Origin of the sequence: Rhodovulum strictum, from assembly GCF_009649175.1 — a bacterium.
GTDB classification, from domain to species: Bacteria; Pseudomonadota; Alphaproteobacteria; order Rhodobacterales; family Rhodobacteraceae; genus Rhodovulum; species Rhodovulum strictum.
The window spans coordinates 1-54,324 of the sequence record NZ_WJPO01000020.1; the positions used below are offsets into that span (position 1 = coordinate 1).

Here is a 54,324-nt window from a genome sequence, read left to right on the forward strand (position 1 = left end):
GGACCCCCGCGAAGCAAACGCTTCGCAAGGCGCGGCAGGGGATATTGCAAACCTGCCGCGCCTGACTCTGCCCCCCACGAATTCCCCGTGAACATGACAGAACGGCCGCAAGGTTTCCGGGCAATGCGGGCTTGTCGCAGAACCGACATTCCCGACAGGACCGGCCCCCTGATATGCGCCTTGCGCGGCCATCCCCACGGAAACGCAGCCCCCGAAGGGCGCATTGCGCCGCTTGCCCGACTTGGCACGCTTTCTGCTTGACCCTTGGCAGCACAGCGGAGCACGCCCCATGTCCGACGCCCTCAAGTCCACCGTCCAGCAGGCATTCGACGAGCCCGCCTGCGCCACGAACCGCGCCAAATCCGCGGCCGAGCGCAAGAAGGGCTGTTCGAAACCGCTGACTCCGGGTGCGGCCGCAGGCGGATGCGCCTTTGACGGGGCCAAGATCACCCTGCAACCGATCGTCGATGTGGCCCATCTGGTGCATGCGCCGCTGGCCTGCGAGGGCAATGGCTGGGACAATCGCGGCTCGGCCTCGTCGGGGTCGATGCTCTACAAGACCGGGTTCACCACCGACATGTCGGAACTCGACATCGTCATGGGCAAGGGGGAGTCGAAGCTTTACGCCGCGATCCGCGAGATCGTCGAGAAGCACAGGCCGCCTGCGGTTTTCGTCTATGCGACCTGCGTGACCGCGATGATCGGCGACGACATCGAGGCGGTGTGCAAGGCCGCCACCGAAGCCTTTGGCACGCCTGCGATCCCGGTGAACGTGCCGGGCTATGCGGGGTCCAAGAACCTGGGCTGCAAGCTGGCGGGCGAGATGATGTTCCGCCATGTGATCGGCACGGTCGAGCCCGAGCGGACCACCGAATACGACATCAACCTGATCGGCGATTACAACCTGTCGGGCGAGTTGTGGCAGGTCAAGCCGCTCTTGGACCGGCTCGGCATCCGCATCCTGGGCTCGCTGGCGGCGGATGCGCGGTACAAGCAGGTGGCCGTGATGCACCGGGCGCGGGTCAGCATGCTGGTCTGTTCGCATGCCCTGATCGGGCTTGCGCGCAAGCTGGAGGAGACATACGGCATCCCGTTCTTCGAAGGCTCGTTCTACGGCATTTCCGACACGTCCGAAAGCTTGCGTACCATGTGCCGGATGCTGGTCGAGCGCGGTGCGGCGCCGGATCTGATAGACCGCTGCGAGGCGCTGATCGCCGAGGAGGAGGCCAGGGTCCGCGCCGACCTGGAACCCTATCGCGCGCGCGTCGCGGGCAAGCGGGTGCTGCTTTACACCGGCGGGCACAAGAGCTGGTCGGTGGTCTCGGCGCTTCAGGAACTGGGCGTCGAGGTGGTCGGGACCAGCGTGCGCAAGGCGACCGACAACGACAAGGCGCGCGTGGTCGAGATCATGGGTACCGATACCCACATGTTCGACAACATGTCCCCGCGCGAGATGTATGCCACGCTGCGCGCCTCGGGTGCCGATATCCTGATGTCGGGCGCGCGCAGCCAGTTCGTGGCGCTGAAGGCCCGGGTGCCCTGGATCGACGTGAACCAGGAAAAGCACGAACCCTATGCGGGTTACATGGGCATGCTGGATCTGGTGCGCGCCATCGGCCGGTCGGTGAATAACCCGATGTGGGCCGATGTCCGCAGTCCCGCGCCCTGGGACGAACCGCGCCCCTTTGCCGGTATCCGTCCCGCGCCGCGCGGCACATGCCCGGTCTCGGGCCTGACGAATGACCCCCGCGATTTCGAGGATTGCTGAGATGGCCCGCCTGATCCGCCCGCGTCGGGCCCTGTCGACCAACCCGCTGAAATCCAGCGCCCCGCTTGGCGCCGCCATGGCCTATCTGGGCATCGAGCGCGGCATCCCGCTGTTTCACGGCGCGCAGGGCTGCACTGCCTTTGCCATGGTCCACATGGTCCGCCATTTCCGCGAGGCGATCCCGCTTCAGACCACCGCCATGAACGAGATCACCACGATCCTGGGCGGGGGCGAGCAGATCGAGGAGGCGATTGCCAACCTCGTCAAGCGGGCGGATCCGAAATTCATCGGCATCGCCTCGACCGCGCTGACCGAGACGCGGGGCGAGGATGTCGCGGGCGAACTGGCCGAGATCATGGAACGGCGCAGCGATTTCGCGGGGCTCAGGGTCGTCCACGCCTCGACCCCCGATTTCGAGGGCGCGCTGGAGGATGGCTGGGCCAATGCGGTCACGGCCATCATCGACGCGCTGGTGCCCGAGATCGACCCGATGTTCTGCGACCGCGACATGCGGCAGGTCAATATCCTGCCTGCGGCCTATCTGACGCCCGCCGAGATCGAGGAAATCACCCGGATGATCCGCGCCTTCGGGCTGAACCCCATCGTGCTGCCGGACCTGTCGGCCTCGCTCGACGGGCATCTGGCCGAGGATTGGGCGGGCACATCGCTGGGCGGCACGCCGCTGGATGCGATCCCGGCCATGGCGCGCTCGGCCGTGACCTTCGCCATCGGCGAAAGCATGCGCGGCGCGGCCGAATTGCTGGCCGAGCGGGGCCACATGCCGGTTCAGGTCTTCCCCGCGCTGACCGGGCTCAAGGCGGTCGATGCCTTCGTCTCGGCGCTGATGGGGGTGGCGGGGGCAATGGATGCCCCGCCCGCGATCAGGCGCGACCGGGCGCGGGCGCAGGACGCGATGCTGGATTCGCATTTCTTCATCGGCGGGCTGAAATACGCCATCGCCGCCGATCCCGACCTTGCCTATGCGCTGTCTTCGGCGCTGGCGGGGATGGGGGCCGAGGCGGTCTGCACCGTGACCACCTCGACCGCCAACCCGATCCTTGCCCGGCTGCCCGGCGAAACCGCGATCCTGGGCGATCTGGGCGATCTGGAAGACGGCGCGCGGGCAGGGGGGGCGGCGCTGCTGATCGCGCATGCCCATGGCCGCCACGCCGCCGCCGCCACCGGTTTGCCGCTGATCCGTGCGGGTTTCCCGGTGAATGACCGGCTGGGCGTGCAGGATGTCTGCCGCGTCGGCTATCGCGGCACCCGCGCCTTCCTGTTCGAGGTGGCCAATGCCGTTCTCGCCCATCCCCACGCGCCGCGCCCCGAGGATTTCGGCGCCGCCCCCATCGAGAGGGAATTCGAACATGACCGCCCGCAGACTGCGCCTCATTGAGCCGGAGAAAGACATGACCCAGGAAAAGGCGCTGAAGATCGCCATTGCCACCAACGACATGGACCATCTGGACGCGCATTTCGGCTCGGCCCGGAAATTCGCGCTCTACGAGGTCACGTCCGAAACGGCCCGTCTGGTCGAGGTGCTGGAATTCGACAGCGCGACCGACCAGACCGGTCGCCACGACCCGCAGGACGACCGCATCACCCCCAAGGTCGAGGCGCTGACCGGCTGCGCGCTTCTGTTCGTGCTGGCCATCGGCGGGCCGTCCGCGGCCAAGGTGGTGCGCGCGGGCATCCACCCGATCAAGCGCAAGGATCCCGAGCCCATCGCCGATGTGATCGCCCAGGTCCAGACCATGCTCAAGGGCAGCCCACCGCCCTTCCTGCGCAAGGTGCTGGGCCGGCCCGCCCCCGATTTCGCATCCGATTACGCCGACGAGGTGACCGAATGAGTGCCGATCCCGACACGCTGCCGCGCGGCGGCGCGATGCCGACAAGCGAATTCCTGACCCAGCTGATCGCGGTCATCCGTGCCGAGGACAGCCATGGCAGCTGGGACGCCAAGCCCGATGCCGAACTGCTGGCCGATTACATCGTGACCAGGGAGGAACGCCGCGAGATCCCGATCATCGGCGACCCCGATCCCGACCTTCTGTGGCGGGTCGAACGCTTCTACGACGCGATCGCGCTGCTTCTGGAACGGCGCACCGGCGCGCAATCGGCACAGATGTCGAAAATCCATCACGAAGGTTTCGGGCGGATCGTGCTGATCTCGGGGCGGCTGGTGGTGCTGTCGAAACATGTCCGCGACCTGCACCGCTTCGGCTTCGAAAGCTTCGCCGCGCTCGCCGAGGCGGGCGACGCGATGACCGCCGATGCCGCCGCCACCCTTGCCCGCTTTCCCGACGCCGCCCGGGCCTGACCCGGCGCCCGACCCAAGCCATGCCCGAGCCAGGAGACATATCGAAATGAGCCTCGAAGACCTCGAAGCGCGCGTCAGGAAACTGTCGATGCGCGCCACGGACGCCAAGATGAACCTGCACGACCTTGCCGAGGAACTGCCCGTCGACTGGGAGAAGATCCCCACCGTCGCCGCCGAAACCCACGAGATCTTTCGCGACCTCAACGCCGCGCGCCAAGCGCTGAAGGCCGCGAAAAAAGCCGCAGAGGAGGCCTGAGCCATGCCCATCACCGGCCTGACCCGCGGCGGCACAAGCTATGTTCCCGAATTCCTGCTCGCCATCGACGCTGCGAAATGCATCGGCTGCGGGCGCTGCTACAAGGTCTGTGCCCGCGGCGTGCTGACGCTCAAGGGCATCACCGACGAGGATGAACTGGTCGATCTCGAGGACGAGGATGACGAGGACGAGATCGAGCGCAAGGTGATGGTAATCGCCGATGGCGACGACTGCATCGGCTGCGGCGCCTGTGCGCGCGTCTGCCCCTCGGGCTGCCAGAGCCACGGCCCGGTCGAGGCGCGCTGACCCCATCCCGCCGCAACGGACCGCTCTGCCCGCCCGATGGCGGGCGGAGGCGCATCCGTTCCGCGACGCCCCGATCGGCGCGCCATGGGTATTTTTACCAAGAAGAAGGGCAGGCCGGTTTCGGCTTCTTCTGGCCACAAATATCCCTGCCGGAGGCAGCGCGCCCGCGCAAGCGGGCGCGCCCGGGTTTTGTCGCAAACCCGCCAAACTGTCCCTGATGGGTGCGACAGGGCCGCCGGGGCATGCGTGAAATCAGGCATGTCCTGACTTGGCATGGTTCGTGCTTCTCTCTTGTCGAAGGACATCCGACCGACAGGAGACCCCCATGATCCAGATCACCGACGCCGCCCGGGACGCCATCGCCAACGCCATCGCGGGGGCCGGACAACCTGTTGCCGGGTTGCGCCTCATGGTGCAGTCCGGCGGTTGCGCAGGGCTGCAATATGCCATGGCGCTGGAACTGACGCGCGAGGCCGACGATGCCGTGGTCGAGGCCGGCGAGGTCACGGTGCTGATCGACCCGCAAAGCCAGGGCTATCTTCTGGGCACGACCATCGACTTCGTGTCCGGGATCGAGGGCTCGGGCTTCGTGTTCGACAACCCCAACGCCTCGGCCGGGTGCGGCTGCGGCAAGTCCTTCTGCTGAGGGAGGGGCGGATGCTGGACTATTCCTCCACCCTGACCGACCACTTCCTGAACCCGCGCAATCGCGGCACGCTGGATCAGGCGAATGCGCTTGGCGAGGCGGGTTCGGTACGCACGGGCGATGCGTTCCGCCTGATGCTGCGGATCGAGCGCGGCGCCATCGCGGCAGCCTGCTACCAGACCACCGGCGGCGGCCCCGAGGTGGCGGCGGGCTCGGCGCTGACCGAGGCGCTGATCGGCAAGACGCTTGCCGAGGCGCGCACGGTCACGGCCGATTACGTCGAGACCCTGCTGGGCGGTCTGCCCGACGAGGATCGCTCGGCCGCCCGCGTCGCCGCTGCGGCGCTGGCCGCGGCGCTGGCCGATCACGCCCAGCCCCCGGCTTTCCGTGCAGCCCAGGGCGTGCGCGTGCCCGGCCCGGTCGCGATCCAGCCGCTGCGCCCCAGCGCGCCCAGCGCCCCCGCAATCGCTCCCCAGGACGAAACCGCCGCGGTCGAGGCTGTGCTGGCCGAGATGCGCCCGCGTTTTCTGGCCGATGGCGGCGATGTCGAACTGGTCGACATTGCCGGTCCCCGTGTGCGCGTGGCGCTCAAGGGGGCCTGCGCGGGCTGCCAGATCGCCGGGCTGACGCTGGGCGGGTTGCAGCAGCGCATCGCCGATGTGCTGGGCCGCGCGGTGCTGGTGGTGCCCGCCCCGGCGCGCGGGGGGATCGGCCGATGACCCTTGCGCCCGGTCCGGACAGCTTTCGGCCAGAGCCCGCGCCGCTGATCTGCGACACCACGCTTCGCGATGGCGAACAGGCGGCGGGGGTTGCCTTTTCGGCGGCCGAAAAGGTCGAGATCGCCGCCGCGCTGGATGCCGCGGGCGTGGACGAGATCGAACTTGGCGTGCCCGCCATGGGCAGCCCCGAGATCGTCGCCATGCGCGAGGCGGGGGCGGTGTTGACCCGCGCCGTGGGCGTGGCCTGGTGCCGTCTGCGCGAGGGCGATCTGGAACTTGCCGCGCTGACCGGGCTTTCGCGGCTGCACCTGACGGTGCCCGCCTCGGACCGGCAGTTGCAGGGCAAGCTTGGCCGTTCGCGCGACTGGGCGCTGGCCGAGCTTGACCGGCTGGTGCGGCTGGCGCAGGGCGCGGGCTTTGCGGTTTCGGTCGGGGCCGAGGATGCCTCGCGCGCCGATCCCGGCTTTCTGATGCAGATCGCCGGGACCGCGGCGGCGGCAGGGGCGATCCGGCTGCGGCTTGCCGACACGCTGGGGCTGATGGATCCCTTCGCGGCGCATACGCTGGTGACGATCCTGGCCCAGGGGCCGCTGCCCATCGAGTTTCACGCCCATGACGATCTGGGGCTTGCCACGGCCAATACGCTGGCGGCGGCGCGCGGCGGGGCCAGCCATCTGTCGGTCACCGTCAACGGGCTGGGCGAGCGGGCGGGCAATGCCGCGCTGGAACAGGTCGTGGCCGCGCTGGCGGTGCAGGGTCGCCCGAGTGCCGTTGCGCTCGACCGGCTTTGCGGGTTGTGCGAGCTGGTGGCGCGCGCCGCGAAACGGCCGCTGCCGCCGAACCGCCCGATCGTGGGGGCGCATGTCTTCAGCCATGAATCCGGCATCCATGTCGACGGGCTGATGAAGGATCCCGCCACCTACGAGGCGCCCGATCTTGCCCCGGCCCGTTTCGGCCGCAACCGCAAGATCGTTCTGGGCAAGCATTCGGGGCTGTCCGCGCTGACCGGCGCGCTGGCTGCGGCGGGGCTGCCCTCGGACGAGGGGACTGCGCGGGCCGTGCTGCCCCTGTTGCGCGACTGGGCGACCGCCGAGAAGCGCGCGGCGACGCCTGCAGATCTTGTCGTACTCACCGCCCGCGCCCAGGCGCTTGCCTGTGTGACCGGCGCCCCGGAACAAACGGAAAGGAACCTGCCATGACCTGCAAACCCGCCCGCAGCGTGCTTGACGAGATGAACGCGCTGTCTTCTGCCGAGGATCTGTTCACCTTCCTGTTGCTGCCCTACGATCCCGCGGTTCTGGACCGGGCGCGGCTGCATGTCATGAAGCGGATGGGCGAGTATCTGGCCCGGATCGACATGGACGGGCTGGATGACGATGCCGTGTTCCTTGAGGCGCGCAAGGCCCTGAAGACGGCGCATGCCGATTTCGTCGCCTCGACCCCGCGCGCAGAGAAGACCCTGAAGGTCTATGCCCGCAAGCCCGCGAACATGGTCCAGATCAGCCCCGTCCAGTTCGCGCCGCAATGAGCGGTTGCGGGCCGCGCGTGCCGGCGGGGGCCGAGGCCCCGGGCATCGAGCCCGGAGCCTCGGGTCGGGACCGCCGGGGGCGGCCCTCCGGGCACTGTTGCCGGGGACGGGGCAGGGAGGCGGGTTCGGGCCGTCACGCAGGAAAAGCGTGCCGAGGGGGTGGTTCGTGCTAGGCTGATGCGATGGAGATGAATGTCGTCCAGCGCCAGACCCAGGGTCTGGCCATGACAGCCAGGATGCAGGCCGCGTTGCGTATCCTGCAAATGAGCCATCTCGACCTTGTCGCGCATCTGGCCGAGCAGGCGCTGGAGAATCCCTGTCTCGAGGTCAGCCTGCCGGAAGGATTGCCGCCCCTGCCATCCGGCACGGCCGCTGCGCGGCCCGATCCTGACTGGGATCCGGTCGCGGCGCTGGAGGGCGAGAAGCCCAGCCTTTATGCCCATGTCGGCCGCCAGATCGCGCTGGCCTTTCCGCAGCCTGCGGCGCAGCGCGTGGCGCTGGCCTTTGTCGAGACGCTGGAGCCGACGGGCTGGCTGGGCGCCTCGGTCGAGACGGTGGCGCGCGATGTGGGCGTTCCGGTGGCGGTGGCAGAGGCGGTGCTGGGACGGCTTCAGCAGCTTGAGCCCGCCGGGCTGTTCGCGCGCAATCTGGCCGAGTGCCTGAAATTGCAGGCCGCCGACAAGGGGCTTCTGACCTGGGAATTGTCGGTGATCCTGGACAATCTGGGGATGCTGGCCGAGGGGCGGATCGAGGAACTGGCCGATCTGTGCGATGGCACGCCTGCGGATGTGCGCGCGGCGCTGGTGTCGATCCGGGGGCTCGATCCCAAGCCGGGGCTGGCCTTTTCGATGCCCGAGCAACCCGTGCAGCCGCCCGATCTGCGGCTGGTCCGTGGCGAGGAGGGATGGCAGGTCGAGCTGAACCGGTCGATCCTGCCCACGCTGCGGGTGACCGCGGGGCCGGGGTCTGCGGGCGATGCGGCGGCGCGGGCCTGGCTGTCCTCGGCGCAGTCGCGGGCGCGCTGGCTGGTGCGCGCGGTCGAGCGGCGGCAGGCGACGCTGTTGCTGACCGCCGCCTTCCTGGTGCGTCACCAGGACGCCTTCATCGAGGCCGGTCCCGCGGCGCTGCGCCCGCTCTCGACCGAGGAGGCGGCGGCGGAACTGGGCCTGCATCCCTCGACGATCAGCCGCGCGGTGGCGCACCGGATGATCGAGACGCCGCGCGGCACGCTGCCGCTCAAGGCGTTCTTCAGCCGGGCCTTCACGCCGGGGTCGGGGGCGGACGGGCCGTCGCAGGATGCGCTGATCGCGCTGGTGGGGCGGATCGTGGCTGCCGAGGATGCCGCCAATCCGCTCAGCGATGCCGAGATAGTCCGCCGGGCCGAGGCCGAGGGCGCGCGTCTGGCCCGGCGCACGGTCGCCAAGTATCGCGACATGCTGGGGATCCCGTCCTCCTATGACCGCCGCAAGCGGATGCCGGAACCGGCCTGATTTCGCTCAGCCCGCCGCCGCGCGCGCGGTGAACTCGGTCGTGCCGGCCGCAAAGGCATCGGCCCGGGCCTGCAATGCGGCGTGATGGGGCGACTTGATGCAGGTCGGATCGGTCGCCGAGGCATTGCCCACCAGCGCCATCGCCTGACAGCGGCAGCCGCCGAAATCGATGGTCTTGCGCTCGCACGAGGCGCAGGGCTCGGGCATCCAGGCGGTGCCGCGATAGGCGTTGAAGGCGCTGCCCTCATACCAGATCTCGCGCAGCGGCCGGTCCTGCACCCGGTCGAAGACCAGCCCCGGAATGGTCTGCGCCGCGTGGCAGGGCAGCACCAGCCCGTCGGGGGCCACGTTGATGCCGGTCGAGCCCCAGCCGCCCATGCAGCGCTTGGGATAATCGTTGTGGTAATCGGCACGCACATAGTCGATCACCAGCACCCCCTTGAGCCGGGCGCGGGCCTCGGCCACGATGGCATCGGCCTCGCGCGCCTGCTCGCGCGTGGGCATCAGCGCATCGCGGTTCATCAGCGCCCAGCCGTGGAACTGCACGGTCGCGACCTCGATCCGGCGGGCACCCATCCCGACGGCCATTTCGATCGCGCGCGGCAGCTGGTGCAGGTTCTGGCGATGCAGCACCGCGTTCAGCGTCAGCGGAAAGCCGATCTCGCCGATCCAGCGTGCCACGTCCATCTTGCGCGCGAAACCGCCGCGATAGCCGCCGATCCGGTCGGCCATGTCGGCATCGGTGCCCTGAAGCGACAACTGGATATGGTCAAGCCCCGCCGCGTCCAGTTCCCTCAGTCGTTTCTCGGTCAGCCCGATCCCCGAGGTGATGAGATTGGTGTAAAGCCCCGCCTCGCGCGCGGCGATCACCAGATCGACCAGATCGCGCCGCGTGACCGGCTCGCCCCCCGACAGGTGCAGTTGCAGCACGCCCAGATCGGCGGCCTGCCGGAACAGATCGGCCCATTGCGCGGTGTCGAGTTCCGCCTCGCGCCGGGTCAACTCGACCGGGTTCGAGCAATAGGGGCAGGACAGCGGGCAGCGATGGGTCAGTTCCGCCAGCATCGCGATGGGCGGGTTGACGTTCATTTCCGGACCTCGATGAACCGGCGCTCGACCAGGGCACCCAGGAAGCCGCGGCTGTCGGCGGCGATCTGGTCCTCGGGCGCGGCGTATCTCGCGGCCAGTCCGGCCGTGATCTGGCCAAAGCTGCGGGCGCCGTCGATTTCCGACAGGATCGCGCGGCCGATCTCGTCCAGCGCCACGGTGCGTTCGGGCGCCAGCAGCACCCAGCGGTCGCGAACGCGGTCGAACTGCATGCGCACGCCGCGGGGGATCACGGGGATATCGTCCGCGCCGATCATGATGCCCGTGCCAGCGCCTGCCCCTCGCCCGGCAGCCAGGCGCCGGGCGGGATGCGGGCCGGTTCGACATAGGCCGAATGCAGCGCGTCAAGCTGCGCCCACAGCACATCGGTCTTGAAGATCAGCGCGTTGGCGGCGGCGTCCTGCTTTTCCTGGGTGTCGGCATGGTCCAGCACCCAGGCCAGGCCAAAGGCCACATCCTTGGGCGCCTCGGTCAGCCGTTTGCGGAAATAGGACATGCTGGCATCGTTGGCAAAATCGTAGTTCTTCAACAGCCCCTCGATCCGCTCGGCATGGATCTTCGGCGCGAAAAGCTCGGTCAGGGACGAGGCGACAGCTTCCAGCAGGGTCTTTTCGCGCACGAAACGGACATAGGCATCGACGGCGAATTTCGTGGCCGGAAGGATGCCGACCTCCGATGCGACATAGTCGGGGTCAAGCCCCACCGCCTCGGCCAGTCTCAGCCAGCGGACGATGCCGCCCTCGTTCTCGGCGGTGCCGTCGTGATCCTCGATCCGCGAGCGCCAGGCGCGGCGCAGTTTCGGATCCTCGACGCGCGACATGAAGGCGGCGTCCTTCATCGGAATGCGGGACTGGTAGTAATAGCGGTTGATGACCCAGGCCTGCACCTGATCCCGCGTGCAGCCGCCGCCATGCAGCAGCCGGTGGAACGGGTGCAGGTCGTGATACCGCTCGACGCCGATCCGGCGCAGCCGGGCTTCGAACTCTTGCCGTGTCTGGGTCATGAGGCGATCTCCATTCCGTCCTGTCCGATGATCCAGCCCGCTGCCTCGGCCTCGGCCCGTTCGGGGCTTGAGGGATTCAGCACCGGGTTGGTGTTGTTCATGTGCACGAAGACCTTCTTGCCGACCTTCAGCCCGGCAAAACCCGCGATGGACCCGTCTGGTCCGCTCATCGAGATATGGCCCATGCGCTTGCCGGTCTTGTCGCCCAGCCCGGCGCGCACCATCTCGTCGTCGTGCCAGAGCGTGCCGTCGAAAAAGACCAGCGGTGCCGCGTGCAGCCGCGCGCGCAGGTCGTCGTTCAGCATCGCGCAGCCGGGAATGTAGAAGGCCGAACCGCCGCCGCCGGTCAGATGCACGCCCACGGTCTGTTCGCCGACCAGATCGGTCTCGACCGTCTCGCCCTCAAGGTAAAGCGGCACCTTGCCGGGAACGGGAAACAGCTCTGCCCAGAGGCCGGGCGCCAGCCGGAAAGGCGCGCCCAGCCCAACCGTCCGGCGCGTCACCACCTTGTCGTTCAGCGCGGCAAATATCGGGTTCTGCGCCAGCACGTCATGGATGCCCGCCGTCGCGAACAGGGTGAAGGACTGCATCTCGCGCAGCGTCAACAGGCCCGCAACATGGTCGATATCGCCATTGGTCACCAGAACCGATGTCAGCGGCACCTCGCGCAGGCCGGTGGGGTGCAATGCTGCGCATTCCGTAAGCTGGTGGCGGATATCGGGCGAGGCGTTCAAGACCGCCCAGTCATTTCCGTTGCCCGTCACCGCCAGCGAGGATTGCGACTGCGCCGGGATCGCGCCCGCGCGCGCCAGGCGGCAATTTTCGCAGCCGCAATTCCATTGGGGCAGGCCGCCACCGGCAGCCGCCCCCAGGATATGCGCGCGGAATCCCATTGCGGCCTCCGCGCGCAGCCGATCAGAACAGGCCGCCCTGATCGTCGCCGCTGTCCGGGCCGTACATGTTGATTTCCATGCCGCACTCGATCTCGCGGAGGGTCGGTTTGGTCCAGGCCATTTTCGTTCTCCCTAAAAGTTCCCGAAGGATGCAGGAATGATCGGCAATGGTGGCCCCTGCGTCAAAAGAATTGTTCTAAGAAATTTTAAAAACTATGTGTTCCGAGGGGGTTAGTCATCGGGGCTCGCGGTTGCCTCCAGCACGAAGCCACGATTGCGCAGCGTGCGCAGTTCGAATCCGAAGGCGCGGGTGGGGGCCAGCTTGCGGCGCAGGTAGCCGATATAGACGTCCACCACATTCTCGGAACTGGTGCCCTCGCGCGCCCAGAGCCGGTCGAACAGGTCCGCGCGCGACAGCACCTCGCCGCGATGGGTCCAGAGCAGTTCGAACAGGGCGAATTCGCGCTCGGTCAGCGTGACGCTGGCCGCCTGGCCGTGGACGGTGCGGGTTGCGGGGTCCAGCCGCAGGGCAGGGGCCGGGTCGGGGCGGCGGGCGCGGCGTTCCTGTACCTTGAGCCGGGTCACCAGCTCGTCAAAGGCAAAGGGCTTGGCGATGTAGTCGTCCGCCCCCGCATCCAGCCCGGCGGCGCGGTCCTCGACCTCGGACAGCGCGCTCAGCATCAGGATCGGCGTGCGGATGCCCTCGGCGCGCAACTCGCGCACCAGGTCGATCCCGCTATCGGGGCCGATCATCACATCTACAATGGCCGCGCTGGGCTGTGCCGTGCGGAACTGTGCGCGGGCTTCGTCCAGGCGATGGGCGCAGATCGCGCGATAGCCATGCAGCGCCAGCCCCCGCGCCAGCGCCGAGGTGATCTGGGGGTCGTCGTCCACGATCAGGATGATATTGCCGGTTCCGGCCATGGTGTCGCGTCACTCCTCGATCAGGGGCAGGCGCAGTTCGGCCATCGTGCCGGGCGCCGTCCCCAGGCGCAGCGGCGCGGGCACGGGGCTGACCAGCGCAATCTCGCCGCCTATCTGGTCCACCAGCCATTTCGCCAGCGCAAGCCCGATGCCGAAACCCGCGGGGCGCGGCCCCTCGGCGCCGCGGTGAAACCGGGCAAAGACGCGGCCGATCTCGTCCGCGGGCACGCCGGGGCCGTTATCGGTGACGCGCAGGACGCCCGCGCCATCCTCGGCCATGACGGCGACCGACAGGCGCCCGCCCGCCGCGGCATGGCGCACCGCGTTCTGGGCAAGCCCGGCGATCAGCTGGCGCAGCCAGTCGGGATCGGCCAGCACAAGCAGGCCCGGTTCGGCCGTGACCTCGACCTTCATGCCTGCGGCGTCGATCTCGGTGCGGATGTCGGCGATGGCCTCGGCCGCGGCCCGGCCCGGATCGCAGGGCTCGCAGGCCAGTTCGATCCGGCCCGTCTCGGACCGGGCGACGCGCAGCATGTCGTCGATCCGCCGGTGCAGACGCTGGGCGCGGGCATGGATGGTTTCGAACCCTTCCCGCGCCTCGCCCGCGCCGCGCAGGCCCAGTTCGGATTCCAGCAGGATCACCGTCAGCGGCGTGCGCAATTCGTGGCCGATATCGGCAAAGAAGCGGCGCCGTTCCTCGTCGGTGCGGGCCAGTGCCTCGTTCGCCGCGCGCAATTCCTCGGTGCGCGCGGCGATCGTGTCGTTCAGCCGCGCCCATTCGGCCTCGACCTCGTCGCGGCGCTGCGCCAGCGCGCGGGCGGCGCGGTTCGTTTCGGCGAACAGCCGCCCGATCTCGTCGGCGCGGTTCTCGGGCAGCGCCACGTCGAACTCGCCGCGCCCGATCCGCTGCGCGGCCTGCCGGGCAAGGTCGAGCCGACCCATCTGCGGCCGCACGAGGCCCAGATAGAATGTCCCGAACATGCCCACCGCCAGCGCCGATATCCCCAGCGCCATCAGCGTCAGCCGCCGCCGCAACTCTCCGATGCCCGCGATGATCTGGTCGCGCATGCGCATCTCGTCGGTCACCGCGGAACCGAGCAGCGATTCCACCGTCTGCGACAGCCCCGCCAGATAGGCGCGCGCCTGGGCCTCGCCGGTATTTGCGGACAAAAGGCCGTCGCGGGTGGAGTTGAACAGCGCCTCCATCCGCGCGATGGCGATGCTTTGCGTGGCCCGGCGCGACTGTTCGTTGAGCCCGCGCAGCCGCGCCTCGGCGACCGCCGCGCCGAGATCCTGGCGCATCAGCGCAAAGGTCCGTTCCAGCCCGCGCGTCGCTGTTTCCATCCGCGCCGCGCGTTCGTCCGGCGACAGCCCGGCCTGCACCGCCTCGGCCGAGATCGAGACAAAGGCCGAAATCTGGGTGGACAGCACCGAATAGCGCGCGATCCGGCGCTCGGCGTTCAGCGACTCGGCGATCCGCTGCGAAACCTGGCCCATACCGTATAGGGTCAGCGCGCCCGACAGGATCGCGACCAGCCCGATCATTCCCGCCCCGATCGCAAGCCGCCCCTTGAACGAGGCAAAGGGCGCAAGAAGACGGTGCATCACACCGCCCCTGCGCCCCGCCGCAGGCGGTCCGGCGATGTCCGGTCGCTGGTCCAAATTCAGTCCTCCCGTCCCCGGGACCATCTTAAGCGGCAGATCGGGGCCGGGCAGCAAGACCAAAGATGCCATTGACAGCGATGCGGGGCGGGCGGGCCGACTGACGTGCGGGAACGGGTTTCCTTCGGCGCGGGGATCGGGTTCACTGGCGGCGCGGGAGAGGACTCAGATGACGCCAAAGGCGCGCCCCACGACCCATGATGCCGAAGACGACCCGCGCAACCGGGACATCCTGATCTACGTCAACGGCGCGCTTGTGCCGCGCGATCGGGCTGTCGTCTCGGTCTATGACTCGGGCTTTCTGCTGGGCGACGGCATGTGGGAGGGGATGCGGCTTTACAACGGCAGATGGGCGTTCTTCGACGAGCATATGGACCGGCTCTACGACAGTTGCCGCGCGGTCAGTCTGGATATCGGGATGACGCGCGGCGGGCTGCGCGCGGCGCTGGACATAACGGCGGCGGCGAACGGCATGACCGATGACGTGCATTGCCGGTTGATGGTGACGCGGGGGGTCAAGGTGCGGCCGTTCCAGCATCCGTCGCTGTCGCGCTCGGGGCCCAGCATCGTGATCATCATGGAGCATTCGAAACCCGCCGACGCGCTGGGCGCGCGCGGCGTGCGGCTGGCCACAGTGCCACAAGTGCGCGGCCTGCCGATGAGCCAGGATCCGAAACTCAACAGCCATTCCAAGCTGAATTGCGTGATCGCCTGCCTTCAGGCGGAACAGGCGGGCGCGGACGAGGCGTTGATGCTTGACCCGCATGGCTTCGTGAACACCACGAACGCCTGCAACTTCTTCATCGTGCGTCGGGGCGAGGTCTGGACCTCGACGGGTGACTATTGCATGAACGGCGTCACCCGCGCCAAGGTGATCGAGATCTGTCGGCGCGAGGTGATCGCGGTGTTCCAGAAGAACTTTTCGCTGGTCGATGCCTATGCCGCCGACGAAGCGTTCCTGACCGGCACCTTCGGCGCGCAGACGCCGGTATCGCATATCGACGGCAAGCCCATCGGCACGCAGGGCGGGCGCGGTCCCGTGACCGAGCGGATCGCGCAGGCCTATCGCGACCTCGTGCGGGAAAATACCCGATGAGGCCGACCCGTCCCCATTCCGGGTTCCCCGCGCCGGAACCCATGACCCGGGCGGCCGCCCGGGGCCAGTCACAAGGCGCGACCGGGGCCGAGAGCGGCCACGAACAGGCAAACCCGTCACGATCCGAAGGGAGATCAAGATGACATTCAGAACCCTGATGGCCACGGCCGGCATTCTGGCGCTGATCGGCGCCGGGGCGTCCGCCCAGACGCTGGTCTATTGCTCCGAGGGCTCGCCCGAAGGTTTCGACCCGGCGCTTTACACCTCGGGCACGACCTTCGATGCCTCTTCGCACCCGGTCTATAACCGGCTTGTGGAATTCGAGACGGGCACCACCAATGTCGTGCCCGGCCTTGCCGAAAGCTACGAGGCGTCCGAGGACGGGCTGGAATACACGTTCCACCTGCGCCAGGGGGTCCGGTTCCATTCCGTCGACGGCTTCACGCCGACCCGCGATTTCAATGCGGATGACGTGATCTTCAGCTTTGAACGCCAGCGGCTGGCCGATCATCCCATGCACAATGCCTCGGGCGGGACGTGGGAATATTTCGACGGCATGTCGATGGCCGATCTGATCGCCTCGATCGAGAAGGTCGACGACTACACGGTGAAATTCGTCCTCAACCGGCCCGAAGCGCCCTTCATCGCCAACCTTGCGATGGATTTCGCCTCGATCCTGTCGGCCGAATATGCCGATGCGATGCTGGCCGCGGGCACGCCCGAGATGCTGAACCAGAAGCCCGTGGGCACCGGCCCGTTCCGCTTTGTCGCCTATCAGAAGGATGCGGTGATCCGCTATCAGCGCAATGCCGATTACTGGGACGCGGGCAAGCCCAAGGTCGAGAACCTGGTCTTTGCCATCACCCCCGATGCATCGGTGCGCTACCAGAAGCTGAAGGCGGGCGAATGCCATGTCATGCCCTTCCCGAACCCCGCCGACATCCAGGCGATGAAGGACGATCCGGGCATCAACGTGCTGGAACAGGAAGGGCTGAACGTGGGCTATCTGGCCTACAACACCACCATGGCGCCGTTCGACAATGCCCGGGTGCGCAAGGCGCTGAACATGGCGATCGACAAGCAGGTGATCATCGACGTGGTGTTCCAGGGCTCGGGCGAGATCGCCAAGAACCCGATCCCGCCAACCATGTGGTCCTATAACGACGCCGTCGAGGACGATCCCTATGATCCCGAGGCCGCGAAGGCGATGCTGGAGGAGGAAGGCGTCAGCGGCCTGAACATGAAGGTCTGGGCGATGCCGGTGCAGCGGCCCTACAACCCGAATGCGCGCCGCATGGCCGAACTGATCCAGGAGGATTTTGCCAAGATCGGCGTGGGCGTCGAGATCGTGACCTATGAATGGGGCGAGTATCTCAGCCGGTCGCGCGAACTGGACCGCGACGGCGCGCTGCTTCTGGGCTGGACCGGGGACAATGGCGATCCGGACAACTTCCTGGCGGTGCTTCTGGGCTGCGGCGGGCGGGGCAGTTCGAACCGCGCGCAATGGTGCTACGAACCGTTCGAGGATCTGATCCAGATGGCCAAGGTCACGACCGATGTGGCCGAGCGCACCGCGCTTTACGAAGAGGCGCAGGTGGTCTTCAAGGACCAGGCGCCCTGGGCGACCATCGCGCATTCGGTCGTGTTCATGCCGGTGCGCCCCGAGGTCGAGGGCTACAAGGTGCATCCGCTGGGCGGGCATATCTTCACCGAGGTTGGGCTTTCGCAGTAAGGCACTGAAAGAACCGGGGCGGGGCCTGTCAGCGGGCCCCGCCCCCTGCACGGGGGCGCGCGGACATGGCGGGATTGTCGGACTATGCGGGGCTTGCGGCCCGGCTGGGGGTGGATGCGGTCGCCATCGTGCCGGGGCCGAATTTCGCCCGGATGACGGGGCATGATTTCCACACCAACGAACGGCCGCTGGTGATCGTGATCCCCGCCGACGGGCCGCCCGCCGCGGTGGTGCCGAACCTTGAACTGGCGTCCTTCGATCTGCTGGATTTTTCCGGCGCGGTCTTTGACTGGCGCGATCAGGACGGCTATCAGCCCGCCTTCGCGGCGCTGGCGCGCCATCTGCCGGTTGCCAGCCTTGCGGTCGAGGGGCAGGTGATGCGCGTCTTCGTCCAGCTTGCGCTGGCGGCCGCATGGCCGGGGCTGCGCATCGTGGATGCCGAGCGCGAGATCTCGGGGCTGCGCATCCGCAAGACCGCCGCCGAGATCGCCGCGCTGGAGCGTGCCATCGCGATTTCCGAACGCGCGCTGGCCGATCTGCTGGACAATCTGCGCGCGGGGCAGACCGAGAAACAGGTGGAAAGCCTGCTGGTGCAGGCGCTGTTCGCCCAAGGGGCCGAGGACATGGCCTTTGCCCCGATCGTGGCCGCGGCCGACAATTCCGCAAGACCCCATGCCAGCGCCCGGCCCGATTACGCGATCCGGCCGGGGGATGCCCTGCTTCTGGATTTCGGCGCGCGCTGGGGCGGGTTCTGTGCCGACATCACGCGTACTGTCTTTGTCGGGCATGCAACCGACGAGGCGGAACAGGTCTATGACACGGTGCTGCGCGCCAATCAGGCGGGCCATGCGGCCACCCGCCCCGGCGCGAGCGCGCATGAGGTGGACGACGCGGTGATCTCGGTGCTCGAAGCCTCGCCCTTTGCCGACCGCATCCGCACCAAGACCGGCCATGGGCTGGGGCGCGAGGTGCATGAGGCGCCCTATATCATGCGCGGCAACCATCAGGTTCTGGAACCCGGCATGGTCTTTACCAACGAGCCGGGGCTTTACCGGATCGGCGGCTTCGGCGTGCGGATCGAGGACGACATTCTTGTGACGGATACCGGCTGCCGGTCATTGACAGCCTTCCCCCGCGAACTGATCGTGGTCGGGCCATGATCCGATATCTGCTTGCCCGGCTTCTGACCTTCGTGCCGACCTTTCTGGGCGTGACGCTGATCTCGTTCGCCTTCATCCGCGTGCTGCCGGGCGATCCGATCATCGTTATGGCGGGCGAGCGCGGGCTGACCGAGGAACGATATGCCGAACTTGTCACCCAGTTCGGCTTCGACAAGCCGCTGCCGGTGCAGTTCTGGACCTATCTGACGGGGGTGTTGCAGGGCGATCTGGGCGTGTCCTATGTCACCAAGCGCCCGGTCTGGGACGAGTTCTTTGCGCTGTTCCCGGCCACGCTGGAACTGTCGCTCTGCGCCATCCTCTTTGCCATTGCCATCGGCCTGCCCGCAGGGGTGATCGCCGCGGTCAATCGCGGCAAGCTGTTCGACAGGGCGCTGATGTCCACGGCACTTGTGGGCTATTCGATGCCGATCTTCTGGTGGGCGCTGCTGCTCATCATCGTCTTTTCAGGAAATCTGGGCTGGACGCCGGTTTCGGGGCGGATGGGGCTGCTGTACTTCTTCGAGCCGGTGACAGGCTTCATGCTGATCGACTCGGTGCTGTCGGGGCAGTCGGGGGCCTTCGGCTCGGCGGTGCGGCATCTGATCCTGCCGACCATCGTGCTGGGCACGATCCCGCTGGCGGTGATCGCGCGCCAGACCCGGTCAGCCATGCTTGAGGTGCTGTCCGAGGACTATATCCGCACCGCCCGCGCCAAGGGCCTGTCGCCGCTGCGGGTGAATGGGCTGCATGCGCTGCGCAACGCCATGATCCCGGTCGTCACTGTGATCGGGCTGTCGGTGGGCACGCTGCTGGCCGGCGCGATCCTGACCGAGACGATCTTTTCCTGGCCCGGCATCGGCAAGTGGATGGTCGATTCGATCTTCCGGCGCGATTACCCGGTGGTGCAGGGGGGGCTGTTGCTGATCGCGTCGATGGTGATGGTGGTGAATCTGACGGTCGATATACTGTACGGGTTCATCAACCCCAAGATCCGGGCGCGCAAATGAGCGTGGCGCTGCGGCAGGGGCCGCTGGGTGAGTTCTGGTACTATTTCCGCGAGAACCGCGGCGCGGTGATCGGGCTGTGGGTCTTTGCGGCCTTTGCCTTCGTGGCGCTGTTCGCGCCGCTGCTGGCCCCCTATGACCCGACCCAGCAATTCCGCCAGAGCGTCCTTCTGCCGCCTGCCTGGATCGCGGGGGGCGACTGGGCCTTTCCGCTGGGCACCGATCCCCTGGGCCGGGACATGCTTTCGCGGCTTATCCATGGGGCGCGCTATTCCTTCTTCGTCGGCATCGTGGTCGTGGTGGTCGCGGCCTCGGGCGGGATCCTTCTGGGGCTGATCGCGGGCTTTGCGCCGAAATGGCTGGATAGTCTCATCATGCGGCTGATGGACGTGATCCTGGCCTTCCCCTCGCTCTTGCTGGCGCTGGTGCTGGTGGCGATCCTGGGGCCGTCGCTGACGAACGCGATGATTGCCATCGCGCTGGTTCTGCAACCCCATTACGTCCGGCTTACCCGCGCCTCGGTGCTGTCGGAACGCACCCGCGATTACGTCGTCTCGGCGCGGGTGGCGGGGGCAAGGCTGCCGCGGCTTATGTTCGTCACCGTCCTGCCCAATTGCCTTGCGCCGATCATCGTGCAGGCGGCGCTGTCCTTTTCCACCGCGATCCTCGATGCTGCGGCGCTGGGCTTTCTGGGCATGGGCGCGCAACCCCCCACGCCCGAATGGGGCACGATGCTGGCCGAGGCGCGCGAGTTCATCCTGCGCGCCTGGTGGGTCGTGACCTTCCCCGGCGTTGCGATCCTGGTCACTGTGCTGGCGATCAACCTGATGGGCGACGGGCTGCGCGATGCGCTTGACCCCAAGCTGAAGCGGAGCTGAGGCATGGCGCTGCTGTCGATCCGCAATCTTTCTGTCGAGTTCGCCACCGCCTCGGGCAGTTTCCGCGCGGTTGATGCCATCGACGTGACGGTGGATCCGGGCGATATCCTGGCCATCGTTGGCGAAAGCGGCTCGGGCAAGTCGGTGTCGATGCTGGCGCTGATGGGGCTTCTGCCCTGGACCGCGACCGTCACCGCCGACGAGATGCGCTTTGACGGGCAGGATCTGCGCGCGATGTCGCCGCGCACCCGACGCAGGATCATCGGCAAGGATATCGCGATGATCTTTCAGGAGCCGATGTCCTCGCTGAACCCGTGTTTCACCGTGGGATTCCAGATCAAGGAGGGGCTGAAGAAACATCTTGGCCTTGATGCCCGCGCCCGCCATGCCCGCGCGCTGGAATTGATGGAGATGGTAGGCATCCCCGATCCCGCCCGGCGGCTGAGCGCCTATCCGCACCAGATGTCGGGGGGGATGAGCCAGCGGGTGATGATCGCCATGGCCATTGCCTGCCGCCCGCGGCTGCTGATCGCGGACGAGCCGACAACTGCGCTGGACGTGACGATCCAGGCGCAGATCCTCGATCTGCTCACCGCCTTGCAGGCCGAGACCGGCATGGCGCTGATCCTGATCACGCATGACATGGGGGTTGTGGCCGAAACCGCGCGGCGCGTCAGCGTGCAATATGCCGGCCAGAAGGTCGAGGAACAGCCCGTCGGCCCGCTTTTTGCCGCGCCCCATCATCCCTATACCTCGGCGTTGCTGGCCGCGCTGCCCGAACGGGCGACGACCCGGCTGTTGCCGACGATCCCGGGCGTGGTGCCGGGGCAGTTCGACCGCCCGCCCGGCTGCCTGTTCGCGCCGCGCTGCACCTTTGCCGACGCGACCTGCCAGAACACGCCGCCCCCCGTGCAGCCGCCCGCCCGGGGGCTGGCGCGCTGCCATTACCCGCTGGGAGGCCCGGCATGACCGCTCCCGTCCTGATGGCCGAAGGGCTGTCGCGCGTCTATGAAATCGGCGGGGGGCTGTTCGGCAAGCCGCGCGAGATCCGCGCGCTGTCGGATGTCAGTTTCGAGATCGCCCGCGGCAGGACGCTGGCCGTGGTGGGCGAGTCGGGCTGTGGCAAGTCCACGCTCGCGCGCGTCGTCACCATGATCGAGCCGCCCAGCGCGGGCCGCTTTGCCATCGACGGCGCCGAGGTGACGCCCGCGCGCTGGGCCGGGCTGCGCGATGCGGTGCAGATCGTGTTTCAGGATCCCTATGGTTCGCTCAACCCGCGCCAGCGGATCAGCGCGATCCTTGACGAACCGCTCAGGATCAACCGCAAGGCCCTGTCGCGTGCCGAGCGCGAGGCGAAGGTGCGCGAAGTGATGGCGCTGGTGGGCCTGCGCCCCGAATTCCACGACCGCTATCCGCACATGTTCTCGGGCGGGCAGCGCCAGCGCATCGCCATCGCCCGAGCGCTGATGCTGGAACCCCGGGTGCTGGTGCTGGACGAGCCGGTATCCGCGCTGGATCTGTCGGTGCAGAGCCAGATCCTGAACCTGCTGATGGAATTGCAGGAGCGGCTGGGGCTGACCTATCTGTTCATCTCGCACGATCTGTCGGTGGTGCGCCATGTCTGCGACGAGGTGATGGTCATGTATCTGGGCCGCGCGGTCGAGACGGGCGCCAAGGCGCAGGTCTTCGATCACCCGCGCCACCCCTATACCCGCGCGCTTCTGTCCGCGACGCCGCTGGCCGACCCCGCCCGCCGCAAGGAACGGATCAAGCTGACGGGCGAGTTGCCCTCGCCGCTGAATATCCCCGCCGGGTGCGCCTTTGCCGCGCGCTGCTGGAAGGCCGCGCCGCGCTGCCGCGCCGAACGCCCCCCGCTGGAGGGCGCGGGGCACCGGGTTGCCTGTTTCTTTCCCGAAGCGGGCTGACTACTCGGCCGGAACCGCCGCAGGCACCGGTGCGGCACGCGCGGCTTCGCGCCGCGGACGCGGGCGGGTTGCGGCCTCGCGCAGCGCCGCGATCGCCAGCATCGCCAGTACGCCCAGCGGCGGCAGGGTCCAGCGCAGCCAGACCTCCTCGGGATAGCCCACGAAGATCACCTGGAGAAACAGCGCGATCAGCGTGCCCGAGGCAAAGGTCAAAAGTCCCTGCCGCCCCAGAAGCCGCAGCGGCGCCAGCGCAAGACTGGCCGTCACCCGCGTCACCGCCGGGATGCAGGACAGCACATAGACCGCCGCCAGGATGTGCAGCAGGCGCGGCAGCGCCAGATAGGTCTTGTTGTGCGAGATCAGGTGGAACGGCGCCCCGGCCTTGCCCAGCATCCAGAGCTGGTTGTTCATCCACTGGCCCAGCGGCCCGATCTTCATCCAGCACAGCACGAACAGCAGATAGCCCGCCGCCAGCACGAACAGGATCGCCGATTTTGGCACCAGCCGCTTGCCCTCGCGCAAGCGCAGGCCGATCAGCAGGCCGGTGAAGAACAGCGCCTGCCAGGACATCGGGTTGAAGAACCAGCCGCCCGGATTGGGATAGTTCGGCAGGTTGATCCGGTAGAACCCTGCGCAGAACCACAGCCCCGCAGCGATCAGCGCCAGCGCGACTGTGCTTCGCAAGCCGATATAGATGGCCAGCGGCGTGGCCAGCAGCAGGACCGCATAGGCGGGCAGGATGTTGACATAGCCAAGCTGGTGGGTCAGCGCCGGAATGCCCATCAGCGCAGCTTCGGTGTTCTGGAACACCTGGCGCAGGTTGATCCTGGTCAGGATCTCCGGCAGCCCGAAGGTGGACGCGCCCCAGGCAAAGATCGCGATGGCCCAGACGGTCAGGAAGATCTGCGTCAGATAAAGCGTCCAGGCCCGGCCCCAGACCGGCCGGACCGCCGCCCACAGCCCGTTCTGCGCCAGCGCGCCGCGTTCGAACCGCGCCGAATAGGCCAGTGCGGCGGCGATGCCGGACATGATGAAGAACGCCTCGGCCGCGTCGGAGAACCCGAAATTGCGGCTGGTGAATTGTTCGTACGGGTTCTTGGGTGCGTGGTTGATGAAGATCATCACCAGCGCAAGGCCGCGGAACGCGTCGATCCGCGGATCGCGCGGGCGCTTGAACCGGGGTTCGGGATCACGCGGCTGCATTCATCGCCTCCGTACGGTGCGGCGCGGGTTGGCTCCAGCGGGTCTGCCAGCGGTGGAAGGACCGGATCACCGGGGCGGGGTCGGTCTCTTCGGGGGCGGTAAAGACACCGCGGCGGACCGGCAGCGAGGTGACCCAGATCAGCAGCGGCGCCGCCAGCATCGGCAGGCAGACAGGCAACAGCCAGATCGTCAGCGCCGGTGCCAGCATCTTGACCGCGGCCAGCGCGATCGCGCCGCCGGTGAGGATCCAGAAACCTGCGACAAGGCTCTGGCCAAGGCCCAGACGCCCTTCGCCGCGCTGGTTCGCGGGCCAGCCGCCATCGCGCCCGGACAGCACCTGAAGCACCGCGCGGGACTGGTACATCAGCATGACCGGCGCCATCAGCGAGGACAGCAGGATCTCGGCCAGTACCGAGCCTGCGGCGCGCGCCCGCCCGCCAAAGCTCCGCGCCCCGTCAGAAAGCGCGGCAGAGCCGAGGATCGCGAGCTTCGGCAGCAGCAGAAGCCCCACGATCCCCAGCGCCAGCGTCACGATTTCCCGTGTGCTGTCAGAGGGGAAGACCGGGAACAGCTGGTAGGGTTCGGGGAAGTAGTTGGGCGGCGGTGCGGTCACGGTCGCCGCGATCGAGGAGACCAGAAAGCTCGCCCAGAGCAGCGAGACCAGATAGGCGAAGATGCCCTGAAGAAAGAAGAACCGGCTCCAGGGGGCCAGTCCCGGCGCGGTCAGCAGACGGGCATGTTGCAGGTTGCCCTGGCACCAGCGCCGGTCGCGGCGGGCATAGGACAGGATGTTCTCGGGGCCTTCCTCGTACGAACCGCCGATGGTCTCGTCGAGTTCGACCTTCCAGCCGGCGCGGGCCAGCAACGCGGCCTCGACGAAATCATGGCTGAGGATGTGGCCGCCGAAGGGCGGGTTGCCCTCCAGCGCGGGCAGGCTGCAACTTTCGGCGAAGGCCTTGACGCGGATGATTGCGTTATGGCCCCAGAACGGCCCGGTGGCGCCCTGCATCCGGGCCAGCCCGCGCGCAAAGACCGGCGCGTGGAACGCCGCCGAGAACTGCATCGCACGACCGAAAAGCGAGCGTGCGCCAATGATCTTCGGCAGCGTCTGCAACAGCCCGAGCTGGGGATCGGCCTGCATCCGCGCGATCATGTGGCGGATCGTCTCGCCCTCCATCAGGCTGTCGGCGTCAAGGATGACGGCAAAGCGATAGGCCGCGCCGGAGGTCCGGATGAAATCCTCGATATTGCCCGCCTTGCGGCCGCGATTGTCGCTGCGGCGGCGGTAGAACATGCGCCCCGCGCCACCCGTTTCGTCCAGCAGCCGGGCAAAGGCATCGCGCTCGCGCGCGGCGGCAAGATCGTCGCGCGTGTCGGACAGAACCGCGATATCGACCGACAGCCCCGCCGCGCGGATCGAGCCATCCATCGCGGCGATCCGGGCAAAGGTCGTCACCGGATCCTCGTTGCAGATCGGCACCAGCACCACGGTCGGCGGCTGCGGCAGGGTCAGCGGCGGCGGCGTGACGCGGCGGCGGCGTGCGGCCAGGCCGATGAACGCCCCCGCCGCGCCCCAGGCCAGCCAGGCGGTGGTCACGAAGATCAGGGCCGTGCGCACCACGTCCCACAGATGCACCCCGTCCTGCGTCGAGGTTGCCGCCAGCAGCGCAGCCGCCGCCCCTGCGGCCAGCACGGCAAAGCCGATCGCGACGGAGCGCAGCGTCAGCGTGCGAAGATCGGGGGCGGGGGCACGGGACATGGCGGATCAGCCGTGCTGGACCGGGCGCAGCAGAAGCCGCATCAGCCAGGCGACGGCACCCTCGCTGCGCGGGGCTTCCAGCACCTGGCGCGGCATGTCCATCGGTGCTACGGGCGGCGCCCAATGCACGGCCTCGACCGCAGTCGCGGTCTGGGGGTCGATGATATGCTCTGCACTCATTCCTTCATCCATTGGTAAAGCCATGTTTCGCTGAGGCTCCGTCCGAAGCCCGTGATCCCGGCGCGCATCTCGACCAGGCCGCCATCGGGGGCGCGGGCCTCGATCACCAGCCGCCAGGTGTCCGTTCCCGAAATCCGGGAAAGAACCTTTTCAACGATTTCGCCGCCGCTGGCCGATACTTCGGGCTCAAGCCTGGCATCGGCGGGCAGGCCGGTCAGCGTGCCGCCCGCGAAGTCGATCACGAACTTGCGCCGGTCATGTCCGCCGCGCACCCCTGCAACGCCGCCCTTGCCGACGCTGGTGCGCAGGATGCGCGCGCGTTCCGTACAGCCCGCGCCCGGCGGAGTCATCCCCCAGTGCAGCCGATAGGCAAAGTCCAGCGCATCGCCGCGCCGCGCCGGGGCTTCGGGCACCCAGAAGGCCACGATGTTGTCATTGCCCTCCAGGTCCGAGGGGATTTCGACCAGCCGGACCACGCCCTTGCCCCAGTCGCCCAGCGGCTCGACGATCAGCGAGGGGCGCAGTTCGTAATGCGCGCCCGCGTCAAGATAGCTGTCGAAGGCGCGGTCGCGCTGGATCAGCCCGAACGAGGCCGGGTTGCGCGCGCCCAGATAGGAACTGGCCAGCCGCGGCGGGTTGTTCAGCGGCCGGATATAGGTATCGCCGCCCCGCGTGTTCAGCACCAGCGCCTCGCTGTCATGCACGCGCGGGCGGAAATCGTCAAAGGCGCCGCGGTCGTTGTCGCCCAGCAGATACATCGAGGTCAGCGGCGCGACGCCCAGTTGCGCGACATCCTCGCGCATGAACAGCCGGACGGTGACATCCATCACCGTGGTTTCGCCCGGCACGATCTCGAACCGGAAGGCGCCGGTCACCGAGGGGCTGTCGAGGGCGGCGAACAGCGTCACGCGGGTCGCGTCCGGGGCGGGGCGCTCGACCCAGAATTCGCTGAACATCGGGAATTCCTCGGGGCGGCCCATCGCGGTGTTGACCGCCAGCCCGCGTGCGCTGATCCCGTAGACATTGCCGCGGCCAAGCGCGCGGAAATAGCTGGCGCCCAGGAACGCCACCACTTCGTCAAAGATGTCGGCGCGGTTCAGCGGCGCATGCAGCCGGAAGCCGGCCACCGTGGGCAGCGGCATGTCGGCGGGGACGCGCGCGGCCAGCGGGCCGTCATACTCGAAATCCTCGGCCGAGAAGCCCATCGGATGAACAAGGCCGTCCACAACCTCGTGGACCGCGACCGGCGTCTTGAACAGCCAACCGGGATGGAAGGCGTGCAGCCGGAAGAACGAATCCTCGAACTGCCAGCGCGCATGGTCGGGCCGGAACCGGATGCGGCGATAGGCGTCGTAATCGAGCCCGGCGATCAGCCCCTCATGCACCGGCGCGGGGGTATAGGCGCGGGCGGCCTGCGCACGCATCCGCTCTGCGAGGATCTCGAACGAAAAGGGTTCGGGCGCAGGTGCGGGCAGGTCCGCCACGTCGGGAATGTCCTGCTGCGCCGCAGCGACTTGCGGCAGCAAGGCGGACGCGGCGACCGAACCGGCAAGCGCGCCCAGCGCCTGCCGGCGCGTCAAGCCCGCCCTGGGCGTCCACCGCCCCGAGTTCGAGAAGCCGTTTCCCATCAAGTGCCTCCTGCGCCGCCGCTTGCATCGTATGGTTGTCACAACAAAGACGCTCTGTCCCGGTCGTCGTAATTCCGTCATGCTGCGTGGCAGAATCACGCCGCTCCGGCAGGCGCTTTCGGCGGAATGTGGTGAATATTGCAGCGGCTGCAATGTCACTTTCGCGGCATTTGCCCAGAATGGCCTCTAAGCATCTGTCACATAGGCGGAAAACTGCGCACGACATGTCGTCGCGCTGATTCCTGCGGCGACCCTTTGATGCCCCGGCGCCTGCCTGCGGCCGGGCGGGGTGCCGCAGGTGCGAAATCCGGCGCGCCCAGGCTGGCAGCCCTATCTCCCGGGCGGCAACATCTTCCCGGGGTTGAGCAGGTTAGTGGGGTCGAAGGCAGCCTTGAGCGCGCGCATCCAGTCCAGCGCGGCGCCGTGTTCGGCGGCCATGTATTTCTGCTTGCCGATCCCGATCCCGTGCTCGCCCGAGACCGTACCGCCCAGCCGCAGCGCAGTTTCGGCCAGCCGCCCCGAAAAGTCCAGCGCGCGGGCCATCTCGGCGGTATCGCCGGGATTGACCCGCACGCCGCAATGGAAATTGCCGTCGCCGACATGGCCAACGATGGCGCTGGTCAGGCCCATGGCGCGGGCCAGGTCCTGCGCCTCGGCCACGGCTTCGGCGAGTTTAGAGATCGGCACGCAGACATCGGTGGCCAGCGTCCGCTTGCCCGGCTCCAGCGCGCCGGTGGCGTGGTGGGCATTGTGGCGCATCGCCCAGAGCGCGTTGCGCGCCTCGGTCGTGGTGGCGTCCTGCCAGCCCTTGACGCCGAACCCGTCCGCAATCTCGCGGAAGGCGGCCGCCTGTTCGGCAACGGCGGCGGGGCTGCCATGGAATTCAAGGAAAAGATGCGGGTTTTCAGGCAGATCGGTGCCGGAATGCAGGTTGAATCCGCGCACCATGGTTTCATCGACCAGTTCGATCCGGGCCATCGGAATGGCCGACTGGATGACCGCGATCACGCAATCGACGGCCGCCGCCACGCTGGCGAAGCAGCAGGTCGCGGCTGAGATCGCCTCGGGTTGGGGATGCAGGCGCAGGGTCAGTTCCGTGATGATGCCCAGCGTCCCCTCGCTGCCCACCAGCAGATGCGTCAGATCATAGCCGGCCGAGGATTTCCGCGCGCGGCTGCCGGTGCGGACCACCGAGCCATCCGCCATCACCGCTTCGAGTGCGAGGACATTCTCGCGCATCGTGCCATAGCGCACCGTGGTCGTGCCGCTGGCCCGCGTTGCCGCCATGCCCCCCAGCGAGGCATCGGCGCCCGGATCGACCGGAAAGAACAACCCCGTGGCGCGCAGCTCGGCATTCAGGCGGGTGCGGGTCAGGCCCGGCTGGACAATTGCGATCTGGTCTTCGGGATGGATCGCAAGCACGCGGTCCATGCGCGACAGATCCAGGCTGAGCCCGCCCCGGATCGGCAAATGCTGACCCTCCAGCGAACTGCCCGTGCCGAAAGCCGTGATCGGCAGGCCATGCGCGGCACAGGAACGGACGATCGCGGCGACCTCGGCGGTGGTTTCGGGAAAGGCCACCGCTTCGGGCAGCGCCAGCGGGAAATGCGCCTCGTTGCGGCCATGCAGCGCGCGCACCGACTCGCCGGTCGAGAGCCGCGGGCCAAGGATGTCGGCAAGCTCGGCAAGGGCGCCCATTCTCGTCTCCTGTCGCGGGGTGCGGCCCCGATCAACCGCGTCGGCGGGCGGATTGCAAGGGGTCAGCCGTGGCTGGCCAGCAGCGCGCGCAGATCGTCCAGCGTGTTCGCCTCGGCCGGGGGCTTGTCGCGGCGCCAGCGCGCCATGCGCGGAAAGCGCAGCGCGATGCCCGACTTGTGGCGGGGACTTTGCTGGATGCCTTCGAAGGCGATCTCGAAGACATGCTCGGGCCTGACCTGCCGCACCGGGCCAAAGCGTTGCAGCGTGTTCTTGCGCACCCAGGCGGTGATTTCGCGGAACTCGGCATCGGTCAGCCCGGAATAGGCCTTGGTAAAGGGCACCAGGTCGGCGCCGTCCCAGACCGCGAAGGTGAAATCGGTGTAGAGCGTCGCGCGTCGGCCATGGCCCGCCTGGGCATAGATCATCACCGCATCGACCGTCAGCGGGTCGAGCTTCCATTTCCACCAGTCGCCCTTTTTCCGCCCCGCCAGATAAGGCGCGGCGGCGCGTTTCAGCATCACGCCCTCGGCCCCCGCGGCGCGGGCGGCGGCCCGGGTCTCGGCCAGCGCCGCCCAATCGGCAAAGGGCAGAAGCGGCGAAAGGCGCAGCGGTGAGCGGTCGGGCAGGCGGGCGAACAATGCCTCCAGCCGGGCGCGGCGCTGGGCCAGCGGGCGGGGGCGAAGGTCGGTTCCGCCCTCCTCGAGCAGGTCATAGGCTTTCAGCATCACCGGCGCCTCGGCCAGCAGCCGTTTCGACAGGCTCTTGCGGGTGATGCGTTTCTGAAGCGCGGCAAAGGGCAGGGGGCGGTCATCGGCCCAGCCAAGGATCTCGCCGTCGATCACGGTGCCCGGGGGCAGGAAATCGCGGGCTTGCGCCAGTTCGGGGAAGCGGTCAGTCATCAGTTCCTCGCCGCGCGACCACAGGAAATGCGTCCCTCCCCGGACGATCAGTTGCCCGCGGATGCCGTCCCACTTGTATTCCGCGCACCAGTCGGCGGGATCGCCCAACGCCTGCGGGTCTCCCTCGATCTGATAGGCAAGGTAGAAGGGATAGGGCCGCGACAGCGCGGCCGCCGGGTCGGGCGCTTCGATCAGCGCGGCCCATGTGGTCGTCGCAGGCGTCCAGTCGCCCATCAGCCGATGCGCCAGATCGGCTTCGGCGATGCCGGTGGCCCGGGCCAGTGCGCGGGTCATCAGCGTCTGGCTGACACCGACGCGAAAGCCCCCGGTGATGAGCTTGTTGAACAGGAAGCGTTCCGTCCCGTCGAGGCTGTCCCAGGCGGCCAGGATCCGCGCCTTGCGCGCGGGCTCGTCCATCTGCGCCAGCGCGGCGATTTCGGCCATCCGTTCCGACAGGCTTGCGGTGCCGGTGCCGGTCGCCTGTGGCAGGACCAGCGCGATGGTTTCGGCAAGGTCGCCCACCACCGGATAGCATTCCTCGAACAGCCAGAGCGGCAGCCCCGCCCGTTCCGCCGCCCATTCGCGCAGCCGCGTCGTCGTGACCGCCCTGCGCGGGCGGCGGCCGGACAGAAGCGCCACGGTCCAGAGCCGGTCGGGTTCGGGCGCGTCGGTGAAATAGGCGGCCAGCGCCGCTATCTTGGCATTGGTGCGGGTGGTGCGGTCCAGCGCGGTGAACAGGGCGGCGAAGCGTTTCATGGCGCGTCCTCGGCGCTGTCGAGGGTTTCGCCCTCGAAGGCGGTGCGGACGATCTCGGCGTCATGGCCCTGATCGGCCAGCCAGCGGCGGAAGACGGTTGTATAGCCGTGGGTCACGAAGACCCGCTCGGCCCCCGTCTCGCGGATCGCTTCGTTCAGCCCCGCCCAGTCGGCATGATCGGACAGCACGAAGCCGCGATCCGCGCCGCGCCTGCGCCGCACGCCGCGCAGCGCCATCCAGCCCGAGGCAAGGCCCGTCGCCGCCGTCCCGAAGCGCCGCGCCCAGGGCCCGCCCAGCGCCGAGGGCGGGGCCAGCGCCAGCGCACCGGCATGGGCCTTGAGATCGGTTTCGGGCGTGACCGGCACGGTGGGCGGCAGGGCGATCCCCTGCGCGCGCATCACCGCACAGGTTGCCTCGATCGCGCCATGGGTCAGGATCGGGCCGATCCCGGTATTCACACCTGCCAGCAGCCGCTGCGCCTTGCCCAGCGCATAGGCGCCCAGCAGGCTGAAGCGCCCCTCGGCGGCATTGGCGGCCCACCAGGCGTCGATCTCGGCCAGAACCTGCGCCTGCGGCGCCCAGTTGAAGACCGGCAGCCCGAACGTACATTCGCTGACGAAGGCATGCGCCCGGACCGGCTCGAACGGTTCCGACAGGCCATCCGCCTCGGTCTTGTAATCGCCAGAGACGACCCAGACCTCGCCCGCCACCTCGATCCGGATCTGGGCCGAGCCGGGCACATGGCCCGCGGGGTGAAAGGACACGAGCGAATCGCCGATCCGGCGGCGCTCGCCATAGCCGATGGTGTCCAGCGCGATGCCGCCCAGCCGGTGGCGGATCACCGGGGCAGCCGGGGCGGTGGCCAGATAGCGGCGATGGCCGGGGCGGGCATGGTCGGAATGGCCATGCGTGATCAGCGCGCGATCCACGGGCGCCCAGGGGTCGATGAAGAAGTTCCCGGCGGGGCAGAAGATGCCGCGCTCGGTGAAGGTCAGGACGGACATCGGGTCAAATGGGGCAAGGCCCGGGCCACGGGTTCAGCCTTGGCCGATGGGGTCGAGAACGCGCATGGGCGGGCGCGGCGCGGCATGGCGGATGAAATGCGCCGCCGCCTCGTCAAAGACGCGGGTGCGGATGGGCACGTCCTCCATCATCACCTCATGGCGCGCGCCCTCGATCTCGCGCAGCGTGCCCGCGGCCCAGGCGCCCGTGATCAGACGGATCGCGTTCGGGCAGACGATCCGCTCGTCGATGCCCAGATAGGTCAGCGCGGGCACCGGTGGCGGCGGCATCCGCGCCAGCAGCCGCGTTTCGCGCAGCGCCTCGTGCAGCCAGGCAAGGCTTGGCCCCCCCACCGCCATTTCGGGCCGCTGGGCAAGCTGGCGGCGCATGTAGCCGAACATCTCGGGATCGCCGGTCAACTCGTTGTCATCGAAGCGGCAGGCCAGCACATAGGTCTTGCCGCCCTTGGTCGGCGTCACCCGCCGGTCCAGCCCCAGCGGACGGCTGGCCGCGCTGAGCGCCCAGGCGGCGCGGCGCACCAGCGGCGAAAAGCGGATGCCCCACATCGGCGCGGTAAACACCGCCGAGGCGACATCCAGCCCCTCATGCAGCGCGCGAAGCCCGATGCAGCCGCCCATCGAATGGGCCAGCAGGTGAAAGGGCCGGGGCAGGCCCAGCGCCTGCGCGACCTGACACATGGCCGTGACATCGCGCTGATAGGTGTCGAACCGGTCGACATGGCCAAGGCCGGGATCGTCATGCAGCCGGTCGGCCAGCCCCTGGCCGCGCCAGTCGATGGCCATGGTGGCAAAGCCGCGCGCCGCCAGTTCGCCCGCCGCGCGGCCGTATTTCTCGACATATTCGGTGCGGCCGGGAAACAGCAGCACCGTTGCCCGTGCCCGTGCCGCCCCCCAGACCGCCACGCGGACTCGCACGCCGTCAGGCGCCAGCGCCCAGAACGCGGCGGCGTCCTCGGGGCCTTCGGCGATGTCGTTGTGAAGCGGGGCGCGGTCCATCGGTCCGTTCGGCCGGTCAGGTAAAGATATGGGCCAGCTGCATCGCCTTGCCCATGTCGCCCTCGATCCGCAGCTTGCCCGTCATGAAGGCGGCGGTCGGGTTCAGATCGCCCTCCATCATGTCGCGGAACGTCTCGAGCGAGGCGGTCAGCGTCACCTCGGCTTGCGTGTCGCCGGCATGGGCACCCTCGGAATCGACGATGATCGCGCCCTCGTCCTCGATCACGAACTTGGCGACGCCATCGAAGCCCCCGTCTATCTTGGCGTTCAGGGTCTCGACCGCCTTTTCGATAACATCGCTCATGCAAATCCTCCGATCGTGAATGCGGGCGCCTATCGCTTTTCCCGCAGGTTGCGCTAATCTTTCTGGTTATGGTCATGCGGCGATACATTCTCAATCCTCTCGTCACGGCAATTTGCGCGAGTTTCTGCCTGTCTGCTGCCTGGGCGGATGGCGAGCGTGCCGGCGCGCTGCTGGACGAGTTGCAGCGGCCCGACCTGCCGAACTGGAAACAGGTCGAGCGCGAGATCTGGGAGGAATGGGCGAAATCGGGCTCGCCCTCGATGGATCTGCTGCTCAAGCGGGGGCGCGATGCGATCACGGCGGGCAAGTTCGAGACCGCCATCGCGCATCTGACCGCGCTGACCGACCATGCGCCGGATTTTGCCGAAGGGTACAACGCGCGGGCGCTGGCCTATTTCCGCGCCGGTCTGTACGGCCCCGCCATCGCCGATCTGGCGCGCACGCTGGAGTTGAACCCGCGCCATTTCGGCGCGCTCACGGGGCTGGGCGCGATTCTGGAAGAGACCGGCCAGCTTCAGGCAGCGCGCGATGCCTACGGGGCCGCGCGCGCTATACATCCACACGATCCTGACCTAGAAAGCGCCGCACAGCGGCTGGAGCTGCTGACCGCGGGGCGCAGGCTCTAGGGCCGGTCGAAAGGGCAGGGCATGTCAGATCACGCGAGGATCGTTGCGGTCCTCGGGCCGACCAATACCGGCAAGACCCATTACGCGATCGAACGCATGCTGGCCCACCGGACCGGCGTGATCGGCCTGCCGCTGCGGTTGCTGGCGCGCGAGGTCTATGACCGGATCGTGGGCCTGCGCGGGCCGTCCGTCGTGGCGCTGGTCACCGGCGAGGAACGGATCGTGCCGGACCGCGCGCAATACTGGGTCTGCACGGTCGAGGCGATGCCGGTGGGCACGGGGGCCGATTTCCTGGCGGTGGACGAGATCCAGCTTTGCGCCGATCCCGAACGCGGCCATGTCTTTACCGACCGGCTTCTGAACGCGCGCGGGCTGCACGAGACGCTGTTCCTGGGCGCCGACACGATGCGCAGCGCAATCGCCGCGCTGATCCCGCGTGCGCAGTTCATGCGGCGCGAGCGGTTCTCGGACCTGACCTATACCGGCTCGAAAAAGATCAGCCGGATGCCGCCGCGCTCGGCCATCGTCGGTTTCTCGGTCGAGAATGTCTATGCCATCGCGGAACTGATCCGCCGCCAGAAGGGCGGCTGCGCGGTGGTGATGGGGGCGCTTTCCCCGCGCACCCGCAACGCGCAGGTCGAACTCTACCAGAACGGCGATGTGGATTACCTGGTGGCGACGGATGCCATCGGGATGGGGCTGAACCTCGACATCAAGCATGTCGCGTTCTCCGCCCTGTCGAAATTCGACGGCCACCGGATGCGGCCGCTGCATGCCAACGAACTGGCCCAGATCGCGGGCCGCGCGGGACGGCATACCCAGCCCGGCACCTTCGGCGTGGCCGGCGAGGCGCGGCCGCTGGATGAGGAGGTGGCCGAGGCCATCGTCGAGAACCGCTTTGCCCCCGTGCGCAAGCTGGAATGGCGCAATTCCAGGCTGGATTTCGTCAGCCCCGAGCGGCTGATCGCCGCGCTTGAGTCGCGCCCCGCGGGCGAATGGCTGACCCGTGCGCGCGAGGCCGATGATCTGCATGCGCTCAAGACGCTTTCGGCGCTGCCCGATCTGCGTGACCGACTCGGGGATGCGCGCGACGTGAAACTTCTGTGGGATGTCTGCCGGATACCCGATTTCCGCGGCATTTCCCCGATCGAGCATACCGGCCTTCTGGAACGCATCTTTGGTTTCCTGTACCGGGGCGGCCGGGTGCCCGACGACTGGCTGGCGCGTCAGGTGCAGCGGATCGACCAGACAGATGGCGACATTGACACGCTGTCGAAACGGCTGGCCTATATCCGGACGTGGACTTATGTCGCGCAGCGCACGGGTTGGGTCGCGGACGAAGCCCATTGGCGGGGCCTCACGCGCGCTGTAGAAGACCGCCTGTCCGACGCGCTTCATGGTGCGCTGACGCAGAGATTTGTTGACCGGCGGACGAGCGTTCTCCTTCGCCGGTTGAAGCAGAAGGAGAGCCTTGTGGCCGAGGTGAACGACAAGGGTGAAGTGACGGTCGAGGGGCAGTTCGTCGGCCGTCTGGAAGGCTTCCGGTTCCGACAGGATGCCTCGGCCAGCCCGGACGAGGCGCGCACGCTGCGCCAGGTGGCACTGGCAGCGCTGGGCCCCGAATTCCACCTGCGCGCCGACCGTTTCTACAATTCGCCCGATACCGAGTTCGATTTCACCGAACAGGGCGGGCTGATGTGGGGCAGCCATGCGGTCGGCAAGCTGCTGGCCGGTGCCGATCCGCTGAAACCCATGGTCGATCCCTTCGTCGACGATGAGGCCGGCGCCGAGGTGACCGAAAAGGTGCGCCGCAGGCTTCAGCATTTCATCGACCGCCGGGTTGCGACCCTGTTCGAGCCGCTGCTGAACCTGCAACGCGACGAGTCGCTGACCGGGCTGACCCGCGGCTTCGCCTTCCGTCTGGTCGAGGCGATGGGCATCCTGCCGCGCGATGGCGTCGCCCATGAGGTCAAGGAACTCGACCAGGAAAGCCGCAGCGCGCTGCGCAAGCACGGCATCCGGTTCGGCCAGTTCACGATCTTCATGCCGCTTCTGCTGAAACCGGCGCCGACACGGCTGCGGATGGTGCTGTGGTCGCTGCATCGGGGTCTGGACGAGTTCCCCGAAAGCCCGCCGCCCGGTCTGGTGACGATCCCCTCGATCGAGGCGGTGCCGGTCGAGCATTACGCGCTGGCAGGCTATCGCCCCGCAGGCGCGCGGGCGATCCGCATCGACATGCTGGAACGGCTGGCCGATCTGTTGCGCGCCGAGGATACGCGCGGCGGCTTCGAGGCCAAGCCCGACATGCTGTCGATCACCGGCACCACGCTGGAACAGTTCGCCGACCTGATGCAGGGGCTGGGCTACAAGGCTGAGCGCGGCGAACGGCCCAAGCTGAAGCCTGCCCCGGTGCCATCGCCCGAGGACGCGGCCGCGGCCGCGCCGGATGCCCCTGTCACCGAGGCGCCCGCGCCCGAACCGGATGCAGAGCCCGCCCCGGCCGAAGCGGCGCCAGAGCCTGCGGCGGCCGAGATCGAGGTCTTCTATACCTTCGCCTGGGCCCCGCAGCGCAAGGGCGGCGGCCAGAAGCCCCGCGGCGGCGAGCGGCCGCAGGGCAAGGGCAAGCCGGGCGGCCGGTCCGACGGCAAGCCGCGCGGTGGCAAGCCCAAGGGCAAGCCGGGCGGTCCACGCCCCGACAGGCCGCAGAATTTCGAGGCCCGCCCGCCGCGCAAGGAAAAGCCCATCGACCCCGACAACCCCTTCGCCGCCGCGCTGATGGGGCTGAGGGACAAGACCTGACTGCGTGAGCGATCCCGCTCCCCGCCCGACGATACGGCTGGACAAGTGGCTCTGGCAGGCGCGCTTCGTCAAGTCGCGCAGTCTGGCCGCCGCGCTGGTCTCGGGCGGGCATGTCCGGGTGAATTCCAGCCGCACCGACAAGCCGGGCGCCCGCGTGGGCCCCGGCGACACGCTGACCTTTCCGCAGGGCGACGACATCCGCGTGGTGCGCATCCTTGCCCCCGGCGAGCGTCGCGGCCCCGCGACCGAGGCGCGCACCCTCTACGAGGACTTGACCCCGATCAAGGCAAGCCCCCCCGACAATCCGCGATATGATGGGGGCGGGCGCCCCACCAAGCGGGACCGCCGGCAGATCGAGCGCCGGGACAAACCCCCGCTTGAATGATCCGTCCCGGTGTTCTAGTTCCTGCCCGACAAGAAAATCGAGAGCCAGCACATGACCTATGTCGTCACCGATAACTGCATCGCCTGCAAATACACCGACTGCGTCGAGGTCTGCCCCGTGGACTGCTTCTACGAGGGCGAGAACATGCTGGTGATCCATCCCGACGAGTGCATCGACTGCGGCGTGTGCGAACCCGAATGTCCCGCCGACGCGATCCGGCCCGACACCGAGCCAGACATGGATGAATGGGTCGAGTTCAACCGCAAGTATTCGCAGGTCTGGCCGGTCATCATCACCCGCAAGGATCCGCTGCCCGAAGCGACCGAGCGCGACGGCGAGACCGGCAAGCGCGAGAAATACTTCTCCGAGGCGCCGGGCGAGGGCGGCTGAGGCCCGATTCGTCCGTTCTGCCCGTTTCCGGGGCGGAAAATGACATTGTGGCCCAAGGCCTTGAACCCGGCTCTGCACCGCGGCGCTTTTCTTGCGCCGATTCTTGTGTTACTGTTCCTTCATAGGTAGCCGTCCGAATCCTGATATCCACGCGCAGATTGATCCTTCTGCGGGGTGGTTTTTCAGCGTCAGAACATAGAAACGGCTGGCAAACACGCTTTCCCGGCAGGCGATGTCGCGCTGTGCAGGGGTCCATGCGAGGAAGAACTGAATGTCGAAGACCAAGAAGGCCGAGTTCCGCCCCAACGACTACGTGGTCTACCCCGCCCATGGCGTGGGCAAGATCATGTCGATCGAGGAGCAGGAGATCGCGGGCATTCCGCTCGAACTTTTCGTGATCTCGTTCGAGAAGGACAAGATGACCCTGCGCGTGCCGACCAACAAGGCCACGGAGATCGGGATGCGTTCGCTCTCGACGCCGGACATCGTGTCCAAGGCGATGGCCACGCTCAAGGGCAAGGCCAAGGTCAAGCGCGCGATGTGGTCGCGCCGCGCCCAGGAATACGAACAGAAGATCAATTCGGGCGATCTGATCTCGATCGCCGAGGTCGTGCGCGACCTGCATCGCACCGACGACCAGCGCGAGCAATCCTATTCCGAGCGTCAGCTTTACGAGGCCGCGCTGGAGCGTCTGACCCGCGAGGTTGCGGCGGTGGCGGGCGTGGACGAGGCCGGCGCGCAGAAGCAGGTGGACGAGGTTCTGGTTTCGCGCGCCGCCTGATCGCGCTTTCCTGCGAACAGACAAGGCCGCGGCGACAACGCCGCGGCCTTTTTCATTGCCGACTTACCGTCCCGGCAGATCCAGCACCACGTTTCGGCCGTTCTTGACATAGCGCAGCTGGCTTTCGCCGATTGCCGCCACGCGCCCGCCATCCAGCCGGTCGCCGACCTTGACCTTTTCGTAGCGTCCGTTCGACAGCCGCACCAGTGCGCGGCGGTCGCTGGACGAGCCATAGACCCCGATCAGGTTGATGTTGCGCAGGTTGATCGCCTTGGGCAGCGTTGCCTGCGCCGCCACGCTTGCGGTGGTCGGCAGCCGCGGCGCGGTTGTCGCGGCTGCGGCGGCAATTGCGGGTGCCGCGACTGCGGGCGCAGCCACGGCCATGTTGGCACCGACATCCGAGGGCCGCGAGGACGGCCGGACCGAGCGGGCGATGGCCAGCGCGTTATCGTCATGTTCTTCGGCTGCATCTGCCGCTTCTTCTTCGGCGGCCAGCGCGGCGGCCAGCGCCGCCTGGATATCGGCCGAACGATCCGCCTGTGGCGCGGCAGCCGCCAGCGTGGCAGGCCGTGCGGCAGGGCGCAGTCCGGGCACGCGGGGGGCGGGCGCGGCCTCGGCCTCGGCGGTGGGCGGCGGTGCAGTGGGTTCGGGCGCCAGATCGGCGGGGCGCAGGCGCGGGCGATACCCGGCCAGCCGCGCCGCGACTTCGGATACCGGCGCCGAGGCCGCGGGCTCGGGCGCGGCCGGGTCTGCCCGGGCCTCGTCCGCGGGGTTCGGTTCGGCGGGGGCGGCGTCGGGCGCGGAGGCATCTTCGGGTAGGTCTGCGGGGGCTGCCGCCGGTTCCGGGCGGGCAGGCGGCACGATCCGGGGCCGCCCTTCGGTGACCGGAACGACGATCTCGGGCCGGGCGGGCGGGGTCAGCGCGGGCGCCCCCTCGACGACGATCGCGCCATCGTCTGCCGTGGCCGCATCGGCCGGGGCGGGGTCCATGGCCGCCGCGCCGGTCTCGGCCGGTTCGGGGGCAGGGGCTTCGGCGGCGGGCTCGGGCGGGGCGGCGGGTTCGGGCTCCGGTTCGGCGGCCCGGACCGGCGGCAGCAGGGGCGGCCGCCCGGCAAAGACCATAACCCCGTCCGGCGTCAGCGCGCCTTCGGGCGTTGCCGCGACCAGCCCGCGATCATCCAGCACGAAGACCTGATCCTGTCCCGGCGGATCGGCCTGAAGCGTCAGCGACGGGTCGATGGCCCGGCCGAGTTGCGGATCGGGTAGCGAGGGCGAGGCGGGCGGGCGGATCGACGGATCAAGTGCGGCCACGAACAGATCGTCGATCCGGTCGGCAGGCGGGGCCGTCATCGGCTCGGGCGCCAGTTGCCAAAGCCCGGTCGTGGCATAGCTTGCCGCCGCCTCGGCCTCGCTCAGGACGGGCGGTTCCTCGGGGGCGACGGCCTCCGGCGCCTCGGCGGTCGGCAGATCGACGGGCGCGCTGTCATCCGGCGCGGGCAGGGCATCCTCGGGGGCAGAGGCCAGCGTGTCGGGGGCTGTCACCGGTGGCGCAAGCGGGGCCTCGGCGCGCTCGTCCTCGCCTGTCAGCAGGGACCAGAGCGCCACGACCGCCATCACCGCGACCAGACCGCCGGTCAGCGCCAGACCCAGCCGCAGGTTGCCCGGCGCCTGCGCTGCCCGGGTCAGGTCCAGCCCGGCCAGGAACCCGGGGCGGGGCCGCGGGGCGGCATTTCGCAGAGCGGCCGCGCGGGTCGGGGTGCGCGTGTCGGGCAGATCCGGGAAGGGATCGCTGCGCGGCGCGGGCGGAACGGTCAGCTTCGGTCCGGCATCCGCCTGCGCGGCAGGGGCCGGGGTCGGGGTCGGCCGCGGCGGCGGGGGGGCAGGGATGTCGAAAGCTGCCGCAGGGGGCTGGTCCTCGTCCTGTGGCGGGGTGGAAAGGGGCATCTTCGGCGCGGGCGGGACGGTCGGCTTTGCCGGGGCCGTGACCGCAGGCTCCGACCGCTGCTTGCGCTTGGCTGCGGGTTTTGGCGGTGCCTTGGGCGCAACGGTGGCCTTGCTGGCCAATGCGGGCTCTGCCGCTCGGCCCTCGGGCTCGGCCGTTTCGCCCTTGTCCGGCAGCGTCGCGGCAAGCGCGGTCGGGCCGAAATCCGCCTCTCCCTCGAAGCTGTCGGCCGGGGGCGTCGCGACGAAGCAGACCGGGTTGAAGCCGTGCAGAACCGCGAAGTCTTCGGCCTCGGCCAGCGTTTCGCGCGCGACCACGGCCAGCCTTGCGGTCCCTGCGCCGGTGTCCTGCCAGTCGAAGACCAGATCCTCCACCGCATAGGGCGTCAGCCCGTCCAGCCTGCGCCGCAGGTTTGTGCGCTTCTCGGCCGGGCTGTCGCCAGTCAAGGGCAGGGTGGTGTACAGCACCTGGCTGTCGGGGATGACAAGTCGGGTCAGAAGCTGCCCGCCGGCAAGCCCCTCGGCCGTGCTGCGCATCAGCCGCAGCGTTTCGCGAAGCCCCGGATCGTCGAGCGACACCTCGCCCAGATTCCGCCAGCCGCCCCTGGTGCGGTGCAAAAGGCCGATCCCGTCCTCGGAGAGCGTAAGCGCAAAGTCTGGTTTCATCACCGCTTTCTAGACCAGTCGTCGACCGGTTCCAAACCAGAGTCTTCGGACCATAGCAGGAAACTGCCGAAGCATAGAAGGGCCTCGCGAGAAGTTCAGGGGAAATGCCTTGCCGCTGGCCATGCCCCGCGCGATGCTCTGCCCGCATTCCAATCACGGGACAACATCCATGAAACGACAGCTCGCCCTTCTGGTGATCCTTGCAGGTCTGGCCCTGCCGGCCGCCGCCGAAACGCCCGCGCGCCTGACCGTGACCGGCCAGGGCGTGGCCGAGGCCGTGCCCGACATGGCAACGATCACCCTGGGCGTCACGCATGAGGCCGAGACCGCCGAGGCGGCGATGAACCGGGTTTCGGCCGAATTGGCGGCGGTGCTCGACAGCCTGCGCGCCGCGGGAATCGATCCGCGCGATCTTCAGACGGCGGGTCTGTCGCTGTCGCCGGTCTGGAGCGGGCACGAGTCTGGCCAGCGGGCGCAGATTACCGGCTATTCCGCCTCGAACACGCTGAGCGTGCGGGTGCGCGGGCTTGACGGCCTGGGCGGCACGCTTGACCGGGCGCTCGCCGAGGGCGCGAACCGGTTCCAGGGCCTGAGCTTCGGGATGCAGAACCCCGAGCCGCTGCGCGACGAGGCCCGCCGCCGCGCCGTGGCCGAGGCGCTGCGCAAGGCCGCGCTGCTGGCCGAGGCCGCCGGGCTGACGCTTGGCCCGGTCCTGTCGATGGAGGAGGAGGGCGCCGAGATGCCCCGCCCGATGATGTTCGAGGCCGCGCGGATGGCCAGCGATGCCGTGCCCGTCGCGCCGGGCGAACTGGCCATCGAGGCGCGGGTTCGGATGGTCTTTGCGCTGGGCGAATGACGGCGAATGGGGCAGGGCGCGCGACCGCGCCCTGCCCGGACGATCTCAGACCTTGGCCAGCGCCTGTTCCAGATCGGCGATGATGTCGGCCGCATCCTCGATCCCGATGGACAGCCGCACCACATTCGGCGCAGCACCCGCAGCGACCTGCTGTTCCGGCGTCAGTTGCCGGTGGGTGGTCGAGGCCGAATGAATGATCAGCGAGCGGGTGTCGCCCAGATTGGCCACATGGCTGAACAGGTTCACGGAATCGACCAGCTTGACGCAGGCCTCGTAGCCGCCCTTCAGCGCAAAGGTGAACAGCGCCCCCGCGCCCTTGGGGCAGATCCGCGCCACCCGGTCATGCCAGGGCGAGGAGGGCAGCCCGGCATAGGTCACCGCCTCGACCTTGGGATGGGCTTCCAGCCAGCTTGCCACCCTGACCGCGTTCTCGACATGGCGCTGCATGCGCAGCGACAGCGTCTCGATCCCCATCAGCGTGTAATGCGCCGCCTGCGGGTTCATCGTCATGCCCAGATCGCGCAAGCCCACCGCGATGGAATGGAAGGTGTAGGCCAGCGGGCCGAAGGTTTCGTGGAATTTCAGGCCGTGATAGGCCGGTTCGGGCGCCGAGAGCGAGGGGAACCTGTCGCTGGCCGACCAGTCGAACCGCCCCGAATCGATCACCGCGCCGCCGGTGACGGTGCCGTTGCCGGTCAGGTATTTCGTGGTCGAATGAACAACCAGCGTCGCGCCATGGTCGAACGGGCGGCACAGATAGGGCGTGGCCGTGGTGTTGTCGACGATCAGCGGCAGCCCGGCCGCATCGGCAATCGCGGCAAGCGCGTCCAGATCGGTGATATAGCCGCCCGGATTGGCGATCGCCTCGCAGAAGATCGCGCGGGTATCCTCGTCGATCGCGGCGCGGACGGCGTCCAGATCGTCGGTATCGACGAATCTCGCCGACCAGCCGAACCGCTTGATGGTCTGGGAAAACTGCGTGACCGTGCCGCCGTAAAGCCGGGTCGAGGCGACGACATTGCGCCCCGGCCCCATCAGCGGGAACAGCGCCATGATCTGCGCCGCATGCCCCGAGGAACAGCAGATGCCGCCCACACCGCCCTCGAGCGTGGCGATGCGTTCGGCCAGAACCGAGACGGTGGGGTTGGTCAGCCGCGAATAGATGTAGCCCACTTCCTGAAGGTTGAACAAGGCAGCGGCATGGTCGGCATCGCGGAACACATAGGCCGTGGTCTGGTAGATCGGCGTCTGCCTCGCGCCGGTGGCCGGATCGGGCCGCGCGCCCGCATGCACTTGCAACGTGTCGAAACCGTATTGCGGAGCCTCGCTCATCGGAACTCTCCCTGTTGTCCGTTTGCCGCCAGCATTAGGCCATCGCCCGCAACCCGGCAACATGGGGCCGGGCAAAAGGACAGCCTTCCGCGGCTGCCGCCCGGGCCGGAACGCTGGCCCTGCGGCGCTGGTCCGGCCGGTCCGATCATCCGCCTGTCCCGCTCAGCGCATCCAGAGATTGTGCCGTTTCAGAATGCTGCGGATCGCCTGTTCGCGCCGGGGCAGGGCCGTGCGGTCGAACAGCGCCCGCGCCCTGGCGCCCTTGCCCTGATAGACGAAACGCCTGATCGGCTCATGCGCCTTGACGACCTTCTTGACCTTGTTCGGTGCGCAGATCCGTTCCAGCAGGTCCACCACGCGGTCGCTTTCGCGCGCATAGAGCAGCGGCAGCGTGCGCCAGTGGCAGGTCATCTCGCCATCGAGCCCCGCCAACTCCGGCCCCGGCCGCCCGCCGCCGAAGCCATGGATCACCAGCGGCAGCGCCACCTGGTCGAGCCATGGGTCCAGCGGCTGGCAGACCAGTTCCGGCGGCGGGTCGTCGCGGATCGCGGTGGCAATGTCCAGGAACCGCTGGCCGAAGGCGATCGGGCAGCGATGAAAGAACCAGCCTGCATTGAAATAGAGATAGCGTTGCCAGTATTCATCCGGCTGGCCCGGATCGAGCGAGCTTTCGAAATCAAGCCCGAACCGGTCATAGAGCGCCTTCCAGATCGCGGAATGGCCCGGCCCGTAGGGCTCGATCACCGGCCAGCTTCCTTCGCGCCGCATCGAGGCCGAGGGGCGATCGAAATCGAACGCCACCTGCGACAGCGGCCCGGCAATCAGCGTGTCCGTGTCGAAGAAGACGAAGGGCCGGTTGGGTTCCAGCGCCAGCAGCGCCTCGATCTTGTTGCCCTGCGGATAGGCGGCGCCAAAGGCGCGGTTTTCGAAGCCGAGGATCTCGGCCCCGAACTCGCCCAGCACAGCGCGCGCGCCCGGATCGTCCATCCGTGGATCGGTGGGCCAGAGCGGGCCGGGCTGCGGTTCGGCCACGATCAGGCGCCCCGCGAAACCGGGATCCGAGGCGCGCAGCGAGGCGGCGAACAGCACCGCCTCGTATTGCAGCCGCCCGGCCTGGCCGACGATCACGATGTCGAACCGGCCGCCCGTTTCCGCCCTGGTCCCTGCCATCCGTTACTGTCCTGCCCGTCTTTCGGAGCCACTATAGGCAATTCTTGCCAGAGGCTTGAATGGTATTCGCCCGCCAATGCCAACCGCGCAACGACCGGCCGGGTTGATCCCCATGCGGCCCTTGTGCCGTCTGCCGACGCCTGACCTTGAGCCTTCGGCTGCTCACGCGCTTCCGCGTGATAGCCTGTCGCGGGAGGCCGTTCTAGCCCCGGTTGCGTCGCGATTTGTCCGCGAAGCCCCCGAGTATTTTTTCGCGCTCCTTCATAACAAATACTTGATCGTGTCGTGCGCTTTCCCACATCATCTTGAATCATGTGGTGATGGGGATCATCGTGGAAGGCTTTTACGCAGTTTACTACACAGGCATTGCCGGATTCGGACATGCTGTGCTTGTCATCAATGATGGCATCGTAACGGGCGCTGACGCTACGGGCGGTGTATATGATGGAACATATAAGGTCTCGGCTTCCGGCTCCTTCAGCATCGAAGTTGTGCTTACCGTGCCCGCCGGAACTACGCTGGTGACCGGCCAGACACTGCCCGATGCTTTGCGTCAAACAATCATAGCTGACCTGAATGCCAGCTTCGCGAACGGTCAGCCGGTTCCGTTGCAAACTCAGCTTGGCCCCGTGAACGTCATCTTCAAGAAACTGCGGGGTATGTAATGATCGAAGGTATCGACTGGTTCGCTATTGCCACTGCCGCCGCAGCCGTCATCGGACCAGCGGTCGCGGTTTGGATTACCCGCAAGTCGGATGACCGCAAAGAGGTTCAGGCTCGCCGTATGGACATTTTCCGAACGCTGATGCGAACAAGGCGAATCCCGATCCACTTCGAACACGTCGGCGCTCTGAACTTGATCGAGATTGAGTTTGCCAAAGATGCGCCGGTAATCGCCGCTTGGAAGGAATACTTGCGGGTTCTGAGTGAGCCGACGCCGCCGGAAGGTGATATCGTCGCGCATACTCAACTTCGCCAACGTCGCGACACCCATCTTACGAAGCTAATTTCAACAATTGCGAAGGCGCTAAAATTCAACGTTGAACAGATGGACATTTTCGAAGGGAACTACATTCCGCAAGGTTGGCACGACGAAGACTGGGAACAAAAAGCAGTTCGCAAAGCGTTGCTGGAAGTTCTCAGCAGTCGTCGCCCGGTTCTTTTCCAGCCATATACACCAAGTCAGGGGACAGGTCCCTACCCGCCTGCGCCACAGATACCCGTGCCAGCCGATCAGGCAGCGCAAAAGAAGGAACCTTAGGCAACCCCCACCATTCCCCAAATACCAGTGATTTCAAAGGAGAATGGTGGGCGACCCTGGAATCGAACCAGGCATGGGTCTCCCCGGCGGATTTACAGTCCGCTGCCGCACCTTGCAGCGCGTCGCCCTGAGTGAGCGGGTGGATACGCCGGGGCCCGGGGCGCGTCAACAGGAAAATCCCTTGCGGAGGACGGACCAAGGCCGCAAGGTCCGCGCCACCTTGCAAGGGGACTGGACGTGGCGAAGAAACCCACATGGGTGATCGAGAAGGAACGCGCCCGGCGCGCGGCGGCGGCCGAGACGGTGTGGCTGTTCGGGCTGCATGCGGTGCGCGATGCGCTGGAAAACCCGCGCCGTGAAAAGCTGCGGCTGATGGTGACGAAGAACGCGGCCGACCGGCTGGCCGCGGCCATCGCGGCCAGCGGAATCGCCCCCGAGATCTGCGACCCGCGCCGGTTCGAGGCGCCGCTTGATCCCGGCTCGGTGCATCAGGGCGCGGCGCTCGAGGTGCGGCCGCTTGACTGGGGGCGGCTTGCCGATCTGTGCGTCGCGGGGCCGCGGGGGCGGGTCGTGCTGCTCGACCGGGTGACCGATCCGCATAATGTGGGCGCGATCCTGCGCTCTGCCGAGGTGTTCGGCGCGGCGGCCGTGATCGCCCCGCACCGCCATTCCGCGCCCGAGACCGGCGCGCTGGCCAAGACCGCCTCGGGTGCGCTGGAACGCCAGCCCTATCTGCGGGTGCCGAATCTGGCCCGCGCGATGGAGGAACTGAAGGATCTCGGCTACCGGCTGATCGGACTTGATGGCGCGGCCGAGGCGACGCTGGGCCAGGCGCTGGCGGATCACGCGGACGGGCCGGTGGGGCTGGTGCTGGGGGCCGAGGGGCCGGGGCTTCGGCAACTGACGCGCGAAAGCTGCGATGCGCTGGCCCGGATCCCGGCGGCGGGGGCGTTCGGCTCGCTCAATGTCTCGAACGCGGCGGCCGTGGCGCTTTATGCCGCAACCGCTGGTGCCGGATGACAGGCCGTGCCGCGACATCGCGCCCCCTCGACACGGCCCGATCACAGTTCGCTGAGCGCACTGGAAGCCGGGGCGCGCGCTTCCTATCTGATCAACCAGAGGGCAAGGCCCCGGAACGGTCTTGTCCTGCTTCACTGTCCCTCGTTCCGCGACTCGCGCCCGGGAGCAACTCGCCCGGGCGCCTTTTTGTGTTAGGCTTCGCGCCATGAGTTTCTATTCCGACGATCTTCTGAAAGAGACGCTGACCCGCTCGCGGGTGATCGCGGTGGTGGGCGTCTCGCCCGATCCGGTCCGGCCCAGCCATTATGTCGCGCGTTACCTGGGGCTGCGCGGCAAACGGGTGATCCCGGTCAACCCCGCCCATGCTGGCAAGACGCTGTTCGGCGAGGCGATCCTGCCCGATCTGGCCGCGATTCCCGCCGGGATCCCGGTCGATATGGTCGATATCTTCCGCCGGTCCGAACATGTCCCGCCGATTGTCGACGAGGCGCTGGCGCATCTGCCCGCATTGCAGACGGTCTGGATGCAGATCGGGGTCCAGAACCCCGAAGCGGCGGCCCGGGCCGAGGCGGCGGGCAAGCGCGTGATCCAGAACCGCTGTCCGAAGATCGAGTATCAGCGGCTCTTCGGCGAATTGCGCATGGGCGGTTTCGCGACCGGCATCATCTCGTCGCGGTTATAGGGCCGGGGTCCGATGCCCGATATCCGCCGCCACATCACCCGCGACGTTCCGGTGGCGCGGGTCAGCGACAGCCCGGATGCGGTGATCGCGGCGCTGCGCGGCACCCGCCATCACGGGGTCGGCACGGTCTTTGTCGTCGATGGCGGCGAAATGCTGCTGGGGCAGGTGCGGCTGGCCGATATCTTCGCCGCTGCGGGCACGGAGGGGACGCTTGCGCAGTTCGTGCAGGCGGCGCCGGTGACGGTGCATCCCGACACCGACCAGGAGGATGCCGCCTCGCTGGCGATCCGCGAAGACCTGATTTCGCTGCCCGTGGTCGATGACAATGGCCGGTTCCTGGGCGCGCTGCCGCCGCATGCGCTGATGCAGGTGCTGCGCGAGGAGCATGTCGAGGATCTGCACCGGCTGGCCGGAATCTGGCGCAGTGCCGAGGATGCACGGCGCGCGCTGACCCAGCCGCCCACGCTGCGCCTGCGCCACCGCCTGCCCTGGCTTCTGATCGGACTTGCGGGCAGCCTGCTGGCGACCAGGGTCGTCGCGGGGTTCGAGGCGACGCTGAGCCAGCATGTGACGCTGGCCTTCTTCATCCCGCTGATCGTCTATCTGGCCGATGCGGTCGGCACCCAGACCGAGGCGATCGCTGTGCGCGGGCTGTCGCTGTCGCCGGGCGGGCTTGGCCGGCTCTTGCTGGGCGAGATCGGCACCGGGGCGCTGATCGGGCTGTGCCTTGCGCTGCTGGCGGCGGGGTTCGAACGGGTGGTGTTCGGCCAGCCCGGTCTGGCCACGGTGCTGGGCGTCTCGATCCTGGCGGCCTGTACCATCGCGACGACAATCGGGCTGTTGCTGCCCTGGGCCTTTTCGCGGGTCGGCTGGGATCCGGCGCTGGCGAGCGGCCCGATTGCCACCGTGCTTCAGGACGTGCTGAGCCTGTTGATCTATTTCTTCATTGCCGCCGCGGTGCTGGGCTAGTCAGCCCATCGCGGCGATCAGGCGGCCAAGCGCGGTGGCGGCATCCTCGGCGCCCCAGATTTCCTCGCCTATCGCAAAGAAATCCGTTACCGGAGAAAGGCTTGCAATGATGTTTTCATCCAGCGCGCCTTCGGCCACCACGGGGATCTCGATCACTTCGGACCACCATTCGAACAGCGCGCGTTCGGCCAGCGTCCCGTCGCCAAGCCCCGTCGCCCCGACAGGGCCGAAGGCGACGTAATCCGCCCCCGCCTCGCCCGCGTTCAACCCGTCATGGCGCGAGGCGCCGCAATAGGCGCCCACGATCGCATCCGCCCCCAGTGCCGTGCGCACCTTGCGTACGTTCCGCGCGCCGTCGGTCAGGTGCACGCCGTCAAGGCCCAGCCGCTCGACCAGACCCAGATGCGCCTCGATCACCAGGGGCACGTCGCGGGCATGGGCAATATCGCGCAACGCATCGGCCGCGCGCGCCACGCTGTCCTCGTCGCGCGTCGCCATCGACAGCCGCAGGCAGGCCACGGGATGGGCATCCAGCACCGCGGCAAGGCGGGGGGCGAACGCGTCGGGTTCGAAGGCGGGGGGCGTGATCAGGTAGATTTGCGGGCGCTCGATCTCGGCCATTTCGGGGCTCCTGGGAGGTTCGCGCCCCTATAGCGGGGTTTGCGGGGCTTGACCATCGCTTGAACCATCGGGCACCTGCGCGTAAGAGGCGGGCGCCTCTGGCTTCAGGAACCGCGCATGGCCGATCAACCCGTCTTCGTCCTTGTCCGCCCGCAGATGGGCGAGAATATCGGCGCGGCGGCGCGGGCGATGTGGAATTTCGGGCTGACGGGCATGCGGATGGTGGACCCGCGCGATGGCTGGCCGAACCCGCGCGCGGTGGCGCTGGCATCGGGGGCGGGTCGGCTGCTGGATCATGCGGGCGTCTTTGCCACCACCGCCGAGGCGCTGGCCGATTGCGACTATGTCTATGCCACCACCTCGCGCGCACGGGGGCTGACCAAGCCGGTCGTCACCCCCGAACGCGCGATGGCGGAGGCGCGCGGGATGATCGCGCAGGGCCGCCGGGTGGCCGTGCTGTTCGGCCCCGAGCGCGCGGGGCTGGAAAACGAGGACATCGCGCGGGCCAATGCGATTGTCGAGGTGCCCGCGAACCCCGAATTCGCCTCGCTGAACCTAGCGCAATGCGTGTTGCTGACGGCCTATGAATGGCGCCGCGAGGGTCCCGGGATCGTGGCCGAACGGCTGGAGATGGCCGGGGCCGCGCCCGCCACGGGGCTGGAGGTCGAGAAACTGGCCGAGCATTTCGAGGAACGGCTGGAGGCGGCGGGATTCTTCTTTCCCGAAACCAAGGCGGCGAACATGAAGCTGAACCTGCGCAACATGTGGAGCCGGATGCTGCTGACGCGGGCCGATGTGCAGACCCTGCACGGGATGCTGCGGCAATTGATGCGGGGCCGCGGCGACGGGCTCTGACTTGAAGGCACCCACTGGCGGAACTACTGTTCGCCGCAGGCCTCAGACGCGCGGCAGGGACGTGCCGCCGAAAGGGACATCCATGAGCAAGAAGCGCAACATCTTCGAGGAGGTCGGCACCGAGGCCCCGCGCGAGCGGCCCGTGGTGCAGCCCGGCGCGATCGACCGCGCGGCCCGCCGGGGCGCGCGCAGCGCGGTGCGGCTGTGGCTGATGATGCTGTTTCTCATCGTCGCCGCGATGCTGGTGATCGGCGCCTTTGCCCGGCTGACCGAGATGCTGGTGCCGATGCCGAACTGGAACCCGCTTTTCGGCGCGCTGCCGCCGCTTGATCCGGGCGACTGGCTGGCGGCGTTCGACCGTTTCCGCGATAGCCCGGTCTATCGCGGCGAGGCGCATGGGCTGGGGATCGACGAGTTCCAGTTGGCGTTCTGGTGGGGCTGGGGCTCGCGCCAGTTGGCACCCACGGCGCTGTTTCTCTGGGCGGTGGGCTTTGTCGGATTTCTGGCCGCGGGCAAGATGCCCAAGGGCTGGACGCTGCGTCTCTTGGGGCTGGGCGTGCTGATCGCGCTGTTGGGTGCGGCCGACTGGCTGGTGGGCGGGGGTGGCATCGCGCCGCCGCCCTTCGATTTCCTGTCCTACCGCATGGCGCTGCATATCGGCTTCGGCTTCTCGCTGATCGGGGTGACGGCGTGGTTCATCTTCAAGCTGTCGCGCACCGAGGCCGATCTGATGCAGGCCCGCCGCGTGCGCGATCCGGCGGGTTACGGGATGGCGACGGCGTTGATGCTGCTGGTCTTTCTTCAGATCCTGCTGGGGTCTCAGGTGGCGGGGCTTTATGCGGGGCGTGCCTATACCGACTGGCCGATGATGGCGGGCGGTTTCCTGCCGCCGAACCCTTTCTATATCGAACCCCTCTGGCGCAACTTCTTCGAGAATCACGGGCTGGTGCAGTTCCTGCACCGGATGAACGGCTATCTGGTGGCCGTGCTGGGCATCGTGACCTGGTATGTCGGGCGCAGGAGCGTGCACCGGCGCACGCGCCGGGCGTTCGATCTGGTCGCGCTGATGGTGCTGACGCAGGCGACGCTGGGGATCGGGACGATCCTGTTCGCCTCGCAATGGCCGATTGCGGTCCTGCACCAGATCGGGGCGATCACGCTCTGGACACTGGTGCTGCATGCGCGGTTCCTGGCGCAATACCCGGTGCAGCAATCGACGATCCGGGGGTAGCGGATGGGCGCGTTCGACGATCTGATGGCCTTCCAGCGCGAGACCGAGGCGCTGGCGCAGGTGATGGGGCGGCTGGGCTGGGACCAGGAAACGGTGATGCCCAGGGGAGCGGCCCAGCAGCGCGCCGACGAGATGGGCGCGCTGGAATCGGTGCTGCACGCCCGCCGCACCGATCTGCGGATCGGCGACTGGCTGGCGGCGGTGGACGAGGGGGCGCTGGATCAGGCTGGGCGGGCGCAATTGCGCCACATCCGGCGCAGTTTCGCCCGCGCGACGAAGCTGCCCGACCGGCTGTCGGCCGAGATCGCCCGGGTGACAAGCCGCGCCCAGGGCATCTGGGCCGAGGCGCGGGCGGCCGATGATGTCGCGCATTTCCTGCCCATCCTGACCGAAGTCGTGCGGCTGAAGCGCGAGGAGGCGGCGGCGCTGGCCGAGGGCGGCGACCCTTATGACGCCCTGTTGGACGATTACGAGCCGGGCGCCACTGCGCAGGGCATCGCGGCGATCTTTGACCGGATGCGCCCGCGGCTGGTGGAACTGCGCGAGCGGATCATGGGATCGGGTCGCAGCCCCGCCGCGCTGTCGGGGCATTTCCCGACCGAGGGCCAAATGGTGCTGGCCCGAGAGGTTGCCACCCGCTTTGGCTATGATTGGCGGCATGGGCGGCTGGATCATTCGGTGCATCCCTTCACCAGCGGCTCGGGGACGGATGTGCGCATCACGACGCGGGTGGACGAGGGCGAGCCGCTGGGCTGCCTGTACTCGACCCTGCACGAGGTGGGCCATGGCGCCTATGAACAGGGGATCGACCCGGCCTATCGGCTGACGCCGCTGGGCGCGGGCGTGTCGATGGGCGTGCATGAAAGCCAGAGCCGGATCTACGAGAACCAGTTGGGGCGTTCCCGCGCGTTCTGCGGCTGGCTGCACGCCCGGATGACCGAGCTTTTCGGCAATTCGGGTGCCCCCGACCCGGACGCCTTCTATGCTGCGGTCAACCGGGTTCATTCCGGTTTCATCCGCACCGAGGCGGACGAGGTGCATTACAACCTGCACATCATGCTGCGCTTCGATCTGGAGCGCGACCTGATCGCCGGGCGGCTGGAGGTGGCCGATCTGGAAGCGGCCTGGAACGCGCGGTTTCTGGCGGATTTCGGGCTGGCGGTCGACCGGCCCGCGAACGGGGTCTTGCAGGACGTTCACTGGTCGGTTGGGCTGTTCGGCTATTTCCCGACCTACACGCTGGGCAATGTCTATGCCGGGTGCCTGTATACCGCGCTGCGAGCGGCGGTGCCCTCGCTCGACGCCGATCTGGCCCGCGGGCATGCCGAACCGGCGACCGCGTGGCTTGCCGCCCATCTCCAGCGCCATGGGGGGCTCTATCTGCCGGGCGAGACGATCGAGCGCGCCTGCGGCTTTGCGCCCCATGAGGGACCATTGATGGATTATCTCGACGCGAAGTTCGGCGCACTCTACGATCTGTAAGTGCCCGGGCAGCGGGCTGGAAACGATGTCGGGGCGCTGGTAGAAGGCGGAATGATGCGGCGCGGGACACTCTTGGGCGAGCTGTGGCAAAGCGCACGGCGGGTCGCCTTTGCCATTCTCGGCGGGGTGATCCGGCGCTATTCGCCCGAGGAAATCGAGGAACGCGTCTCGCGCCGTCCGCGTCATGAACAGGTGTTCATCGTGCTCGCGGTGCTTCTGGCGCTGCTGTTCACGAGCCTGCTGTTCGCCAATGCCGGTGTCATCGGGCTTCTGGTCTATTTCCTGATCATCATCATCCTGGTGCGCTGATCTGAACCGCGTGGGCGTTCACGCAGCCGTGATCGCATGGATCAATCCGCGTTTTCCCTTTTGTTTTCAGATGTCTGAATTTTCCCATGCTGGGTCTTGCCGATCTTTTGCCACATTTTTTCGGCCAGCGGTGATCCGCTTCAGCAAACCCCCCGTATCCCTTGCACAACCACACACAAACAAAGGGAACTGGAAATGGACATCATCGGCCCCCTCGCCCTCGGCACCATCGGCTTCGTCGTTGCCTTTGCCTACGTGAACATGCGTCAGACCGAAGAGCAGCTCGCCGAGACCCGCCGCCGCAAGGCTGAAAAAGCTGCTGCGGAGCAGGCGTCGGCCATGCGGATCGCTGCCGAGTGATCGCGGCGACTTGCGAATGAAACGATCAGGGCCGGGCGCGCTCCCGCCCGGCCCCGATCCGCAAGATTACGCCTGCCAGTCCGGTGGGCGTTTTTCCAGGAAGGCGCTGATTCCCTCGTCCGTATCGCGCCAGAGCATGTTCTCGACCATCACGGCGCCCGCATGGGCATAGGCGTCGGAAATCCCCATTTCGATCTGTTCGTAGAATGTCCGCTTGCCGATCCGCACGGCGGGGTTCAGCTTGGACGCGATGGTTTTGGCCAGCGCGCCCGCTTCCCGATCCAGACTGTCCTGCGGCACGGCACGGTTGATGAGCCCCAGCGCGGCCGCCCTGTCTGTGCCGATGAATTCGCCCGTGGTCAGCATCTCGAAGGCGTGCTTGCGCGGGATGTTGCGGGTCAGCGCGACCATGGGTGTCGAACAGAACAGCCCGATATTCACACCGTTCACCCCGAAGCGCGTGCCCTCGGCCGCGATGGCAATGTCGCAGGAGGCGACAAGCTGGCAGCCCGCGGCGGTGGCAATCCCGTGCGGCGCGGCGATCACCGGTTGGGGCAGGCGCATGATCCCGGTCATCACCGCGGCGCAGCGGGCAAAGAGATCGGCGAAATAGGCGCGTCCGCCATCCTCGGCCTGACGGCCCTGCTGCATTTCCTTGAGGTCATGGCCCGCGCAGAACGCCTTGCCATTGCCTTTCAGGATCACCACCCGCGTCTCGCGGTCCTGGGCCAGCGCGTCGATCTGCGCCTGAAGGGCCGCCAGCATCGCATCCGACAGCGCGTTAAGCCGCTCGGGCGCATTCAGGGTCAGCGTGGCAATCCCGTTCGTGTCGTCGCGTAACAGGATGTCGGTCATCTTGTTTCTCCTCCCGTTTGCCCGGCAGACTACGCGGCAAACAGGGAAGGGAAAAGGGCATGGTGCCAGTGATGGACAAGGCCGCGCTGGAGGCGTTTCTTGCGCGCGAATTTCCGCAGGTCCGCGACGATTTCGTGATCGAGGAGGTCGCGCCCATGGCCGTGCGGGTGCGCATGGTGGTGGCCGAGCGGCATCTGCGGCCGGGCGGCACGGTGTCGGGGCCGTCGATGTTCGCGCTGGCCGATGTCGGGATCTATCTGGCGATCCTCGCGATGATCGGGCCAAAGGCGCTGGCGGTGACGACGAACTGTTCCATCGACTTCATGCGCAAGCCCGCCTTCGGGCGCGACCTGATATGCGAAGCGCGGCTTCTGAAGCTGGGCCGCGTGCTGGCGGTGGGCGACGCGCTGATCTTTTCCGATGGGATGGAAGGTGCGGTGGCGCGCGCCGGGCTGACCTATTCGATCCCGCCGACGGGGTAGGGGGGGCATCTGCCCCCCGTCCGCGGACGCGGACTCCCCCCGAGGATATTTTCGGCCAGAAGAAGGCCCGATGTCAGGGCATCAACCGCTTGACATAGGCCGGCAGCGCAAAGGCGGCCTTGTGCACCTCGGGCGTGTAATAGTCCGTTTCGATGCCAGCCGCGGCGAAGCGCTGGTCCAGAACGTCTAGCGGGGTCTGGCGCGCGTCGCCATCGGTGCCCCAGCCGAAGGCCATCGGCCCGCCGGCATAGGTGGGGATCGAGGCGAGGTAGCAGCCCCAGTCGGCGAACAGCGCCTTGAAGGCGCGCATCGTGTTGGTCAGTTCGGCGCCCTGCATGAAGGGTACGCCGTTCTGGGTGACGAGGATGCCGCCCGGGGTCAATGCGCGT

57 protein-coding genes and 1 tRNA gene (1 of these 58 only partly in view) are annotated in these 54,324 nt (G+C 67.9%); 35 read left to right on the forward strand and 23 right to left on the reverse strand.

Features of this window, described 5'->3' with window-relative positions:
* Positions 1-289 precede the first annotated feature (289 nt).
* The 11 genes from nifE to rpoN all read left to right on the forward strand — a co-directional run bounded on the left by nifE (position 290) and on the right by rpoN (position 9,033).
* Complete coding sequence (gene nifE / locus GH815_RS12415; RefSeq protein WP_153749099.1) at positions 290-1,768, forward strand: nitrogenase iron-molybdenum cofactor biosynthesis protein NifE; 1,479 nt, start codon at positions 290-292, stop codon at positions 1,766-1,768.
* A 1-nt stretch (position 1,769) separates the two neighbouring features.
* Positions 1,770-3,164: a nitrogenase iron-molybdenum cofactor biosynthesis protein NifN gene (gene nifN / locus GH815_RS12420; protein ID WP_153749100.1), complete on the forward strand. Its 1,395-nt coding sequence runs from the start codon at positions 1,770-1,772 to the stop codon at positions 3,162-3,164.
* A 13-nt stretch (positions 3,165-3,177) separates the two neighbouring features.
* Complete coding sequence (gene nifX / locus GH815_RS12425) at positions 3,178-3,618, forward strand: nitrogen fixation protein NifX (RefSeq protein WP_246176416.1); 441 nt, start codon at positions 3,178-3,180, stop codon at positions 3,616-3,618.
* Entirely contained in the window at positions 3,615-4,088 is a 474-nt protein-coding gene (locus GH815_RS12430) for a NifX-associated nitrogen fixation protein (protein ID WP_153749102.1), read from the forward strand. Before nifX ends, GH815_RS12430 begins: the two co-directional genes overlap by 4 nt.
* A gap of 46 nt (positions 4,089-4,134) precedes the next feature.
* Positions 4,135-4,344 (forward strand): CCE_0567 family metalloprotein, encoded by a 210-nt coding sequence (locus GH815_RS12435; RefSeq protein ID WP_153749103.1) that lies wholly within the window; start codon positions 4,135-4,137, stop codon positions 4,342-4,344.
* 3 nt (positions 4,345-4,347) lie between these two features.
* Entirely contained in the window at positions 4,348-4,650 is a 303-nt protein-coding gene (gene fdxB / locus GH815_RS12440; protein WP_153749104.1) for a ferredoxin III, nif-specific, read from the forward strand.
* Between the two features lie 325 nt (positions 4,651-4,975).
* Positions 4,976-5,296, forward strand: coding sequence for a HesB/IscA family protein (locus tag GH815_RS12445; protein WP_153749105.1), 321 nt, complete (start codon positions 4,976-4,978; stop codon positions 5,294-5,296).
* An 11-nt stretch (positions 5,297-5,307) separates the two neighbouring features.
* Positions 5,308-6,015 (forward strand): iron-sulfur cluster assembly scaffold protein, encoded by a 708-nt coding sequence (locus GH815_RS12450; RefSeq protein ID WP_153749106.1) that lies wholly within the window; start codon positions 5,308-5,310, stop codon positions 6,013-6,015.
* A complete protein-coding gene (gene nifV / locus GH815_RS12455) occupies positions 6,012-7,214 on the forward strand; it encodes a homocitrate synthase (protein WP_153749107.1) in 1,203 nt (400 codons plus the stop codon). The genes GH815_RS12450 and nifV overlap by 4 nt, the downstream gene beginning before the upstream one ends.
* Positions 7,211-7,543: a nitrogenase-stabilizing/protective protein NifW gene (gene nifW, locus GH815_RS12460; RefSeq protein ID WP_211365079.1), complete on the forward strand. Its 333-nt coding sequence runs from the start codon at positions 7,211-7,213 to the stop codon at positions 7,541-7,543. The genes nifV and nifW overlap by 4 nt, the downstream gene beginning before the upstream one ends.
* 182 nt (positions 7,544-7,725) lie before the next feature.
* Positions 7,726-9,033 carry an RNA polymerase factor sigma-54 gene (gene rpoN, locus GH815_RS12465; protein WP_153749108.1) on the forward strand — a complete coding sequence of 436 codons (1,308 nt, stop codon included), beginning with the start codon at positions 7,726-7,728 and terminating at the stop codon, positions 9,031-9,033.
* 6 nt (positions 9,034-9,039) lie between these two features.
* Here the strand turns inward: rpoN and pqqE are convergent, their stop codons facing one another.
* The 7 genes from pqqE to GH815_RS12500 all read right to left on the reverse strand — a co-directional run bounded on the left by pqqE (position 9,040) and on the right by GH815_RS12500 (position 14,565).
* Positions 9,040-10,122: a pyrroloquinoline quinone biosynthesis protein PqqE gene (pqqE, locus tag GH815_RS12470; protein ID WP_153749109.1), complete on the reverse strand. Its 1,083-nt coding sequence runs from the start codon at positions 10,120-10,122 to the stop codon at positions 9,040-9,042.
* Entirely contained in the window at positions 10,119-10,397 is a 279-nt protein-coding gene (gene pqqD, locus GH815_RS12475; protein ID WP_153749110.1) for a pyrroloquinoline quinone biosynthesis peptide chaperone PqqD, read from the reverse strand. Before pqqD ends, pqqE begins: the two co-directional genes overlap by 4 nt.
* Complete coding sequence (gene pqqC / locus GH815_RS12480; RefSeq protein WP_153749111.1) at positions 10,394-11,143, reverse strand: pyrroloquinoline-quinone synthase PqqC; 750 nt, start codon at positions 11,141-11,143, stop codon at positions 10,394-10,396. The genes pqqD and pqqC overlap by 4 nt, the downstream gene beginning before the upstream one ends.
* A complete protein-coding gene (gene pqqB, locus GH815_RS12485; RefSeq protein ID WP_153749112.1) occupies positions 11,140-12,036 on the reverse strand; it encodes a pyrroloquinoline quinone biosynthesis protein PqqB in 897 nt (298 codons plus the stop codon). The genes pqqC and pqqB overlap by 4 nt, the downstream gene beginning before the upstream one ends.
* A 22-nt stretch (positions 12,037-12,058) precedes the next feature.
* The gene (pqqA, locus tag GH815_RS12490) at positions 12,059-12,157 is read right to left on the reverse strand and encodes a pyrroloquinoline quinone precursor peptide PqqA (RefSeq protein ID WP_132694328.1); all 99 of its coding nucleotides are present in this window, start codon (positions 12,155-12,157) and stop codon (positions 12,059-12,061) included.
* Positions 12,158-12,267: 110 nt separating this feature from the next.
* On the reverse strand, positions 12,268-12,960 hold the full coding sequence (locus GH815_RS12495) for a response regulator transcription factor (RefSeq protein WP_153749113.1): 693 nt from the start codon (positions 12,958-12,960) through the stop codon (positions 12,268-12,270).
* Between the two features lie 9 nt (positions 12,961-12,969).
* Positions 12,970-14,565, reverse strand: coding sequence for a sensor histidine kinase (locus GH815_RS12500; RefSeq protein WP_153749114.1), 1,596 nt, complete (start codon positions 14,563-14,565; stop codon positions 12,970-12,972).
* 226 nt (positions 14,566-14,791) lie between these two features.
* Here GH815_RS12500 and GH815_RS12505 point away from each other — a divergent pair, with 226 nt between their 5' ends.
* The 7 genes from GH815_RS12505 (at position 14,792) to GH815_RS12535 (ending at position 22,417) form a co-directional block, all read left to right on the forward strand.
* Positions 14,792-15,718, forward strand: a complete 927-nt coding sequence (locus GH815_RS12505; protein WP_153749115.1) for an aminotransferase class IV — start codon at positions 14,792-14,794, stop codon at positions 15,716-15,718.
* A gap of 139 nt (positions 15,719-15,857) precedes the next feature.
* Positions 15,858-17,450, forward strand: coding sequence for an ABC transporter substrate-binding protein (locus GH815_RS12510; protein WP_153749116.1), 1,593 nt, complete (start codon positions 15,858-15,860; stop codon positions 17,448-17,450).
* 65 nt (positions 17,451-17,515) lie between these two features.
* Complete coding sequence (locus GH815_RS12515) at positions 17,516-18,610, forward strand: M24 family metallopeptidase (RefSeq protein ID WP_153749117.1); 1,095 nt, start codon at positions 17,516-17,518, stop codon at positions 18,608-18,610.
* Positions 18,607-19,617, forward strand: coding sequence for an ABC transporter permease subunit (locus tag GH815_RS12520; protein ID WP_153749118.1), 1,011 nt, complete (start codon positions 18,607-18,609; stop codon positions 19,615-19,617). The genes GH815_RS12515 and GH815_RS12520 overlap by 4 nt, the downstream gene beginning before the upstream one ends.
* Positions 19,614-20,492: an ABC transporter permease subunit gene (locus GH815_RS12525; RefSeq protein ID WP_153749119.1), complete on the forward strand. Its 879-nt coding sequence runs from the start codon at positions 19,614-19,616 to the stop codon at positions 20,490-20,492. The genes GH815_RS12520 and GH815_RS12525 overlap by 4 nt, the downstream gene beginning before the upstream one ends.
* 3 nt (positions 20,493-20,495) lie before the next feature.
* Positions 20,496-21,461 (forward strand): ABC transporter ATP-binding protein, encoded by a 966-nt coding sequence (locus tag GH815_RS12530; protein ID WP_153749120.1) that lies wholly within the window; start codon positions 20,496-20,498, stop codon positions 21,459-21,461.
* Positions 21,458-22,417: an ABC transporter ATP-binding protein gene (locus tag GH815_RS12535; RefSeq protein ID WP_153749121.1), complete on the forward strand. Its 960-nt coding sequence runs from the start codon at positions 21,458-21,460 to the stop codon at positions 22,415-22,417. Before GH815_RS12530 ends, GH815_RS12535 begins: the two co-directional genes overlap by 4 nt.
* Here GH815_RS12535 and GH815_RS12540 read toward each other — a convergent pair whose 3' ends face one another.
* The 9 genes from GH815_RS12540 to GH815_RS12580 form a co-directional block, all read right to left on the reverse strand.
* Positions 22,418-23,620, reverse strand: a complete 1,203-nt coding sequence (locus GH815_RS12540) for an OpgC family protein (RefSeq protein WP_153749122.1) — start codon at positions 23,618-23,620, stop codon at positions 22,418-22,420.
* Positions 23,607-25,379, reverse strand: coding sequence for a glucans biosynthesis glucosyltransferase MdoH (mdoH, locus tag GH815_RS12545; RefSeq protein WP_153749123.1), 1,773 nt, complete (start codon positions 25,377-25,379; stop codon positions 23,607-23,609). Before mdoH ends, GH815_RS12540 begins: the two co-directional genes overlap by 14 nt.
* A gap of 6 nt (positions 25,380-25,385) precedes the next feature.
* Positions 25,386-25,559, reverse strand: a complete 174-nt coding sequence (locus GH815_RS12550) for a hypothetical protein (protein ID WP_153749124.1) — start codon at positions 25,557-25,559, stop codon at positions 25,386-25,388.
* The gene (locus GH815_RS12555) at positions 25,556-27,187 is read right to left on the reverse strand and encodes a glucan biosynthesis protein (protein ID WP_153749125.1); all 1,632 of its coding nucleotides are present in this window, start codon (positions 27,185-27,187) and stop codon (positions 25,556-25,558) included. The genes GH815_RS12550 and GH815_RS12555 overlap by 4 nt, the downstream gene beginning before the upstream one ends.
* 330 nt (positions 27,188-27,517) lie before the next feature.
* The gene (locus tag GH815_RS12560; RefSeq protein WP_153749126.1) at positions 27,518-28,885 is read right to left on the reverse strand and encodes an FAD-binding oxidoreductase; all 1,368 of its coding nucleotides are present in this window, start codon (positions 28,883-28,885) and stop codon (positions 27,518-27,520) included.
* A 62-nt stretch (positions 28,886-28,947) separates the two neighbouring features.
* A complete protein-coding gene (locus GH815_RS12565) occupies positions 28,948-30,540 on the reverse strand; it encodes an ATP-dependent DNA ligase (protein ID WP_153749127.1) in 1,593 nt (530 codons plus the stop codon).
* Complete coding sequence (locus GH815_RS12570; RefSeq protein WP_153749128.1) at positions 30,537-31,544, reverse strand: ligase-associated DNA damage response exonuclease; 1,008 nt, start codon at positions 31,542-31,544, stop codon at positions 30,537-30,539. The genes GH815_RS12565 and GH815_RS12570 overlap by 4 nt, the downstream gene beginning before the upstream one ends.
* A gap of 33 nt (positions 31,545-31,577) precedes the next feature.
* On the reverse strand, positions 31,578-32,558 hold the full coding sequence (locus GH815_RS12575; protein WP_153749129.1) for an alpha/beta fold hydrolase: 981 nt from the start codon (positions 32,556-32,558) through the stop codon (positions 31,578-31,580).
* 16 nt (positions 32,559-32,574) lie between these two features.
* Positions 32,575-32,862, reverse strand: coding sequence for an SCP2 sterol-binding domain-containing protein (locus tag GH815_RS12580; RefSeq protein ID WP_153749130.1), 288 nt, complete (start codon positions 32,860-32,862; stop codon positions 32,575-32,577).
* Between the two features lie 74 nt (positions 32,863-32,936).
* Here GH815_RS12580 and GH815_RS12585 point away from each other — a divergent pair, with 74 nt between their 5' ends.
* The 5 genes from GH815_RS12585 to GH815_RS12605 all read left to right on the forward strand — a co-directional run bounded on the left by GH815_RS12585 (position 32,937) and on the right by GH815_RS12605 (position 37,843).
* Entirely contained in the window at positions 32,937-33,488 is a 552-nt protein-coding gene (locus tag GH815_RS12585) for a tetratricopeptide repeat protein (protein ID WP_170290343.1), read from the forward strand.
* A gap of 21 nt (positions 33,489-33,509) precedes the next feature.
* Complete coding sequence (locus GH815_RS12590; protein ID WP_153749132.1) at positions 33,510-36,287, forward strand: helicase-related protein; 2,778 nt, start codon at positions 33,510-33,512, stop codon at positions 36,285-36,287.
* A 4-nt stretch (positions 36,288-36,291) separates the two neighbouring features.
* Complete coding sequence (locus GH815_RS12595) at positions 36,292-36,672, forward strand: RNA-binding S4 domain-containing protein (RefSeq protein ID WP_343030852.1); 381 nt, start codon at positions 36,292-36,294, stop codon at positions 36,670-36,672.
* Positions 36,673-36,723: 51 nt separating this feature from the next.
* Positions 36,724-37,062, forward strand: coding sequence for a ferredoxin FdxA (fdxA, locus tag GH815_RS12600; protein ID WP_153749133.1), 339 nt, complete (start codon positions 36,724-36,726; stop codon positions 37,060-37,062).
* Positions 37,063-37,333: 271 nt separating this feature from the next.
* Positions 37,334-37,843 carry a CarD family transcriptional regulator gene (locus tag GH815_RS12605; protein WP_153749134.1) on the forward strand — a complete coding sequence of 170 codons (510 nt, stop codon included), beginning with the start codon at positions 37,334-37,336 and terminating at the stop codon, positions 37,841-37,843.
* A gap of 63 nt (positions 37,844-37,906) precedes the next feature.
* On the opposite strand, the gene GH815_RS12610 is transcribed toward GH815_RS12605, so the two are convergent.
* Positions 37,907-40,450 (reverse strand): hypothetical protein, encoded by a 2,544-nt coding sequence (locus GH815_RS12610; RefSeq protein ID WP_153749135.1) that lies wholly within the window; start codon positions 40,448-40,450, stop codon positions 37,907-37,909.
* 169 nt (positions 40,451-40,619) lie between these two features.
* Here GH815_RS12610 and GH815_RS12615 point away from each other — a divergent pair, with 169 nt between their 5' ends.
* Complete coding sequence (locus tag GH815_RS12615; RefSeq protein WP_153749136.1) at positions 40,620-41,306, forward strand: SIMPL domain-containing protein; 687 nt, start codon at positions 40,620-40,622, stop codon at positions 41,304-41,306.
* 45 nt (positions 41,307-41,351) lie between these two features.
* Here the strand turns inward: GH815_RS12615 and GH815_RS12620 are convergent, their stop codons facing one another.
* Both GH815_RS12620 and GH815_RS12625 read right to left on the reverse strand, forming a co-directional pair.
* A complete protein-coding gene (locus tag GH815_RS12620) occupies positions 41,352-42,638 on the reverse strand; it encodes an O-acetylhomoserine aminocarboxypropyltransferase/cysteine synthase family protein (protein ID WP_153749137.1) in 1,287 nt (428 codons plus the stop codon).
* A 162-nt stretch (positions 42,639-42,800) separates the two neighbouring features.
* Entirely contained in the window at positions 42,801-43,808 is a 1,008-nt protein-coding gene (locus GH815_RS12625; protein ID WP_153749138.1) for a hypothetical protein, read from the reverse strand.
* A gap of 320 nt (positions 43,809-44,128) precedes the next feature.
* Between GH815_RS12625 and GH815_RS12630 the strand changes: the two genes are divergently transcribed.
* The gene (locus GH815_RS12630) at positions 44,129-44,473 is read left to right on the forward strand and encodes a hypothetical protein (protein ID WP_153749139.1); all 345 of its coding nucleotides are present in this window, start codon (positions 44,129-44,131) and stop codon (positions 44,471-44,473) included.
* Complete coding sequence (locus GH815_RS12635) at positions 44,473-45,069, forward strand: DUF6680 family protein (RefSeq protein WP_153749140.1); 597 nt, start codon at positions 44,473-44,475, stop codon at positions 45,067-45,069. The genes GH815_RS12630 and GH815_RS12635 overlap by 1 nt, the downstream gene beginning before the upstream one ends.
* 44 nt (positions 45,070-45,113) lie before the next feature.
* Here GH815_RS12635 and GH815_RS12640 read toward each other — a convergent pair.
* Positions 45,114-45,197 (reverse strand) — tRNA-Tyr (locus GH815_RS12640).
* A 109-nt stretch (positions 45,198-45,306) separates the two neighbouring features.
* On the opposite strand from GH815_RS12640, the gene rlmB reads away from it, so the two are divergent.
* The 3 genes from rlmB (at position 45,307) to GH815_RS12655 (ending at position 47,740) form a co-directional block, all read left to right on the forward strand.
* Complete coding sequence (gene rlmB / locus GH815_RS12645) at positions 45,307-46,089, forward strand: 23S rRNA (guanosine(2251)-2'-O)-methyltransferase RlmB (RefSeq protein WP_343030853.1); 783 nt, start codon at positions 45,307-45,309, stop codon at positions 46,087-46,089.
* Positions 46,090-46,294: 205 nt separating this feature from the next.
* Entirely contained in the window at positions 46,295-46,771 is a 477-nt protein-coding gene (locus tag GH815_RS12650; protein WP_153749142.1) for a CoA-binding protein, read from the forward strand.
* 12 nt (positions 46,772-46,783) lie between these two features.
* Positions 46,784-47,740, forward strand: a complete 957-nt coding sequence (locus tag GH815_RS12655; protein WP_153749143.1) for a magnesium transporter — start codon at positions 46,784-46,786, stop codon at positions 47,738-47,740.
* On the opposite strand, the gene GH815_RS12660 is transcribed toward GH815_RS12655, so the two are convergent.
* Positions 47,741-48,361: a thiamine phosphate synthase gene (locus tag GH815_RS12660; protein WP_153749144.1), complete on the reverse strand. Its 621-nt coding sequence runs from the start codon at positions 48,359-48,361 to the stop codon at positions 47,741-47,743.
* A 117-nt stretch (positions 48,362-48,478) separates the two neighbouring features.
* On the opposite strand from GH815_RS12660, the gene GH815_RS12665 reads away from it, so the two are divergent.
* The 5 genes from GH815_RS12665 to GH815_RS18865 all read left to right on the forward strand — a co-directional run bounded on the left by GH815_RS12665 (position 48,479) and on the right by GH815_RS18865 (position 52,598).
* Positions 48,479-49,216 (forward strand): RNA methyltransferase, encoded by a 738-nt coding sequence (locus GH815_RS12665; RefSeq protein WP_153749145.1) that lies wholly within the window; start codon positions 48,479-48,481, stop codon positions 49,214-49,216.
* An 82-nt stretch (positions 49,217-49,298) separates the two neighbouring features.
* Positions 49,299-50,447, forward strand: a complete 1,149-nt coding sequence (locus GH815_RS12670; RefSeq protein WP_153749146.1) for a COX15/CtaA family protein — start codon at positions 49,299-49,301, stop codon at positions 50,445-50,447.
* 3 nt (positions 50,448-50,450) lie between these two features.
* Positions 50,451-51,929: a carboxypeptidase M32 gene (locus tag GH815_RS12675; RefSeq protein WP_153749147.1), complete on the forward strand. Its 1,479-nt coding sequence runs from the start codon at positions 50,451-50,453 to the stop codon at positions 51,927-51,929.
* Positions 51,930-51,980: 51 nt separating this feature from the next.
* Positions 51,981-52,238, forward strand: a complete 258-nt coding sequence (locus GH815_RS12680; RefSeq protein WP_170290344.1) for a hypothetical protein — start codon at positions 51,981-51,983, stop codon at positions 52,236-52,238.
* A 195-nt stretch (positions 52,239-52,433) separates the two neighbouring features.
* Entirely contained in the window at positions 52,434-52,598 is a 165-nt protein-coding gene (locus GH815_RS18865; RefSeq protein WP_170290345.1) for a hypothetical protein, read from the forward strand.
* Between the two features lie 66 nt (positions 52,599-52,664).
* Here the strand turns inward: GH815_RS18865 and GH815_RS12685 are convergent, their stop codons facing one another.
* Positions 52,665-53,453, reverse strand: a complete 789-nt coding sequence (locus GH815_RS12685) for an enoyl-CoA hydratase (RefSeq protein ID WP_153749149.1) — start codon at positions 53,451-53,453, stop codon at positions 52,665-52,667.
* A gap of 59 nt (positions 53,454-53,512) precedes the next feature.
* Here GH815_RS12685 and GH815_RS12690 point away from each other — a divergent pair, with 59 nt between their 5' ends.
* Positions 53,513-53,935, forward strand: coding sequence for a PaaI family thioesterase (locus GH815_RS12690; RefSeq protein WP_153749150.1), 423 nt, complete (start codon positions 53,513-53,515; stop codon positions 53,933-53,935).
* Positions 53,936-54,008: 73 nt separating this feature from the next.
* Here the strand turns inward: GH815_RS12690 and speE are convergent, their stop codons facing one another.
* Positions 54,009-54,324: the 3' portion of a polyamine aminopropyltransferase gene (gene speE, locus GH815_RS12695; RefSeq protein WP_153749151.1), read on the reverse strand. Its footprint extends 530 nt past the window's final position; the window shows 316 of its 846 coding nt (coding positions 531-846); its start codon lies off the right edge, out of view; the stop codon is at positions 54,009-54,011.

Coding starts and splice junctions, on each gene's coding strand:
- nifE (WP_153749099.1), top strand. CDS start 290: ATGTCCGACGCCCTCAAGTCCACCGTCCAGCAGGCATTCGACGAGCCC.
- nifN (WP_153749100.1), top strand. CDS start 1,770: ATGGCCCGCCTGATCCGCCCGCGTCGGGCCCTGTCGACCAACCCGCTG.
- nifX (WP_246176416.1), top strand. CDS start 3,178: ATGACCCAGGAAAAGGCGCTGAAGATCGCCATTGCCACCAACGACATG.
- GH815_RS12430 (WP_153749102.1), top strand. CDS start 3,615: ATGAGTGCCGATCCCGACACGCTGCCGCGCGGCGGCGCGATGCCGACA.
- GH815_RS12435 (WP_153749103.1), top strand. CDS start 4,135: ATGAGCCTCGAAGACCTCGAAGCGCGCGTCAGGAAACTGTCGATGCGC.
- fdxB (WP_153749104.1), top strand. CDS start 4,348: ATGCCCATCACCGGCCTGACCCGCGGCGGCACAAGCTATGTTCCCGAA.
- GH815_RS12445 (WP_153749105.1), top strand. CDS start 4,976: ATGATCCAGATCACCGACGCCGCCCGGGACGCCATCGCCAACGCCATC.
- GH815_RS12450 (WP_153749106.1), top strand. CDS start 5,308: ATGCTGGACTATTCCTCCACCCTGACCGACCACTTCCTGAACCCGCGC.
- nifV (WP_153749107.1), top strand. CDS start 6,012: ATGACCCTTGCGCCCGGTCCGGACAGCTTTCGGCCAGAGCCCGCGCCG.
- nifW (WP_211365079.1), top strand. CDS start 7,211: ATGACCTGCAAACCCGCCCGCAGCGTGCTTGACGAGATGAACGCGCTG.
- rpoN (WP_153749108.1), top strand. CDS start 7,726: ATGGAGATGAATGTCGTCCAGCGCCAGACCCAGGGTCTGGCCATGACA.
- pqqE (WP_153749109.1), bottom strand. CDS start 10,122: ATGAACGTCAACCCGCCCATCGCGATGCTGGCGGAACTGACCCATCGC.
- pqqD (WP_153749110.1), bottom strand. CDS start 10,397: ATGATCGGCGCGGACGATATCCCCGTGATCCCCCGCGGCGTGCGCATG.
- pqqC (WP_153749111.1), bottom strand. CDS start 11,143: ATGACCCAGACACGGCAAGAGTTCGAAGCCCGGCTGCGCCGGATCGGC.
- pqqB (WP_153749112.1), bottom strand. CDS start 12,036: ATGGGATTCCGCGCGCATATCCTGGGGGCGGCTGCCGGTGGCGGCCTG.
- pqqA (WP_132694328.1), bottom strand. CDS start 12,157: ATGGCCTGGACCAAACCGACCCTCCGCGAGATCGAGTGCGGCATGGAA.
- GH815_RS12495 (WP_153749113.1), bottom strand. CDS start 12,960: ATGGCCGGAACCGGCAATATCATCCTGATCGTGGACGACGACCCCCAG.
- GH815_RS12500 (WP_153749114.1), bottom strand. CDS start 14,565: ATGCACCGTCTTCTTGCGCCCTTTGCCTCGTTCAAGGGGCGGCTTGCG.
- GH815_RS12505 (WP_153749115.1), top strand. CDS start 14,792: ATGACGCCAAAGGCGCGCCCCACGACCCATGATGCCGAAGACGACCCG.
- GH815_RS12510 (WP_153749116.1), top strand. CDS start 15,858: ATGACATTCAGAACCCTGATGGCCACGGCCGGCATTCTGGCGCTGATC.
- GH815_RS12515 (WP_153749117.1), top strand. CDS start 17,516: ATGGCGGGATTGTCGGACTATGCGGGGCTTGCGGCCCGGCTGGGGGTG.
- GH815_RS12520 (WP_153749118.1), top strand. CDS start 18,607: ATGATCCGATATCTGCTTGCCCGGCTTCTGACCTTCGTGCCGACCTTT.
- GH815_RS12525 (WP_153749119.1), top strand. CDS start 19,614: ATGAGCGTGGCGCTGCGGCAGGGGCCGCTGGGTGAGTTCTGGTACTAT.
- GH815_RS12530 (WP_153749120.1), top strand. CDS start 20,496: ATGGCGCTGCTGTCGATCCGCAATCTTTCTGTCGAGTTCGCCACCGCC.
- GH815_RS12535 (WP_153749121.1), top strand. CDS start 21,458: ATGACCGCTCCCGTCCTGATGGCCGAAGGGCTGTCGCGCGTCTATGAA.
- GH815_RS12540 (WP_153749122.1), bottom strand. CDS start 23,620: ATGCAGCCGCGTGATCCCGAACCCCGGTTCAAGCGCCCGCGCGATCCG.
- mdoH (WP_153749123.1), bottom strand. CDS start 25,379: ATGTCCCGTGCCCCCGCCCCCGATCTTCGCACGCTGACGCTGCGCTCC.
- GH815_RS12550 (WP_153749124.1), bottom strand. CDS start 25,559: ATGAGTGCAGAGCATATCATCGACCCCCAGACCGCGACTGCGGTCGAG.
- GH815_RS12555 (WP_153749125.1), bottom strand. CDS start 27,187: ATGGGAAACGGCTTCTCGAACTCGGGGCGGTGGACGCCCAGGGCGGGC.
- GH815_RS12560 (WP_153749126.1), bottom strand. CDS start 28,885: ATGGGCGCCCTTGCCGAGCTTGCCGACATCCTTGGCCCGCGGCTCTCG.
- GH815_RS12565 (WP_153749127.1), bottom strand. CDS start 30,540: ATGAAACGCTTCGCCGCCCTGTTCACCGCGCTGGACCGCACCACCCGC.
- GH815_RS12570 (WP_153749128.1), bottom strand. CDS start 31,544: ATGTCCGTCCTGACCTTCACCGAGCGCGGCATCTTCTGCCCCGCCGGG.
- GH815_RS12575 (WP_153749129.1), bottom strand. CDS start 32,558: ATGGACCGCGCCCCGCTTCACAACGACATCGCCGAAGGCCCCGAGGAC.
- GH815_RS12580 (WP_153749130.1), bottom strand. CDS start 32,862: ATGAGCGATGTTATCGAAAAGGCGGTCGAGACCCTGAACGCCAAGATA.
- GH815_RS12585 (WP_170290343.1), top strand. CDS start 32,937: ATGCGGCGATACATTCTCAATCCTCTCGTCACGGCAATTTGCGCGAGT.
- GH815_RS12590 (WP_153749132.1), top strand. CDS start 33,510: ATGTCAGATCACGCGAGGATCGTTGCGGTCCTCGGGCCGACCAATACC.
- fdxA (WP_153749133.1), top strand. CDS start 36,724: ATGACCTATGTCGTCACCGATAACTGCATCGCCTGCAAATACACCGAC.
- GH815_RS12605 (WP_153749134.1), top strand. CDS start 37,334: ATGTCGAAGACCAAGAAGGCCGAGTTCCGCCCCAACGACTACGTGGTC.
- GH815_RS12610 (WP_153749135.1), bottom strand. CDS start 40,450: ATGAAACCAGACTTTGCGCTTACGCTCTCCGAGGACGGGATCGGCCTT.
- GH815_RS12615 (WP_153749136.1), top strand. CDS start 40,620: ATGAAACGACAGCTCGCCCTTCTGGTGATCCTTGCAGGTCTGGCCCTG.
- GH815_RS12620 (WP_153749137.1), bottom strand. CDS start 42,638: ATGAGCGAGGCTCCGCAATACGGTTTCGACACGTTGCAAGTGCATGCG.
- GH815_RS12625 (WP_153749138.1), bottom strand. CDS start 43,808: ATGGCAGGGACCAGGGCGGAAACGGGCGGCCGGTTCGACATCGTGATC.
- GH815_RS12630 (WP_153749139.1), top strand. CDS start 44,129: ATGGGGATCATCGTGGAAGGCTTTTACGCAGTTTACTACACAGGCATT.
- GH815_RS12635 (WP_153749140.1), top strand. CDS start 44,473: ATGATCGAAGGTATCGACTGGTTCGCTATTGCCACTGCCGCCGCAGCC.
- GH815_RS12650 (WP_153749142.1), top strand. CDS start 46,295: ATGAGTTTCTATTCCGACGATCTTCTGAAAGAGACGCTGACCCGCTCG.
- GH815_RS12655 (WP_153749143.1), top strand. CDS start 46,784: ATGCCCGATATCCGCCGCCACATCACCCGCGACGTTCCGGTGGCGCGG.
- GH815_RS12660 (WP_153749144.1), bottom strand. CDS start 48,361: ATGGCCGAGATCGAGCGCCCGCAAATCTACCTGATCACGCCCCCCGCC.
- GH815_RS12665 (WP_153749145.1), top strand. CDS start 48,479: ATGGCCGATCAACCCGTCTTCGTCCTTGTCCGCCCGCAGATGGGCGAG.
- GH815_RS12670 (WP_153749146.1), top strand. CDS start 49,299: ATGAGCAAGAAGCGCAACATCTTCGAGGAGGTCGGCACCGAGGCCCCG.
- GH815_RS12675 (WP_153749147.1), top strand. CDS start 50,451: ATGGGCGCGTTCGACGATCTGATGGCCTTCCAGCGCGAGACCGAGGCG.
- GH815_RS12680 (WP_170290344.1), top strand. CDS start 51,981: ATGATGCGGCGCGGGACACTCTTGGGCGAGCTGTGGCAAAGCGCACGG.
- GH815_RS18865 (WP_170290345.1), top strand. CDS start 52,434: ATGGACATCATCGGCCCCCTCGCCCTCGGCACCATCGGCTTCGTCGTT.
- GH815_RS12685 (WP_153749149.1), bottom strand. CDS start 53,453: ATGACCGACATCCTGTTACGCGACGACACGAACGGGATTGCCACGCTG.
- GH815_RS12690 (WP_153749150.1), top strand. CDS start 53,513: ATGGTGCCAGTGATGGACAAGGCCGCGCTGGAGGCGTTTCTTGCGCGC.